The sequence below is a fragment of the Devosia sp. CAU 1758 genome (assembly GCF_054482695.1).
Genome location: NZ_JBTLRJ010000005.1, coordinates 1 through 57,671 on the forward strand (window position 1 = coordinate 1; position 57,671 = coordinate 57,671).

49 protein-coding genes and 3 pseudogenes (1 of these 52 running past the window's edge) are annotated in these 57,671 nt (G+C 60.0%); 23 read left to right on the top strand and 29 right to left on the bottom strand.

From position 1 onward, the window contains the following. Positions 1-306 precede the first annotated feature (306 nt). From ACXYMS_RS15960 to ACXYMS_RS15990, 7 genes and pseudogenes are all read right to left on the bottom strand, one after another. Positions 307-453 (bottom strand): annotated as a pseudogene (locus tag ACXYMS_RS15960) (phytanoyl-CoA dioxygenase family protein); the annotation flags it as partial. Continuing rightward, a complete protein-coding gene (locus ACXYMS_RS15965; protein ID WP_458907818.1) occupies positions 422-1,720 on the bottom strand; it encodes a L,D-transpeptidase family protein in 1,299 nt (432 codons plus the stop codon). The pseudogene ACXYMS_RS15960 and the gene ACXYMS_RS15965, both read right to left, overlap by 32 nt. Positions 1,721-2,198: 478 nt before the next feature. Next, positions 2,199-3,263 carry a flavin-containing monooxygenase gene (locus ACXYMS_RS15970; RefSeq protein ID WP_458907819.1) on the bottom strand — a complete coding sequence of 355 codons (1,065 nt, stop codon included), beginning with the start codon at positions 3,261-3,263 and terminating at the stop codon, positions 2,199-2,201. Then, positions 3,260-3,853 carry an SCO family protein gene (locus ACXYMS_RS15975; RefSeq protein WP_458907820.1) on the bottom strand — a complete coding sequence of 198 codons (594 nt, stop codon included), beginning with the start codon at positions 3,851-3,853 and terminating at the stop codon, positions 3,260-3,262. The genes ACXYMS_RS15970 and ACXYMS_RS15975 overlap by 4 nt, the downstream gene beginning before the upstream one ends. Positions 3,854-3,911: 58 nt before the next feature. After that, positions 3,912-4,325, bottom strand: a complete 414-nt coding sequence (locus ACXYMS_RS15980) for a copper chaperone PCu(A)C (RefSeq protein WP_458907821.1) — start codon at positions 4,323-4,325, stop codon at positions 3,912-3,914. Continuing rightward, on the bottom strand, positions 4,322-4,495 hold the full coding sequence (locus ACXYMS_RS15985) for a hypothetical protein (RefSeq protein WP_157955922.1): 174 nt from the start codon (positions 4,493-4,495) through the stop codon (positions 4,322-4,324). The genes ACXYMS_RS15980 and ACXYMS_RS15985 overlap by 4 nt, the downstream gene beginning before the upstream one ends. Before the next feature lie 33 nt (positions 4,496-4,528). Continuing rightward, positions 4,529-6,694, bottom strand: a complete 2,166-nt coding sequence (locus tag ACXYMS_RS15990) for a heavy metal translocating P-type ATPase (protein ID WP_458907822.1) — start codon at positions 6,692-6,694, stop codon at positions 4,529-4,531. A gap of 66 nt (positions 6,695-6,760) precedes the next feature. Here ACXYMS_RS15990 and ACXYMS_RS15995 point away from each other — a divergent pair, with 66 nt between their 5' ends. Then, positions 6,761-7,192 carry a MerR family transcriptional regulator gene (locus tag ACXYMS_RS15995; protein ID WP_104894113.1) on the top strand — a complete coding sequence of 144 codons (432 nt, stop codon included), beginning with the start codon at positions 6,761-6,763 and terminating at the stop codon, positions 7,190-7,192. 70 nt (positions 7,193-7,262) lie between these two features. Further along, on the top strand, positions 7,263-7,703 hold the full coding sequence (locus ACXYMS_RS16000; RefSeq protein WP_458907823.1) for a hypothetical protein: 441 nt from the start codon (positions 7,263-7,265) through the stop codon (positions 7,701-7,703). 4 nt (positions 7,704-7,707) lie between these two features. On the opposite strand, the gene ACXYMS_RS16005 is transcribed toward ACXYMS_RS16000, so the two are convergent. The 3 genes from ACXYMS_RS16005 to ACXYMS_RS16015 are packed head-to-tail and all read right to left on the bottom strand — an operon-like array spanning position 7,708 to position 12,110. Then, positions 7,708-8,499 (bottom strand): hypothetical protein, encoded by a 792-nt coding sequence (locus tag ACXYMS_RS16005; protein ID WP_458907824.1) that lies wholly within the window; start codon positions 8,497-8,499, stop codon positions 7,708-7,710. A gap of 59 nt (positions 8,500-8,558) precedes the next feature. Then, positions 8,559-9,512: a cation diffusion facilitator family transporter gene (locus tag ACXYMS_RS16010; RefSeq protein WP_458907825.1), complete on the bottom strand. Its 954-nt coding sequence runs from the start codon at positions 9,510-9,512 to the stop codon at positions 8,559-8,561. 45 nt (positions 9,513-9,557) lie between these two features. Then, the gene (locus tag ACXYMS_RS16015) at positions 9,558-12,110 is read right to left on the bottom strand and encodes a vitamin K epoxide reductase family protein (RefSeq protein ID WP_458907826.1); all 2,553 of its coding nucleotides are present in this window, start codon (positions 12,108-12,110) and stop codon (positions 9,558-9,560) included. A gap of 271 nt (positions 12,111-12,381) precedes the next feature. Here ACXYMS_RS16015 and ACXYMS_RS16020 point away from each other — a divergent pair, with 271 nt between their 5' ends. Beyond that, on the top strand, positions 12,382-13,227 hold the full coding sequence (locus ACXYMS_RS16020) for a WD40/YVTN/BNR-like repeat-containing protein (protein WP_458907827.1): 846 nt from the start codon (positions 12,382-12,384) through the stop codon (positions 13,225-13,227). A 282-nt stretch (positions 13,228-13,509) separates the two neighbouring features. Next, positions 13,510-13,635, top strand: coding sequence for a c-type cytochrome (locus ACXYMS_RS16025; RefSeq protein WP_458907828.1), 126 nt, complete (start codon positions 13,510-13,512; stop codon positions 13,633-13,635). Between the two features lie 194 nt (positions 13,636-13,829). On the opposite strand, the gene ACXYMS_RS16030 is transcribed toward ACXYMS_RS16025, so the two are convergent. Further along, entirely contained in the window at positions 13,830-14,264 is a 435-nt protein-coding gene (locus ACXYMS_RS16030) for a CBS domain-containing protein (protein ID WP_116589142.1), read from the bottom strand. 39 nt (positions 14,265-14,303) lie between these two features. Between ACXYMS_RS16030 and ACXYMS_RS16035 the strand changes: the two genes are divergently transcribed. From ACXYMS_RS16035 to ACXYMS_RS16045, 3 genes are all read left to right on the top strand, one after another. Next, positions 14,304-14,570, top strand: coding sequence for a hypothetical protein (locus tag ACXYMS_RS16035; RefSeq protein ID WP_458907829.1), 267 nt, complete (start codon positions 14,304-14,306; stop codon positions 14,568-14,570). A 42-nt stretch (positions 14,571-14,612) separates the two neighbouring features. Then, positions 14,613-14,813 (top strand): hypothetical protein, encoded by a 201-nt coding sequence (locus ACXYMS_RS16040; RefSeq protein WP_116589143.1) that lies wholly within the window; start codon positions 14,613-14,615, stop codon positions 14,811-14,813. 361 nt (positions 14,814-15,174) lie between these two features. Beyond that, positions 15,175-15,807 (top strand): tyrosine-type recombinase/integrase, encoded by a 633-nt coding sequence (locus ACXYMS_RS16045; RefSeq protein ID WP_458908016.1) that lies wholly within the window; start codon positions 15,175-15,177, stop codon positions 15,805-15,807. A gap of 758 nt (positions 15,808-16,565) precedes the next feature. Here the strand turns inward: ACXYMS_RS16045 and ACXYMS_RS16050 are convergent. From ACXYMS_RS16050 to ACXYMS_RS16060, 3 genes are all read right to left on the bottom strand, one after another. After that, positions 16,566-17,003: a hypothetical protein gene (locus ACXYMS_RS16050; RefSeq protein ID WP_458907830.1), complete on the bottom strand. Its 438-nt coding sequence runs from the start codon at positions 17,001-17,003 to the stop codon at positions 16,566-16,568. A gap of 1,059 nt (positions 17,004-18,062) precedes the next feature. After that, positions 18,063-18,368: a hypothetical protein gene (locus ACXYMS_RS16055; RefSeq protein WP_458907831.1), complete on the bottom strand. Its 306-nt coding sequence runs from the start codon at positions 18,366-18,368 to the stop codon at positions 18,063-18,065. Next, positions 18,368-18,685, bottom strand: a complete 318-nt coding sequence (locus ACXYMS_RS16060) for a hypothetical protein (RefSeq protein ID WP_458907832.1) — start codon at positions 18,683-18,685, stop codon at positions 18,368-18,370. The genes ACXYMS_RS16055 and ACXYMS_RS16060 overlap by 1 nt, the downstream gene beginning before the upstream one ends. 57 nt (positions 18,686-18,742) lie before the next feature. Here ACXYMS_RS16060 and ACXYMS_RS16065 point away from each other — a divergent pair, with 57 nt between their 5' ends. Then, entirely contained in the window at positions 18,743-18,919 is a 177-nt protein-coding gene (locus ACXYMS_RS16065) for a hypothetical protein (protein ID WP_458907833.1), read from the top strand. A 1,169-nt stretch (positions 18,920-20,088) separates the two neighbouring features. Here ACXYMS_RS16065 and ACXYMS_RS16070 read toward each other — a convergent pair. Beyond that, complete coding sequence (locus ACXYMS_RS16070) at positions 20,089-21,492, bottom strand: aminotransferase-like domain-containing protein (RefSeq protein WP_458907834.1); 1,404 nt, start codon at positions 21,490-21,492, stop codon at positions 20,089-20,091. A gap of 82 nt (positions 21,493-21,574) precedes the next feature. Here ACXYMS_RS16070 and ACXYMS_RS16075 point away from each other — a divergent pair, with 82 nt between their 5' ends. Further along, positions 21,575-22,438, top strand: a complete 864-nt coding sequence (locus ACXYMS_RS16075; protein WP_458907835.1) for a DMT family transporter — start codon at positions 21,575-21,577, stop codon at positions 22,436-22,438. 18 nt (positions 22,439-22,456) lie between these two features. Further along, positions 22,457-23,077 (top strand): FMN-binding negative transcriptional regulator, encoded by a 621-nt coding sequence (locus ACXYMS_RS16080; RefSeq protein WP_458907836.1) that lies wholly within the window; start codon positions 22,457-22,459, stop codon positions 23,075-23,077. A gap of 202 nt (positions 23,078-23,279) precedes the next feature. Here ACXYMS_RS16080 and ACXYMS_RS16085 read toward each other — a convergent pair whose 3' ends face one another. Then, positions 23,280-23,585 (bottom strand): hypothetical protein, encoded by a 306-nt coding sequence (locus ACXYMS_RS16085; protein ID WP_458907837.1) that lies wholly within the window; start codon positions 23,583-23,585, stop codon positions 23,280-23,282. Positions 23,586-24,021: 436 nt separating this feature from the next. Here ACXYMS_RS16085 and ACXYMS_RS16090 point away from each other — a divergent pair, with 436 nt between their 5' ends. Beyond that, a complete protein-coding gene (locus tag ACXYMS_RS16090) occupies positions 24,022-24,522 on the top strand; it encodes a ferritin-like domain-containing protein (RefSeq protein ID WP_458907838.1) in 501 nt (166 codons plus the stop codon). Between the two features lie 373 nt (positions 24,523-24,895). On the opposite strand, the gene ACXYMS_RS16095 is transcribed toward ACXYMS_RS16090, so the two are convergent. From ACXYMS_RS16095 to ACXYMS_RS16115, 5 genes and pseudogenes are all read right to left on the bottom strand, one after another. Further along, complete coding sequence (locus ACXYMS_RS16095; RefSeq protein WP_458907839.1) at positions 24,896-26,134, bottom strand: MFS transporter; 1,239 nt, start codon at positions 26,132-26,134, stop codon at positions 24,896-24,898. Then, positions 26,131-27,528, bottom strand: a complete 1,398-nt coding sequence (locus ACXYMS_RS16100) for an NAD(P)-binding domain-containing protein (protein WP_458907840.1) — start codon at positions 27,526-27,528, stop codon at positions 26,131-26,133. Before ACXYMS_RS16100 ends, ACXYMS_RS16095 begins: the two co-directional genes overlap by 4 nt. A gap of 49 nt (positions 27,529-27,577) precedes the next feature. After that, positions 27,578-27,901: an ArsR/SmtB family transcription factor gene (locus ACXYMS_RS16105; RefSeq protein ID WP_458907841.1), complete on the bottom strand. Its 324-nt coding sequence runs from the start codon at positions 27,899-27,901 to the stop codon at positions 27,578-27,580. Next, the gene (locus ACXYMS_RS16110) at positions 27,898-28,266 is read right to left on the bottom strand and encodes a hypothetical protein (protein WP_458907842.1); all 369 of its coding nucleotides are present in this window, start codon (positions 28,264-28,266) and stop codon (positions 27,898-27,900) included. The genes ACXYMS_RS16105 and ACXYMS_RS16110 overlap by 4 nt, the downstream gene beginning before the upstream one ends. Positions 28,267-28,371: 105 nt before the next feature. Beyond that, positions 28,372-28,488, bottom strand: a pseudogene (locus ACXYMS_RS16115) (phosphate ABC transporter ATP-binding protein); the annotation flags it as partial. Here ACXYMS_RS16115 and ACXYMS_RS16120 point away from each other — a divergent pair. From ACXYMS_RS16120 to ACXYMS_RS16135, 4 genes and pseudogenes are all read left to right on the top strand, one after another. Beyond that, a pseudogene (locus tag ACXYMS_RS16120) lies at positions 28,489-28,599 on the top strand (nucleoside deaminase); the annotation flags it as partial. It abuts the pseudogene before it with no gap. Between the two features lie 255 nt (positions 28,600-28,854). Further along, a complete protein-coding gene (locus ACXYMS_RS16125; RefSeq protein ID WP_458907843.1) occupies positions 28,855-30,375 on the top strand; it encodes a winged helix-turn-helix domain-containing protein in 1,521 nt (506 codons plus the stop codon). Positions 30,376-30,470: 95 nt separating this feature from the next. Next, positions 30,471-30,851 carry a hypothetical protein gene (locus tag ACXYMS_RS16130; protein WP_458907844.1) on the top strand — a complete coding sequence of 127 codons (381 nt, stop codon included), beginning with the start codon at positions 30,471-30,473 and terminating at the stop codon, positions 30,849-30,851. A 175-nt stretch (positions 30,852-31,026) separates the two neighbouring features. Continuing rightward, complete coding sequence (locus ACXYMS_RS16135; RefSeq protein ID WP_458907845.1) at positions 31,027-31,323, top strand: SDR family oxidoreductase; 297 nt, start codon at positions 31,027-31,029, stop codon at positions 31,321-31,323. A gap of 1,654 nt (positions 31,324-32,977) precedes the next feature. Here the strand turns inward: ACXYMS_RS16135 and ACXYMS_RS16140 are convergent. Both ACXYMS_RS16140 and ACXYMS_RS16145 read right to left on the bottom strand, forming a co-directional pair. Beyond that, entirely contained in the window at positions 32,978-33,550 is a 573-nt protein-coding gene (locus tag ACXYMS_RS16140; protein WP_458907846.1) for a hypothetical protein, read from the bottom strand. Between the two features lie 156 nt (positions 33,551-33,706). Further along, positions 33,707-34,183 carry a hypothetical protein gene (locus ACXYMS_RS16145; protein WP_458907847.1) on the bottom strand — a complete coding sequence of 159 codons (477 nt, stop codon included), beginning with the start codon at positions 34,181-34,183 and terminating at the stop codon, positions 33,707-33,709. Positions 34,184-34,717: 534 nt separating this feature from the next. Between ACXYMS_RS16145 and ACXYMS_RS16150 the strand changes: the two genes are divergently transcribed. The 5 genes from ACXYMS_RS16150 (at position 34,718) to ACXYMS_RS16170 (ending at position 48,854) form a co-directional block, all read left to right on the top strand. Next, positions 34,718-35,161: a hypothetical protein gene (locus tag ACXYMS_RS16150; protein WP_458907848.1), complete on the top strand. Its 444-nt coding sequence runs from the start codon at positions 34,718-34,720 to the stop codon at positions 35,159-35,161. A gap of 534 nt (positions 35,162-35,695) precedes the next feature. Continuing rightward, positions 35,696-45,445: a hypothetical protein gene (locus tag ACXYMS_RS16155; protein ID WP_458907849.1), complete on the top strand. Its 9,750-nt coding sequence runs from the start codon at positions 35,696-35,698 to the stop codon at positions 45,443-45,445. A 4-nt stretch (positions 45,446-45,449) separates the two neighbouring features. Next, positions 45,450-47,189 (top strand): type I secretion system permease/ATPase, encoded by a 1,740-nt coding sequence (locus ACXYMS_RS16160; RefSeq protein WP_458907850.1) that lies wholly within the window; start codon positions 45,450-45,452, stop codon positions 47,187-47,189. Beyond that, positions 47,186-48,508, top strand: a complete 1,323-nt coding sequence (locus ACXYMS_RS16165; protein WP_458907851.1) for an HlyD family type I secretion periplasmic adaptor subunit — start codon at positions 47,186-47,188, stop codon at positions 48,506-48,508. The genes ACXYMS_RS16160 and ACXYMS_RS16165 overlap by 4 nt, the downstream gene beginning before the upstream one ends. 7 nt (positions 48,509-48,515) lie before the next feature. Next, positions 48,516-48,854, top strand: coding sequence for a hypothetical protein (locus ACXYMS_RS16170; protein WP_458907852.1), 339 nt, complete (start codon positions 48,516-48,518; stop codon positions 48,852-48,854). Between the two features lie 283 nt (positions 48,855-49,137). Here ACXYMS_RS16170 and ACXYMS_RS16175 read toward each other — a convergent pair whose 3' ends face one another. Genes ACXYMS_RS16175 through ACXYMS_RS16185 form a run of 3 tightly spaced genes read right to left on the bottom strand, consistent with a single transcriptional unit; the run spans position 49,138 to position 52,288 of the window. Further along, complete coding sequence (locus tag ACXYMS_RS16175) at positions 49,138-50,379, bottom strand: multidrug effflux MFS transporter (RefSeq protein ID WP_458907853.1); 1,242 nt, start codon at positions 50,377-50,379, stop codon at positions 49,138-49,140. A gap of 32 nt (positions 50,380-50,411) precedes the next feature. Next, on the bottom strand, positions 50,412-51,392 hold the full coding sequence (locus ACXYMS_RS16180) for an aldo/keto reductase (RefSeq protein ID WP_458907854.1): 981 nt from the start codon (positions 51,390-51,392) through the stop codon (positions 50,412-50,414). Positions 51,393-51,403: 11 nt separating this feature from the next. Beyond that, complete coding sequence (locus ACXYMS_RS16185; RefSeq protein ID WP_458907855.1) at positions 51,404-52,288, bottom strand: aldo/keto reductase; 885 nt, start codon at positions 52,286-52,288, stop codon at positions 51,404-51,406. 139 nt (positions 52,289-52,427) lie between these two features. On the opposite strand from ACXYMS_RS16185, the gene ACXYMS_RS16190 reads away from it, so the two are divergent. Next, positions 52,428-53,324: a LysR family transcriptional regulator gene (locus ACXYMS_RS16190; RefSeq protein WP_458908017.1), complete on the top strand. Its 897-nt coding sequence runs from the start codon at positions 52,428-52,430 to the stop codon at positions 53,322-53,324. A 489-nt stretch (positions 53,325-53,813) separates the two neighbouring features. On the opposite strand, the gene ACXYMS_RS16195 is transcribed toward ACXYMS_RS16190, so the two are convergent. The 3 genes from ACXYMS_RS16195 to ACXYMS_RS16205 form a co-directional block, all read right to left on the bottom strand. Next, positions 53,814-54,527 (bottom strand): DUF4386 domain-containing protein, encoded by a 714-nt coding sequence (locus ACXYMS_RS16195; RefSeq protein WP_458907856.1) that lies wholly within the window; start codon positions 54,525-54,527, stop codon positions 53,814-53,816. 41 nt (positions 54,528-54,568) lie between these two features. Beyond that, complete coding sequence (locus tag ACXYMS_RS16200) at positions 54,569-55,291, bottom strand: DUF4386 domain-containing protein (protein WP_458907857.1); 723 nt, start codon at positions 55,289-55,291, stop codon at positions 54,569-54,571. 83 nt (positions 55,292-55,374) lie between these two features. Beyond that, a complete protein-coding gene (locus ACXYMS_RS16205) occupies positions 55,375-56,379 on the bottom strand; it encodes an NAD(P)-dependent alcohol dehydrogenase (RefSeq protein WP_458907858.1) in 1,005 nt (334 codons plus the stop codon). A gap of 109 nt (positions 56,380-56,488) precedes the next feature. Here ACXYMS_RS16205 and ACXYMS_RS16210 point away from each other — a divergent pair, with 109 nt between their 5' ends. Continuing rightward, a complete protein-coding gene (locus tag ACXYMS_RS16210) occupies positions 56,489-57,382 on the top strand; it encodes a LysR family transcriptional regulator (protein WP_458907859.1) in 894 nt (297 codons plus the stop codon). Positions 57,383-57,493: 111 nt separating this feature from the next. Continuing rightward, a protein-coding gene (locus ACXYMS_RS16215) for a LysR family transcriptional regulator (RefSeq protein ID WP_458907860.1) crosses the window boundary here: on the top strand, positions 57,494-57,671 show its 5' end (the start). The gene runs 719 nt beyond the window's last position; only the first 178 of its 897 coding nucleotides appear in the window; it begins with the start codon at positions 57,494-57,496; its stop codon lies beyond the right edge, outside the window.

Genomic DNA, 57,671 nt, shown 5'->3' on the forward strand with positions numbered 1-57,671 from the left:
GGGATCTGCCGCTCCGCTCAATGACCAGCTCCGCGCCAGCCCCCGTCGCTCACACCGGCCAGATCGGCCAAACCAACCGCCCGAGTCTACTTCACGCTGGATAGAAGTTGGGGGCAACGTCACGAGTAGCGGACGGGCAGCAACGCGCCCCATTCCTGCCGTTCAGGCTGCAACCAAGACTTCCCGAGAGCTGCCAGTCTGCTTACCCAACCCAGGCGGCGGCGACAGGGTGGTAGACTGGCAGGTTATGGACGAAATAGCTGAAAAGCTGTCGAGCCCCGCTATGCATTAGCGGGGCTCGCACGTTTACCAGCGGCTCAAACCAAGCAGCTTTTCACCAAGCGGTGTCAGCTTCGCTGCCGTCGCCTTGTGCTTCTCCCAGTCGCGCGGATCACCCGGAAAGGCATCGCGCTGCGGACGATCAAGCTCGCGCCAGAGCCGGATAAGCTTCTCCGCCCGGGTCTGCCTCGAAGGTCACTTTGCCGGCCATGTCGAACTCATAGACATCGTCACGGAAGCTGACCACGCCATTGCGGTTCGCCCAGGCGGAAATGTAGGTGGTGTGGATTTCTGGTGGATTGCTCACGTCCACATCCTTGCGCTCTCCGGTCGTGAACACTGTTTGGATCTCCGTAGCGCCCCAGTCGCCGTTGTCGCGCAGCACCCAGGCGACGAAATCCTGCACCTGGTCCACGCGCACGCAGCCAGAGGAATAGAAGCGGGCGTTATCGCCGAACAGGCCTTTGGTCGGCGTGTCGTGGAGATAGACTGCGTGGGGGTTGTGGAAGTTGATCTTCACGTTGCCCATCGAGTTCAGCGGCCCCGGATCCTGACGGAAGCTGTAATTCACCGCCTCCTCGGTTTGCCAATTGATCTGGCTGGGCTGCAGCTCGTTGCCACTGCCGTTGAAAATCCGGATCTTCTGCTCCGTCAGGTAGTTCGGATTTTCGTTCATGTACTTGATCAGGTCTCGGCGGATGATGGAAACCGGCACGTTCCAGTACGGGTTGAAGTTGATCTGGTGGATGCGGCTCTTGAGGATGGGGGTCTGCCGGTCAATTCGACCGACGACCGCGGTGTGCCGTCGCTGGACCATACCGCCTTCCACCACTTCGATGAATGCAGCAGGGATGTTGACCACCACGTAACGGTCGGCGAGCTCGGACGCCATATTCTGTACACGCAGAAGGTTCAACCGAAGCTGATGCAGGCGCGTTTCCGCCGGCACATTGAGGGCATACCAGGTTGCCTCGTCCACTTGCCCGCTGACTTGAAGACCATGGCGAGCCTGGAACCTGCGCAAGGCGGCATCGGTCGGAGCATCCATCACGTCGTCCACTCGCTCGACCATGGCCATGTCGGCTGACGACAGCAAGCGTCGCTTGAGCTGGATGACACCATCTCGTGCTACGCCAATGGTGACGCCGTATGTCGCCTGCGGCACCTGCTCCCAGCCGCCGCTGGCCACAAAAGGTTCGTATTGGGCGATCGCCATCTGCAGGTTGTTGGCGGTGTCGTAGCTCAGAATCGGTTCGACAGTGTCGATAGCTTGGATGGCGGCGGCGCTATTGGCCTCCTGCTCGGCATCGCTCAGCGAACGGTTCCGGTTCATCATATCCCAAAGGGACTGCGCCTGTGCTGGCTGCATCGTCGGGAAGGTGGCGGCTGCGGCGCCCATGGGCAATAGCCGGAGGAAATCTCGTCTTTTCATCGTTCTCATCCTGATTGGCGTTCGTTCACCGACGCACCCCGGGATACCGGCCTGGGTCGGTCGAGTTGCGGTCGCGGGTCAGGTGAAACGTGGAGGACGGAAGTGCTTGGATCGTCGAAGGCTGACTGGCAGATCCTCGTCCGCTGCCGGTGTGAACATTGGGGCTCGGCTGGTGTCATCAACAACCATCGCCACCGGCGCCACCATTCCGCATGCAACAGTGCAACAGCCCCTGCCGTGAAGCGTATGCTGCAATTCATGGTCCTCCGAGATGCCCTGTCGGATGTCTCCGAGGCTCGCAGCATCAGGATGATCGAGTGCCGTCGCCGGGTGCACCGACAGCACCATGGCCAAAATTCCGATCAGGACGGGAATGAGGCTGCGACGAAGTGTTGGTGTCATATCCAATGTGAACCGGAGCGGCAAAGAGCTTGCACGTTAGCCTACCGTCGAATTCGGCAACAATGCGGTTACGAGGGTTTGAAGACTAAACCGTGTCAGTGGACAATGCCCGCCTCAGTAAATGGTCCACGACCAGGCCCGCATCCTCGCTCGCGCCCATGACAAGACCTGATGCGCGGTTGCATTGCCATGGCAAGCCAGCAAAATAGAGCCCCTCCACCGGCGAAACGCCCTGATGGTGGAGGATCCCACCGCGTTCATCCAACGCGCCATCCACCTGGACAAAGGACCAATCAGGTTTGTATCCGATCGCCCAAATGATGGCCGCAGGCTCCAGCGTCGATCCATCCGCGAACCGGACAATACGGCCTTCCGCGCCGATGGCGCGAGGCCGTATCTCAATCCCGGCGGAGGTCAAATCGTCCAGGCCGCGCTGCCTGTTCGGAAAAGGATCTACGGCCCGCATGCGCTTGCCCAGGAAGGAACCGGTCGGGGCCCGGACGAGGCCGGTGACATCCAACCACCACCAAAGGCTTCGTCCTAAAATCCGTTCTGGCAGCAATTTTCTTGATCGCCCGGTCGAGATCAGGACAGGACGGCGCGGGACATTGAGGACCGCAACATCTCGGCCGCTCGCACCATCGCCGACGACGAGCAGAGGACCGCTGGGAAGTCGTTCGAAGTCGCCAAGCTCGTCGACGGCGAACTGGGGAATGGTGCACGTGGCTGCCCATGAAGGTTTTATCGGGTTCCGAAATCCGCCAGCGGCGATCACCACTGCATCGGCGATGATCGGATCAAAACCCTCGCCCGTGACCCGGAAGTCACCGGAGACATCCCGCTCTATCGAGGTTGTGGTGCAGCCGGATCGGACGGGTATGCGAAACTGTCGGGCGTAGGCCTCAAGGTAGTCGGCGAATTCGTCCTTGTCGGGATAGCCCCTCGGATCGCCGGGTATCGCCATGCCGCTCGGGGCGCTGTATTCGCGCGGGGTGAACAGCGTCAGGCCCGCGTACCGGCGCCGCCAGGAGTCTCCGGTGGTTTTCTGCGCATCCAGAACGGCAAAGCTGGTGCCAGCGTCCACCAGGAGGCGCCCTGCGGCGAGGCCCGCCTGACCACCCCCGACAACGACGACGTCCAGCTTTCTCATTCGATCAGGCGCCGAAGCTTCTGTAGACGCGTGTCAAAGGGCTCCTCGCCATCGAGCGTTCCGAAGAAGCTGCCTCCGGCATCGGCCAGGTGGACGCTGGCACTGTGTTCCATCGTGTAGTCTCCGCCCTCAAGCGGCACTTTCTCAAAGAAGATGTAGCGTGCCTTGGCCATGGCCGAGACGCTCTCAAGGGGGCCGGTCAAGCCGACGATGCGGTCATCGAAATAATCGACATAGTCCTTAATCGTGGCGACATCGTCACGTTCCGGGTCGATGCTGACGAAGACTGCCTGCAGCCGATCGGCATCGGGACCCAGCGCTTCGAGCAAGGCGGACATCTCTGAAAGGGTCGTGGGGCACACGTCAGGGCAATGGGTAAAGCCATAGAACCATGCCGAAGGCTTGCCGAGGAAATCGGCCTCGGTGACCTCATTTCCATCCTGATCAATCAGGGCGAAAGGTGTCGCGTACACCGCCGGGCCTGCATCGATAGGCGCATTGCGCGCTGAGAGAAAAAGATATGCCGCACCGGCTCCCGCGACCAGGACGAGCGCCCAGAGAACGATGCGAAGTACCCGAAGCGATTTCACTGCGCGTGATCCCCATGGCCCGGGGCCCTGGTCGTCGCGCGCTCCTCCACCTTGAACGTCACGTCGATCCGTCCCGCCTTTTCGAAGACCAGGGTGGCCGGAATTTCGTCACCGGCGACGTAGCGCTTGTCGGCCCGATGAACATGGCATGTGTGCCGTCCGAGCCGAGCCAGACCATTTCACCAGCGGGCAGTTCGATGCCATCGGTAAGAGGCGTCATCCTTGCGATGCCATCGGTCACGACCGACCTGTGCATTTCGACCTTTTCGGCGGCAGTGCTCTCGATCGCGACCAGGCGGTCGTCCTCGGCGCCCTGGTTGTGCAGCGATACATAGCCGCCAAGGACACGGGCGCTTGGGGGCGCCTCCTCGACCATTGGATGATCGATATAGATCGAGCCGGCATCGAAATCGTGCGCAATAGCCGCCGGCATGACCGCGAGAGTTGCGACAACGAGGAGAAGTTTTTTCATTCGGGAGCCTCCTGGGTGACCGAAGCGGAGGGCGCCGCAATGCGCGCGTCGTGGTTCCCGGCCAGTCGATCGATGATGCCCGGCGCGAAGGCGTAAACAATCAGGCCGAGCATGAGAAGCCACAGCGTCCATTGGAAGACGCGCAGCGGCAATGGACCTTTAGTCTGCATGAACTGCCTCGATCTTGAATGCGTCCCGTCGCCTCATGCGTTCGGACGTCCCTTCCAGGCCAGGAGCCGCATGGCGTTTGCGGTGACCAGCACCGTCGCCCCCGTGTCCGCGAGGATCGCGGGCCAGAGCCCAGTGATGCCGATGATCGTGGTAACAAGGAATACAGCCTTCAAGCCGAGTGCGAGCGTGATGTTCTGCCCGATATTGGCCATCGTGGCCTTGGAGAGGCCTATCATGTCGGCAATGTCGGTCACTCGGCCATGAAGAATGGCAGCGTCGGCTGTCTCGAGCGCCACGTCCGTGCCCCCGCCCATGGCAATTCCGATGTCGGCAGCGGCCAGCGCCGGCGCATCATTGATGCCGTCGCCGATCTTGGCGACAACCTTACCCTGACCCTGCAGCTCCCGGACAAACCGCTGCTTGTCCTCGGGCAACAGACCAGCGCGAACGTCCATGCCGAGGGTGGCGCCGATGGCCGTGGCCGTTCGTAAGTTGTCCCCCGTCAACATCACGGTATCGATGCCCGCCTCCCGAAGCGCGGCCAATCCTGCCTTGGCATCGGGACGCGGCTCGTCGCGGATGGCGAAGATGCCCGCAATCTGGTCGTTGGCGAGAAGCACTGAAACGGTCTTGCCTTCGTCATTGAAGGCTTCGATGCGGGTTCGCAGTTCGTCTGGCACCGATACGCGTTCAGAAGCGGCCTTGGGCGAGGCAAGGAATGCGGTCTCGCCTCCAACGCTGCCTGTGATGCCCTTGCCCGGGACCACCGTGATATCAAATGCAGGGGGAATCGGCGCTTTGTCTGCCTTTGCTCGAGCGAGGATGGCCAGGGCCAAGGGGTGGCTTGAACCAGTCTCAAGGGCTGCCGCCAGTGACAGCACCTGGCTCTCGCTGCGACCCACGCCAACAATGTCGGTTACTTTCGGTTTGCCCTCGGTCAGGGTTCCGGTCTTGTCCATTGCCACCAAGGTGATGGTGCGCAACTGCTCGAGCACGGCCCCGCCCTTGAGCAACAAGCCGCGACGGGCACCCGCTGAAAGGGCCGCCGCGATCGCAGCTGGCGTCGAGATCACCAGGGCACAGGGGCAACCGATCAGAAGGATCGCCAGCCCCTTGTATATCCACTCGCCCCAGGCCTGACCAAGCACCAGAGGGGGCAAGATCGCCACTAGCGCGCCGACAAGAAGGACACCTGGAGTGTAGTATTTGGAGAAGCGGTCGATGAACCGTTCCGTAGGCGCCTTGCTTTCCTGCGCTTCCTCGACCAGGGCAATTACCCGCGAAATGGTGTTGTCGGATGCCTTGGCCGTGACCTTGATGCGCAGGGCGGTATCGGTGTTGATGGTACCCGCGAAAACGATGTCACCCGGACCCTTGGTTTTGGGCACGCTCTCACCGGTGACCGGCGCCTCGTCGATTGCGCTGGTTCCCTCGACGATCTCACCGTCTGCCGGGATGCGGTCCCCCGGACGAACGAGCACGACCTGTTTGAGTTCGAGCCCCGCCGCTGGCACTTCCCTGACGTCGTCGCCGTCGACCAGCAAGGCCGTCTTGGGCACCAGATCGGCCAGTCCTTTGATACTGGCGCGCGCCCGGCTTGCCGCAACCCCCTCCAGCAATTCACCCACGAGGAACAATAGCACGACAGTCGCTGCCTCTTCCGTAGCGCCAATGATGACGGCGCCGATAGCGGCGATCGACATCAGAGTCTCGATGGAAAATGGCGAGCCACCCATGGCGCCGGCGACCGCCCGTCTGGCGATCGGAACCAGCCCGACGAGCAGGGCAACAAGGAACGCCCAGTGGCCGACTTCGGGCAGAAAGCGCCCGACAAGATAAGCGGCGACCAAAGCCCCACCGCATGCAAGCGTCAGCCTGGCCTTACGCGTGCGCCACCACGGTCCATCGTCGTCGTGGTCATGATCCCCGTCCATATGCACGCCTGCTGCGGCTTCTGGTGCCTTGGGGGCGGCGCCCGAGATAGGTGCGGTGGGGTAGCCGAGATTTCCGACTTTGGTGCAGATTTCCTGGAGGTCGACACCCGCAGCATGCCTGACGGTCATGGTGCCGTTCATCACGGAAACAGACACGTCCTCGACGCCGGCGATCCGGCGTGCTGCCGTGTCGACTTTGGAAGCACAGGCGGCGCAATCCATGCCTTCCACACGAAAGCGTGTCGAATTTGTTCCCGTGTCCATACTACCGACTCCTTGCAATCCTTGATTGTGGCGTACATCCTCCAGTGGCTATAGGAGCAAGCGAAAATGAGTCACGGCATCGCGATCGGCAAGGTTTCAGAGGGGAGCGGCGTAAAAATCCCCACGATCCGCTACTACGAACAGATCGGATTGTTGCCCGCACCACCGCGAACCGAAGGCGGCCGCCGCACCTATGATCACAAGGACATCGAGCGCCTGAGTTTTATCCGGCACTCGCGTGAGCTGGGCTTCGACATTGATCAGATCCAGACATTGCTTGCCCTTCAGGATCGGCCCGATCAATCCTGCGCCGACGCGGATGCAATTGCCAAGGCGCGCCTCGCCGAAGTCGCTCGCAAGATCGCAAGCCTGACTGCGCTGCAGGCAGAATTGAAGCGGATGGTCGAGGGCTGCAGTCATGGACGCGTCGAGACCTGCCGCGTCATCGAGATTCTTGCCGATCACGACAAGTGCAAACACCACCAGCAAGCAAACTGATGTCGAGGCGTTCCGCAGGCTTGCGACCAGCCGCACCATCGACGCGACGTTATCCCCAAGGCATATTGGAATGATGAAGGAACACCTCCTCCTGTCGGCGATATTCATCGGGGCAGTGCCTGCCGCGGCAACCCCGGCAATGCGCGTGACGATCACCGAAGGCGTTTATCTCGAGGGCGCCTGGCTTCGGGCCGCCGAGAGCGGCTCCGAGCTTTTCCTTGTCGTCAACAATACAAGTGACACGGCCATCGACCTGACGGGCATAGGCGTCGCCGGCATGGCGGGAAGGATCGTTTCGCCCGGTGGTTCTCGGGACTCGATCTCGATCCCCTTTCATGCCGAACTCTACATGACCGAAAAGGGATTGCGGGTGGCGGTGCCTGCGACGTTCCAGCCCGCTCAGACCATCCCCGTGACAATTGCCACGACCGGCGGCACGACCGCGACCGTAGAGGCAGTGGTTCTACGGGATGATGCCGAACTGCCCGATCACCACGACTATCAGCACTAACCGCTCAAAGCGCTGCCATCGTGGAGTAGACCCCTGCTGGACAGACGGCTGGATCCAAAGGACCAGGTGATGATCCGTTGGGCTTGAAGACGTAGCGACGCTCGCAAACGTCCCACGCTGGTGGGCGCCGGGTCGCATCGAACAGGTCGGTACCCACTTTCAAGTCGCGCCAGAACGGTGCGTGCGGACTGTCAGCATGCTGAGAGAAGTTCGCCTCAGTCATGCGGAACGGCAGAAGCTGGAGCTGAAACGAGGAATTGCCACCGCGGAAGGTCTCGCGAGCAAGCGCGTAGATTTCCTTGATCCCCTCGTCCGTCATGGCGTAGCAGCCGACCGACAGGCAATCCCCATGGATCATGAGATAGGTGCCCGTACGCCCCCACGCCTGGTCGAACTTGTTGGGAAAACCGACGTTGAAGGACAGCCAGTAAGATGACTTTGGGTTCATCAGCGCTGGCGTAACGTCGTAGAACCCCTCGGGCGACTGTAGATCGCCCTCCCGAATCTTTGGCCCCAGATCCCCGGACCATTTGCAGATCGGGTAAGTCTTGAACAACGCATAGTCCCCGGTATGCGTCCGCTTCCAGACCTCGAGTTCAGAGCTCTGCTTGTAAACGCGGATGACCATGGGCTCGGACGGCGATGAGCCGATCTCGGCCAGCCTGTCCAACACAGGCTTGCCGAGCGGAACATTGTGACGATTGTCGCCAACGAACTGGCTGCACGCTCCAGGAAGAAGGTCATCGTGACGAGGCAAAGGGCGCGTAGAGTGTTGCCGAGCATGCTGGTTGTCCAAGAAGCTTTCGGCAACCATAGACAATGGCCGTTACGTAAGGGTGACCCGGCGTCAGGCTTTTACTCTTCCCGGGCGACGATCTCGGGATCGTGATCGACCCTGCCAGCCAACTCCATCTCGATGGTAGCGTGTTCGATCTCGAACTCGTCATGCAACTCCCGTTTGAGCCGCTCCTTGAGTTCTGTCGCCTCGGCAAAGCCCATATCGTCCAACGCCAGGTGAACCTGAAGGGCGGTTTTGCCCTCGCTGATCTGCCAGACATGCAAGTGGTGCACATCAATGACCCCCTCCAGACCGCGAAGCTTTGCGACCACCCGGTCGTGCTCGAAACCCTTGGGCGCACTATCCATCAGCACCGTGATGGCCTCACGGATTTCGCGAGACCCGTGGATCAACACATAAATGGCGATGGCAGCGGTTACCGCCGGATCGATCCAGTAGACGTCTGGCCCCCAAACCATGATGGACACGCCGCTGATGATGACCGCGACCGTGGCCAGGGCATCGGCGATCATGTGAAGGAAGGTGCTGCGAACGTTGAGGCTGCCCAGATCCTTTCGCAGCACCCATGCTGCGGCGACGTCTTCGACGAAGGCAATGACGCCAACGATGATCACCGCTGTCGGAACGACTTCTGTGGGCTCAAGCAATCGGGCTCCCGCTTCATAAAGCAGATAAAGCCCGATGATGATGAGCGTCGTGAGATTGATCAGGGCGCCAACGGTCTCGGCTCGGGCATAGCCGAACGTTCGCTTTTCATTGGCGGCGCGGCGAGAGATGCGCCAGGCAATATAGGAAACCAGCACCGAAGCTGCGTCGGAGAAGTTGTGCGCGGCATCAGCAATGAGCGCGAGCGATCCGGACACCACGCCGCCCACGACCTCGGCAACCGTGATGCCCAGATTGAGGGCCAGCGCAATGAGAAGTCGCCGTCCACGGTCGGGCGATCGGTCAGCGCTGCCACCATGTGAATGCGCTATTGGACATCTCCTGATAGTTGGTTTCCTCCGCACCGTATTTCGGCCACCAAGGGCCCCTTGAGGGCGAATATCCGGGAGTTAAACAATGAACCGATCCCAATTCCCATAATGTTCCGTGCTCCTGCGCCCCCGCGGCAGAGCAAGTGCAATAAGCGCAAGACCGGCAACAATGCTCACGGAGCTACCAGCAGTCGTTCCTCCTTGAAGCAGAACCGGCGCCACAAGCAGCCAAAAACCAAAAAATGCGTTCAAGAAGCGAAGCGGGCGGGCGACTTCGGCCCATGCGATGATGGAGGTCGTCAGAATCAGCGCACCCACCAGATGGTCACTTCCTGCCATTGGCATGATATTGTCGAATAGGCCTGGGTTAAGCATCAGCATAGCGCCGATTCCCGCGCTGATTCCCAGCGTCCAAGGAACGGTGACGCCTCGAAGACCTTGTCGCAAGACCACCTTCGGGGTGGAATCGAAACTCATCTCGCCCCCGTTTGATGAGCCGGGAAGTGCGTCCCCCCGGAAGAAAGCACGCCAAAAGGGACGGCCTCGCCGCGTGTTCAGGACCATGAATTGGATCATGGCAATGATCTCGTCCAGGGAAAGCGGGATCATGATCAGCATCGCGAGCGCTGCCAGAAGACAAAGAGTGCAATAGGTGCCGATCATGATTGGCTGGATAATGATAAAGTAGATGCTGACCACGCCGAGAGGTCCGACCACGATCCCGAACAGCGCCACCATCCAGGGCATCGTGCGCCAGCGAAGACGGCTGCCCATTACGCCCATCAGAATCTCGAACATGTAGGTCATGGCACCCAGGCCGCCGTCCGCGATCGGCCATGCTTTTGATACGTCGGAGGTAATGATGTACTCGGTTCCGTTCAAAGCGTCCGGCGACGAGAAGAACGGCTCCCAGATCGTGTCTATGTGACCGAGTTGGTAGGCGGACAGGATGCGCGAGAGCATGAAGCCAATGACCCCGAGCGCAATGATCGGAAGACGCTGTACATAGGTCGATGGACAGTAGGTCCATCCAGGCGGGATGTCGCCATCGTCCATCATGCCTTCCCGGGACATGCCAGGCATCATGGGAATGAGGATGGTCAGTGCTATAATCAGCGCTCCTATCAAGGTGTCGTTGGCGTAGACGGCGGCATCGGGAGTCCAGAACACCAAGGGCGCGAACAATAGCCAGACGCCGAGCGCAGCGTTGGCCCACTGTGCCCATCCGTTGCCAAGGCGAAGAGACAGGATTCCGAAGAAGACGATTGCGGATCCAGTGAGCACATCGTTCCACGCAGTCAGCCAACTACGGGTTGCAGCGTCCCATAAGCCGCGGTCCTCGGTGACACGCTGGACGGCGGTGCCGAACTCCGTCTGTCCGAACGTACCGAATACCGATGGCGCCGTGGCGAGCCAGAGTCCAAGGGCGATGACCAGCCACTGCACCCACAGCATCGAAAAGTGCATCTTCCTCATATGGATTTCGTGCTGGTGCTGAATATTCTCCTCGTCCGCCACACTAGGTCGCTCTTTCGCGGCCTCACGGGCCACTGCCAAACGAACCTTCTCGGATGTGACCTTTGCAGCGTTCAAGCCATTCTCTCTGTACCAGATGTACGGGTCGTCTTTGAGATTGGCGAGGATTCGGGGCATGTCGGCGCGCAACGCATGCTTTGGCTTCCAGCCAAGTTCCTTGCGCGCCCGGGACAAGTCCAATTCATAGTGGTCGCTCGAAATGTCGACCATCCATGCGCGGATGAAGGCATCTTCGCCGAACATCCTGTTTTCGGCCCATGCCCCAATCTTGGCCAACTTTGGCGGCACGTTCCAGGTAATCCAATCCTCGCCATGGAGCTCGCGCCCGATCAGGCGTTGCAGGTCACCAAAAGCGATGGGATCTGCCTCGCCCAGAAGGACGGGGAAAGTCTCCGGAAGGCTGGCGCGCCGGTCAAGGACACGTTCCACCGCATCGAGAAAATCGTCTTGGTGCAGGAACGCCTGCCCTCGTTGCAAATCGCCCGGGTACACCTTGCCGGTAAGCCGCTTCTCGTAAATCCGGGCGATCTGGTGCGCGAGAAACGTTGAATGCACCTTCTCGTCGTAAATGCCGGCAGGACGAAGCAATACGTGATTCTCCTTGCCTTTCTCCTCGCTCAGCATCGCTTCTGTTCGAACTTTGGAAGCTCGGTAGGGCAGTTTCGCGTCTAACGGATCACCTTCCGATATCGGTTTGCCGGGCCGGGTTGGCCGGTGCGCGAGCATCGTCGAGGCGAACACGAATTGTTCGAGTTCGAATTCCTGCAGGCCTTTCAGAAGTCTTCGCGTTCCCTCGACGGTTACCGCCTCATACGCGGGGTCGTCCTCACCCGTCAGGTCAAAATAGGCCGCAAGGTGAATGCAGGATGCGATCCGATTGCCGTAAGCATAACGAACGCGCTGGAGGGCTTTATCGACGCTAGCTTGATCTGTGATGTCGAAGCACACGCATTCTGCCAGGTGGGGCGGATGAGGTGGTAAGTGACGATCAAGTCCCACGACCAGATATTTGTCGCTCAGAACTCGGGTAACCGCTGAACCGAGATATCCGCTTGATCCCGTTACCAAGACGACTGGTTTTTGGTTGTCTCCCACGGCTTATCCCACTGCTCATGTATCCCAACAATCCGCCGGCGACTTGATGGGAACATCGAGCTGCAGAACGGTCTAAGGCCAACGTCCAACCTCAAGCCGCGTTCCGTTTTCGCGGCGACCGGGGAAACATCGCCTTCCTGCAGCGGTGATATCGAGCTGAGGATGAGCCGGTGGCGCGGCATAACGCACTCGTTACCGAGAAGGGCTAAAACCTGCGCGGATGGTGAGTTATTCGAACTGCGTTGCGTCGCCCCGAGGAAAAGGTTTGCAGATGAAAAAATGGATTGTCCCCCTGGCCCTTGCGGCAGCAGTTCCCTTCTGGGGAAGCAATGCACATGCTGGCACTGCAGCAGTCGAGGTGTCCAAACTGTCCCATATCCATGGTGCGGCGTTCCTCACCGGACCTCAGTCTCGCCTCGCTCTGGCGACGCACAACGGCGTCTACTTGGTGGGCGAGGACGGCAAAGCCAAGCTTACTTCCGCGCCTGACGATTTTATGGGGTTCACCGCCGCTCCGGGCGGCCGGTTGTTCGCCAGCGGGCATCCGGCGTCCGGCGGCAATATCGGCGTCATCAGTTCTGCTGATGGCGGGACCACCTGGGCCCATGTCTCCGACGGCATCGGCGGACCGGTCGACTTCCACGCTATGTCGGTGAGCCCGGTGAATCCCAATCTGATTTATGGTCTGTATGGCGACGTTCAGATGAGCTCGGACGGAGGCAAGAGCTGGGTAGAGGGTGGCCCGGCTCCCGATCAGACCATCGATATCGCCGCCGGCCTGGCGGAGGGGCAACTGTTCGCAGGCACGGCTGACGGTCTGATGGAGAGCTCCGACCATGCCGCCTCGTGGTCGCGCATTGGACCGGCCGGAGTGCCCGTTACTGCCGTACATGTAGATAATGAGGGCTCGCTCTACGCCTTTTATGTTGGAACTGGCCTTCTCAGGCGCAGCGGAAACGGTACATGGGAGGAACTTCCGGTTCCAATCGGTGAAGATGCCATACTGCATCTCGCCACCGACCCGGCCAATAGAGACAACATGGTCGCCGTTACGCACAAAAGCGCCGTGCTCGCCAGTACGGACGGGGGCGAGAGCTGGTCGCCACTCGGGCTGTGAGCGGCAGCGGGGTCCTGCCGGCAGTGAGCCTCTCGCTGGTGCTTGCCGCCTGCAGCGCCTCAGACGATGTCGGAAAGGAGCTATATCTGGAGTACTGCTCCAGCTGTCACGGTGACAATTTGCAGGGCCAGCCAGACTGGATGCGCCGGTTGCCGAGCGGCCGGTTGCCAGCCCCACCGCATGATGCCAGCGGGCACACGTGGCACCACTCCGACAAGCAACTCCTTGCCGTAATACGCACGCGATGGTCTCGAGACCATGGCGCCCGGATACGAGACGGACATGCCAGCCTTTGCAGCTGTGCTCACGGACACCGAGATCATGGCGATCATCGACTACATCAAGAGCACATGGCCGGAGCGCGAGCGTGGCTACCAGGAGACGCTCAATGGGACGTCAGGCGAGTAGAGCCGACTAGTTGCCGCTGACGACTGATCGACGGCGCGAGAACTTCGCCCACCTATTTGCGCAAGTACTTCACCAAGGCAAAGACGGCCAGTACAAGCAGCAACAGGATGAGGATCCAAAAGATCCCCATGCCGAACATCATTCCGCCACCCATCATTCCATCAAACATGCCGCTGTCTCCGGTTTTCGCTCTGCTAGCAGCAGCCCGATTTGCGCTCTGGCTTCGAAATCTCCTGGACGAGATCCGCAGTTTCCTGATCGCTGGCGCCGCGGGCAACGTCCGCTTGGGCGACTATTCCGCAACACTTCCCGTTTTCATCTGTAACGATTGCCCTCCTGACCTGCCGCTCCTCCATCTTGTCGCAGCAGGCCGCCACGTCCTCATCCGGCGTCGTCGTCAAGACGTCTGTGGACATGACCTCAGAGACTGGGGTATCGACTCCCTTCCCCTGGGCTACGGCGCCGCAGCAGATATCACGATCGGTGACGATCCCCACTGGCTCTCCCATATCATTGACAACCGGTACGGACCCAACCGATTTCTCTGCCATGATTTGCGCAGCATCCCGAATGGTATCGGCGCGGCCGCAGCAGGCTGGGTTACGGCTCATGATTTCTTGAACTTGCATCGCTGTTCTCCTTAGGTTTGGACACCGGACGACCTATCTTTGGACCCCAAATGTCTCATTTTTCGGCTGGTTCCGAAGACCGATGAGGAGTGTTGGGAACTCCGCGATGAGATCGAGGACTCGATTATCGGCATGGGCAAGTTCTTTAGGCTCAGGGTCGTGGCCGAAGGCGTCGAGACCAAGGCGCATGCCGATCTGCTGCGCCGGTTGGGTTGGGATTTTCTTGAGGATTATGCGTTTGCCAGGCCCAGATCGGCAGAGAGCCTGCAAATCTGGTTGCGGGAGAGAGACAGTCAGGGCAACTAAGTCAAATTCTACAAGAAGACTTGAGAAAGTGGAGCGCACTTCATGCAGATCAAACTGACCAGCGCGGTGGCATCGGCTCGCCCCACCGTCTACGTCAATGTCGACCATATCATCTCGTTCTCGGACCAGGCTGGCGGCTGTCAGCTTCGGGTCACGGGCGGCAATAACGTCGTCGCGGTCAAGGAAACCGCCGAGGCGGTGGCCCGCCTAATCGACCACGCTGCACGTAGCCAAACCGAATGATGAAGGGGTGTTTTGCGCTCCCAGCACATGCACATAGCTGGTTGCGATAGAGAGCCTGCAGATCGCCTCATGCGCCGCCATATCGCATCCGCCCGTGTTGGGTTAGTTCCTGACGGTTCGCAGTCCTCGCCGCGCTTCTGCGAATCCATGTGCCAGGGCGCCCACCAAGCACGCGACGATAGTCAGCTTTCTCAAGTCGCTGACCAGCACCGGACTGACAACTATCGGCCCCGTTGAAGGCGCTGCCGAGGAGGGTTTTGGGGCAGGGGGTAGCTCTTCCGAGGCAGCACGGCGCCGACCGATGAACCGCTCGCCTTAATCGTTCTCCGATTGGCCGATGTTGGCCAAAGGAGAATGGAAAATGGGTATCTCACAATATGACCCCGCCGCCAGAGGTCGGCCGGCGTGGAACGCCGGTCGGCAAGTCGGCGCAAAGCGGGCGCTCAAGGTCCGGCAGATCTGGGCAATCAGGTTCTTCCTGGATCGGGAGGGGCGAATGCGCGACAGAGCACTGTTTGACCTGGCAATCGACAGCAAGCTGCGCGGCTGCGATCTAGTCAAGCTCAAGATCGGCACCCTTGTTTCCGGTCATGACATTCGCGCCCGGGCGATGGTGATCCAGCAGAAGACCAGTCGACCGGTGCAGTTCGAGATCACAACAGACGCCAGGGCGAGTTTGTTGGCGTGGCTCGAAAGGCGAGGAGGCTCGGTAGAGGATTTTGCCTTTCCTAGCAGAGCTGATCCAAACGATCATCTGAGCACCAGGCAATATGCCCGATTGGTGGATGAGTGGGTGACCGCCATCGGTCTTCGCAAGGAGGAGTATGGCACTCATTCGCTCCGGCGCACCAAGGCCTCGCTCATCTACAAGGCAACCGGCAATCTCCGCGCCGTGCAGATTCTTCTTGGTCATACCAAGATCGAGAACACGGTCCGATACCTGGGCGTCGACGTCGAAGACGCACTAGAACTGGCGGAGCATACAGAAGTCTGATGATCAGCGGCCCCACCGCTGGTGAGGCCGCAACGAGGGCGCCGCCTGACGCGATCCATAGTGGGAACGCAGCATGCGGACGGTCAGCAATCGCATGACAGCGGATAATTCAAGGAGCACATCCGGACCATCTTCGACGCGCCCCATTTCTGCCATTCAGGCCGTCATTCGGTTCGCCTGAGAGCAGTCGGTCGGCATTCTGCAGCCCCTACTCGCCGTAGCGTGGCGCTTCAATTGCTCGGCAACGATTTGCCAGCCCTCCTGCGATTTGCTCTCCACCAGCCCGCCCTATCAGAGCCCGACATGCTCGCAGACATCGCATCGGGTCTCTGGATTTGATGTGCAACCTCATCTTATCTGCCGCGCGCAACCGTGCTTGGTGAACCGACCGTTCTCTATAAGGATGAGCAGGTCCGGCTTTCCGACAAAGTACTGTTTCCCGTTGTCAAAATTCAGCACGTTCAACCCGGGGTCGTAGTGGAAAGTACGCTGCTTGCCGCTGCTATCGACATAGACTGATGGACCGGTGATTGCAAAGGTCCCGGTTATGGCCCCCTTGTTTCGACACACATAATCGCCCTCATTGTGCGGGCTTTTTTGAGCGAGTGCTGGAGCGGCGCAAGCAAGAGTAAGACAGACCGTGGCTACCAATGATTTCATCATCGTTATTCTGTTCCTAGGACAGGCGGGGACTGCCAGTTTGCAGACCCTTGTGCGACGTGGGGCGAACAAGTCTGACCGCCCCGCCTGATGTGCAATTAACTTGCTGCGAACACGATACCGCAGTTTTTAACACGGTTGACCTGTTCGATAGCCTGCATTTCCCCCTTCAACCGAGCGACTTCCGCTGCGTCGGCGCCGTCGCCTTTCATGAAGAACAGTGCCGGCCAGAACAGCACCACACCCACAGTCGTCATGGCCGCGTCCTGGCCACGATTTGACTCTTGCTTGCCATAGGCGGCCGCTGCCCGAGCCGATACACCTTCGGCCTCATTGCGCAGTTGCTGGCAAGACAGGTTTTCATAGAGCGTGGTGGACACATATGCAGGCGCGATGTCCTTGGGCGGCGTGGCACACGCAGCGAGCATTGAGACCGCGCCAAGCGCGATGACAGATTTATTCAACATGGATTGTCCCCCAAAGAAATGCGGGCAGATAAGCACCGCAAAAGGCTGACGGACAAGAGATTTGTTCACAATTCGTTAAGCATTGGGATTTCTCGCAATAACGGGTCAGCTCTTGCGGCTTCATCGGCCCCAAGTTCCGCGCATAGGTTTCATTGGTGGTCGTGCCATTCACTTAGCGGACTAGTTGTCGACTGCCCCGATCAATTCTGCGGATGGCTGGTTTGGCGGTAGAGGCGGACCATATTCGTTGTGCCGTTCGTCACCCAGTAGACGCGGCAAACCAGGTGCTGTGGGACGCCTGAGCGGAAGGTCTTTATGCCCAAGGCTTTCTCGGCCGCTTCCTCTGGAGAGTTGGCCTCGATGGAAGCCTCAGGCTCAATAACACCCCTACGCAAGTCAATAATGCGAAACTCTGGCAAACCGAATCCTCCACGACGGCGAAAGTTACCAGCCTTTGGGCATGACACCCTTCAACTTTGACATGTGAACGTGTTTGGCGCCTTGACTCGAACGCAGCCCCACGCATGAACATAATAAGAACATTGTTTCTGAACTCTCGACATGCCTGCCGATTCCCTCAAGCAGATGGGCTCAACGCCCCTTCGCTTTAAGTGCGATCCCTGTGGCCGAGAGGGGCAATATCGCGCTGATCGACTGGCTGAGCTTGTTGGCGATGTTGGTTGTGTGAAGCGATGGTGTTGCTGGCAAAGATCAGGCAGTGCCCCCGTGCCTTGAACCCGCCCTTGGTCAACAGCACCAACTACAATCAGGACAAATGCCAGATACGGCGGGATGTGCAGCCGCCTTCAATGCCGCCCACAGTGGGAAAGGCGATGCATGAGAAATGGCGGGGCTACATTCGGTGCGAGCGGCACCACCAGGGTTTGAAGGCGACCAAGCCGCGCGGCGTAGAGACGGAGCTTGATCTGCCCACACTTGTGGCGGCTCTTGGCTATGATTTCGAGATTGGCAGGCTCAAGGCGAAGCTATCGGCGCCGTGTTGTGGCAGCCGGAGCTTCGAGCTGACTTGGTACCGCCCTCAGTTGCCATGCTAGCAGGACCGTCACACCAAACAATCGATATGCTCGTTGCAATCCTTGGTGGCCGCGCGGATGTTTGGCCGAAATCTTAGTTCTCCGGAACCGGGTAGCCATGCTCGACCAGGACCGGATCGATATGTGCCCGCTTGCCTGGATAGACATCATGGACCTCGAGCAGCAAGGCCATTGCGGACTCAAACGCCGCCAGCGCGTTGTCCTTGTCGTGGCCGCGGTGGAAATCCCTGGCATGCGACCGAAGCGCGGCAGCGCACTGCCTGATGAAAGCATCGACCTCACGATCGGGCATGGCGTGCAAGGGCGGCTCGGGTGCTGAGCTCTCGTCTGGCTCCAGGCCGAGGGCCCCGAAGGAAATCGTGTTGGGAACCCGCACCATCAGTTCGCTTCCACCATTTCCCCGGCAATGGCTGCGTCGATTGCATCCTCGATTTCCACGAAGAGAGCAGCGGGGATTGTCCGGCGCTCAACGTCATTGATGGCTTCCGCAGCTTCGACCTTGATGACGAAGTTCCGCATCTTGTGGTCCGATCGGAGCGCGTAGCCGACATGGAACTCAACCAGACCATGGTCGCTCCAGAGATCGACCGTGAACGTCTGGATGTAAAGTTTGTACTGGTCGATCAAGTTCGCGCTGAGCTTGTCGATATAGGACTTCATGGCGCCGCCTCCCATGCTGGACCTGAGACTAGCCATTTAATCCCCGCCACGTCACGCCGGTTATCATCGTGGCTCAAACCAAGGAGGCAGGACATGACCAATCGGACGAAGAGGATCATCGTGCAAGTGCTGGCGGGGCTGGCAGTCGCGTCAGTCTCAGCGCTTGTGCTCTTACCCGTCGCGAACGCAAGTTTCGATCCAATTAAGGCGGTCGCGGGCGCAGTGCTGGCGTTGACATTTGCAGGATTGGCCGTGCTGGTGCATCGGTGAATGAGAGGCAGCAATGGGGTGGGAAGGGGACTGGCGGCTTTTGGGTGAACGTCTAGTAAAGCGGACAGCCATGTATAGCCTTCACTAGATGGCATCGCCGCGGCGAACACTGGAGAAGCATCTGCCATCCTCCTTTAGCTCAATCTGTAGCCCGGGCCTTGAGAGCCACTTCCAAAGGCCCTGCGAGATGCTAACTCGAGGTACTATGTAATATCCTCGTCCCGGGCCGTGTGGCGGCGCATGATCATCGACGGTGCGTATCCGAAAGGTCCCCGGCTTTTCCACCAACTGATCAAGGCCAAGCCGCGTGACGTATGGACAAATGAGCCCAGTCACCGGGTTTAGAAAAGAGCCACCTGCAAAGGCTGAGTTGTTCTCCACGACCCGGACAATCAGTGTAGCAAGCTCGTCGTCACTCGTGTGTTGAAAGTAAGCTGCCCCGAGTTCGTCAGCGACTACCAATAAGCACCCGAAGAGCGCGACTCCGACTACGACCGTTGCAAATTTCATTTCCCCAGCCCCCTGCCCAACAGTCGTTGGCTGCTTATAGTGGTTTTCAATCCGATCAGAAATGGCCGCAATGGGGTCGGTTGCCGACCGTCAACAACGGGGCGGTTAGCTGACTGACAGGTTCCGGGGGGCACGTCTCGGAAGCTGCCAGCTACTAGCGTTTTATTCCACTTAGGTTCGTGGAATGATGCCATTCGATATGCTGTGCTGAGGTATTCGCGATGCGATGGCTGCAACGTCGTCCGCCTTTGGTGTTGGTTCCTCTCACCGTCACCGTTACCTTGACGCTATCAATGCTGTGGATCGCACAACGTTTCACCTTGGAGGGGCGACTACACGATCGGTTTGATAACATCGTAATGGGCGTGGTGATGGAAACGCGAATGCATCAACCGCCTGTCGATCTAAGCGCTTCCGTCTGCCCACAGATTGACGATGACTTGCGTGCAGAGCTTTCGCCCAGGACAGAGGTAAAGGTTGGCTGGGGTTTCGATGAGCGCTTGCTGATCATCGAGGTCGGACACCAAGGGCTATGCTCCGCGTCAGTGCACCCTGGGCTTGCCTTTTGAGGAAGCGCGCTTGGTACCCCGCCCTACTGCTAGGGTTGCTCAAGCTCGATCCAAAGTCGAACGCATGAAGTGCGGGACTGTCTGGCCCGCCTAGCTCACGGCTCGGCTCGCTGCTTTTAGCACGTTGAAAATGCGGTCATCGTCTGACTGCGACACGTTAAACCGAAGATGGCTTGTGGCACTCTGGGCGAGGCTGAAGGCGTTTCCGGGTGCCAGGACGACATTCTGAGCCAAGGCCGCGCGAGAAACGTCGGCGGCATCTAGGCCTTCCGGTAGTCTGCACCACAGGAACATGCCGGCCTGCGTTTCGATCCAGGGTTCGATGCCCAGCGCGCGTAATTTGCGACCGACATCGTGCCTGGCTTTGGCGAGCTTGCCGCGCAGGCCTTCGAGATGCTTGCGGTAGCCGCTGTCGCTGAGCACGTTCAGCGCCAACTCGGCATTAAGCCGCCCGCCGCCAAAGGTGGTGGCGATCTTAAGGTCGGTCAGGCCTTCGATCCATTCAGGCCTGGCCGCGACGAAGCCGCAGCGCGAGGCGGCTGACAGCGTCTTGGAAAAGCTGCCAATCTGAACAACGCGATCGAGGCCGTCGAAGGCTGCCAGGCGAGGCGCCGGACTGTCTTCGAAATCGGCAAAAATGTCGTCCTCGATGACGGTCAGGCCATGCTGCTCGGCCAGCTTGAGCACGCGATGCGCCACCACCGGAGACAGGGTCGCGCCGGTTGGATTGTGAATGCCGGAATTGGTGATGTAGAGGCGAGGCTTGTGCTCGGCCAGGACTGTTGCCAGCGCCTCGGTGTCGGGTCCGTTAGGCGTATAGGGCACGCTCACTAGATGGGCGCGATGGGCGCGCAGCAGTGCCTGAAAATTGAAATAGCAGGGATCGTCTATCACCACCGTATCGCCCGGTTCGAGCAGGAAGCGGCAGAGCAGATCGATAGCCTGGGTACCGCTTTCGGTCAGCATGATCTGGTCGGGCGAGGCTTCGACGCCCCGTTCCGCCAGACGCCGGGAGATAAGCTGGCGCAGCCCCAGCAGGCCGAGCGGCGTGCCATATTCCGACAGGGAGAAGCTGTCCGCTCGCGACAGAGTGCGCAGCGCCCGGCGAATGGCATCTTCGGGAAGCCAGGACGGAGGCAGCCAGCCGCAACCAGGCTTGAGGGCGTTGTCGTCGGCTTCGAGCGACTGCCGCGACACCCAAAATGGATCGATGACCCGGTCGAGCTTTGGTCCGACCTCGGACAGAGCGATAGGCGCCATGTGCGCGGCGACGTAAAAGCCGGAGCCGGGCCGGGATAGAATAACTCCTTCGGCAGCCAGACGGGCGTAGGCCTCAACGACCGTCGAGACCGAGACCGCCAGCGTCTTAGCAAGGCTGCGAACAGAGGGGAGTTTGGCTCCAGATGTGAGGCTGCGGCCGGCAATGCGCTGCCGGATTGTTGTCATGACCATGGCAATGCGAGACAGGTCCATCCGTATTGCTCCAGAGACCATAACAGTTCGGGGTAATCGTACCGGACTGTAGCTGGGTCAGGCAAGAACCGTGGCGCATAAGCTGGGTCGAACGGAGTGCGACATGGACCGATCGACAAGCGGCTGGATCAATGGATTCGTCGGCGTCATCATCTTCAGCGGCTCGTTGCCGGCCACGCGTGTGGCAGTTCAGGCTTTCGACCCCGTCTTCCTGACGGTCGCCCGAGCCGTGATCGCTGGGGTATTGGGTCTCGGTCTGCTGATGATTTTCCAGGAGCGTCGGCCAGTCCGGCAAGATCTGCTGTCCCTCGCCATCGTGGCGCTGGGCGTGGTGCTCGGTTTCCCCCTGCTGACCGCCATGGCGCTGCAACACCTCACATCTGCTCATTCAATCGTCTTCATCGGCCTCTTGCCCCTGTCTACGGCCATCTTCGGTGTCGTGCGCGGAGGGGAGCGGCCAAAATTGGCCTTCTGGGCTTTTTCCATTCTGGGCAGTCTGTTGGTCGCTGGCTATGCCATCGCGCAGGGGCTGACCGCTTCGCCGATCGGCGATGCGCTGATGCTGGCCGCCATTGTGGTCTGCGGGCTTGGTTATGCCGAGGGCGCCAAACTGTCCCGCACGCTGGGCGGCTGGCAGGTGATCTCCTGGGCGCTGGTGCTATCGCTTCCGGTGATGGCCCTGCTGACCATTGTCTATTGGCCACCGACCCTGTCGGGCATTGCAGCGCCGGCCTGGCTGAGCCTGGCCTATGTGTCGGTGTTCAGCATGCTGATCGGCTTTGTATTCTGGTATCGCGGCCTGTCGCAGGGTGGCATCGCAGCGGTGGGGCAATTGCAGTTGCTGCAGCCCTTTTTCGGCCTGGCTTTGGCCTGGGGCCTGCTGCGCGAACCGGTGACACCGGCCATGCTGCTGGTTACGGTTGCGGTGATTGCCTGCGTCGCGGGCGCTCGAAATTTTGGCAAGTAGTTGGGCGAGGAGAACCAGATGTATACGCCACCGGCATTTCGGGAGAACGATCCCGTTGAACTATTACGCCTGATGCGCGCGGCGCGGCTGTCGACGCTAGTGACCGCGACGCAGGATGGGATCATGGCGACGCCCCTGCCGCTCATCCTCGATGAGACCGAGGGGGCGCGTGGCGTTCTCTATGGTCACCTCGCCAAGGCCAACTTGCAGTGGTCGACGCCGGTCACCGGTGAAGCCATGGTGATCTTCAATGGCCCCGACGCTTATGTGACTCCCAGCTGGTACGAGTCAAAGCGCGAGCATGGGAAAGTCGTCCCGACCTGGAATTATGTCACGGTGCATGCCTATGGTGCGGTGGAATTTTTCACGGACGAAGCGCGGCTGCATGATGCGGTGTCGCGGTTGACCAGGCTTCATGAGACACCCCGCGCCCAGCCATGGGCGGTCACTGACGCGCCAGAGCCGTTTATCAAGTCGCAGCTCAAGGGAATTGTCGGCCTGCGGCTAACAATCAGCCGCATCGAAGGCAAGGTGAAGATGAGCCAGAACCGCAGTGAGGCCGATCGCCGCGGGGTTGCGGACGGGCTCGCTGCAAGCCCAGATGCGGTTGATCGCGTCGCAGCAAAACTGGTCCCCTGACGTCCACCTCCGGCGCTGGCCCGTCCCCCGCAATGGCCGCTTTTGGGACTATTGAACTCGACGTCAAATGGCCGAGATGGGGTCGTCTGCTGCCAGTCTGAACTCGGGCGTCTTCTGCCGGTCCGCTCCAGCCTGTAGTCGGAGTCATGCAGCACCTTTGGATGCTACCTGATTTCAGTTCCAAGTTCGTAAGTCTCGCAGATCAGATCATGCCAAGAGCATATATCGCAAGGCCAAAGACGAAGAGCCCCGCTGCCATAAACACGGCTTCCGCAGGGTTCAGCTTGTAAGCTTGTCCCAGCCGGGCGGCTTTCTCTCGGCCTTCCATCAGGCGGCGAGGCGTTAATAGATGAATCCCAACAAATACTACGCTAAGCGCCAGAATGGCGAGGATGACTTCCATGCGGAAAGCGTGATCGAAACCATGCATGACTCCCGCTGCCACGAAGGTCGCGATAGCAATCCCTATCGCAATTTCGCCGCTGTTCTTGATGCGCTCGAGTATCATGGGACTCTCCTCTAAGCGACATTTAGTGCAGCATCAGCTGTCGCGCTATGACAAGTGGCCTGGTGATCTAAAGATTGGTTACCGGGGACCTTGATCAGATCGACCGCTTCGCGTTTCCAGCAAACAAGTCAGATAGGCCGCTTATCTACCTGAATGCCATTGGCCGCTTTTAGGTCTCCGGCGAGTTGCGCTGAACGACCGAATGGGGGTCGTTATCTGCCAGGCAGCAACGCGCCCGAATGCGGGTCGTTTAGCCCCTTCGGATCAGCGCGCATAGCTGACGTAGCCGCAAGAACAGCGAACGCAACCAATCGTAGTAATCTAACGGTCAGTGCGGCGCCTTGGGCGGGCCACAGGATACAGGCCAGCCGTATCGACCATAGGAACTCTCCATGGGCCTAATCGTTGGTTGACTAACAATCATAAGGAGACCGGCATGGCGATAAACTCGCTCAAAGACATTTACCTCGAGCAGCTGCAGGACATCTGGAGCGCCAACACCCAGTCCCTGCCAGTCGTGACCGAACTCGGCCGCGCCGCCCAAGACGAGGAATTGTCCGAGGCGCTGATCGATGGCGGCAACGGTATTGCCGATGGCATCGCCGAAATAGAAAAGCTGTGCAACGACCACGGCATCAAGCCGAACGCGGAGCATTGCAAGGGTATGGAAGGCCTCGTGAAGGAAGCGCGCGCGCATGGCTTGTCCGACGAAATCACGGACGCTGACGTGCGCGATGCAGCCATCATCCCGCAGTATCAGCGCATGGTACATTACGCACTTTCAGGTTACGGGACCCTAGCCGCCTTTGCCAACCGCCTCGGTTTGGACGGTGACGCGGCGGTTTTGAAAAAATGCCTCGATCAGACTTATCACGGTGACCGCCGCATGACAGCGATCGCCATGAAGGGCGGGGTCAACAAGGACGCCGCCTCCTGAATTCTGTCCGCAATGATCAAATTGGGCTGCACGAAAACTCGTACGGCCTCTTTCATGGCGTCGACATGTTTGGTTATTCGGAAACCTGCCTGTCAGCCTCCGCCCCCTCCTAAGGCACTGGCGCGAAGGATTTTGGGGCAGGGGGCTTCCATAACCCGCCGGGCAGGTGCGCGCCCCAATTCTGCCGTTCAGGCAGGCATTTCAATTTCCTGAAAGCGGTCGGGGCCGGTTAGCGTCTTGCCCGCGTCGAAAATGGGGTGGGACTGCGAATTGGCCGCTTTTTGAGTTAAGCGGCATACTTGCGGACGCCAATACGATAGGGATTGGGATAGCCGCCAGGACGAACGGCTCCGAACCTTGTGTTGCCAGATGATCAGTGTTTATGAACCGATCGCCGACCTGACGTCCAGGCTGCCGACCAGAATGCCAGCGCCATCATGACTGACGTCGCCACGATCGCGATGAGTACGGCGGCGTAGCTGCCCGTGATGGACCAGATCCACGCTGCCGCAAGGGGCGCAATGGCTTTGGCTAAAACCATCGGGACAGCCAGCGCACCGTTGATTGCGCCATAGGCCTCCCTGGAGACCATCTCTGGAATCGCTACGCCGCGGACGATGGTCATCACGCCGTTGGCGCCGCCATAGAGTATCGCGACGAGCGCGATGACCCAGAACTGCTGCGGCGCGAAATAGAGCAAGGACATGGCCACCGGGAAGCTGGCGACGACAAGCGATCCAATACGCCGGCCTGACACCTCTCCGGCGAACATCTTGATCACCACCCGACCGGCAACCTGCGCCGGTCCAATGATCGCCATGGACAGCACCACTGTGCCGGCATCAAAGCCGCGTTCCAGCATCATCGGATAGAAATGGAAAATGAAGGCTGAGAAGGTCGCTGTGTAGGCGGCAAAGGCCACAGCGAGCCCCCAGAAGACTGGATTGTGGAGTGCCAACGTCAACGGCTGGTGCTCCCCGTCAACAATCGGAACCTCGCCGCGTACCGGTTGATCGTGTCGCGGATCGATCACCGCAAGGTAAAGGACAGCACAGACAGCGATGTTGACTGCGCCGAGGATTTCCAGCGTGCCGCGCCAGCCAAAGGCATCCAGAAGGTTTTGGATGGGAGGCACGAAGACGGTCGACGCGAAGCCACCCCATAGGGTCAGCGCGGTGATGCCGTTGCGCGCGTGCTCTGGACCTGCGCGCCGGGCAATTACGGCGAAGGCTGGCTCGTATAGGGTTGCGGCCTGCAGGGCGCCGACGCCGGCGACCATCAGGTAGAACATGGGCAGCGACTTGACCTGGGACCAGGCGAGCAACAACAAACCGGCAAGAACGGAGGCACCCGCCATGACATATCGGCCATGGCCTCGATCAATCGCGGCGCCGACAGGGAAAGCCACCAGCGCGGAGATCAGCAGGCCAATGGTCGCCCCAAGATAGAGATCGGTCTTCGACCACCCCAGATCGGCTTCCATGGCGGCCGCGATCAGCGGGAAGCTGTAATATAGCGAACCCCACGAACATATCTGGGCGATGCCCAGGCCGGTGATGAAGGTGCTTGCCCCCCGCACCGGCCCAGCGATGCCGGCGGTGGTCTCAGTCATGTCATCTCGACCACCTGTGCGGGTGACGTCCCGCAGCCGCAGCCCGCTTCCCCTTCAGATTTGGCGACCTCGTCGGCGACGCAGCAGGAGCTTTCAGAGGCCGCCGGGCCGCCGCAGCAGCCCGACGCGCCCACCGCGGCGGGCGCCACATTGCAAACGCCCGTTTCCGGAAGCACCAGTTGAACCTGCCGCGCAGCCACGAAATCGCCGGCCAGTTCGGCCACCACGGAACGCACTTGCTCGTAGCCCGTCGCCATCAGGAAAGTTGGTGCCCGGCCGTAGGACTTGGAACCGACAATGTAGAAGCCAGGCTCGGGCTGGGTCAGTTCATCGACCCCGTGTGGCGGGACTGTGCCGCAGGAGTGGTGATTCGGATCAATCAGCGGAGACAGCGAAGGGGGCGCCTCAGTGGCCGGGTCAATGGCGATCCGTAGCTCTGACAGCATGCCGAGGTCGGGGCGGAAGCCCGTCGCGACAATGATCCGATCCACCATCAGTGTCATCTGGGTCTGGCCAACGGTACCCATGACCGCTACGCCGCTGTCGGATTGCGCCAGCCGCGTCGCCGCAAAGGGAGCAAGTATCTGCAAACGGCCGGCATCGATTGCCTTCTTGGCGGCGAGGCCGAGGGCGCCGCGTTCCGGCAATTGGTCGTTGAGACCGCCGCCAAGAAGCTTCTCGATGCGATTGCGCCTGAGGGCCCAAAGCACCTTGGTCTGCGGATCCTGGTCCTGCAGAGAAAGCAGGGCCAGTGCCGTGTTGATGGCCGAATGGCCGCTACCGACGACCAGGATCGTCCTGCCGACGTAGGTATCCCGAGCAGTGCCAAGAATGTCGGGGATCCCATAGTCAATCCGGTCCGACACGGCCCGTTCGCCAAGAACAGGTAAGCCATCGACACCCATTGGATTGGGCTGCGTCCAGGTGCCGGATGCGTCGATCACCGCACGGACGAGGCTAGCCTGTTCACTCCCGTTGGCATCGGTCCACCGGATCTCGAATGGCGCCCTGTCGCGATCCGCGTTTGAAACCTTGTCGAGGCCATGACGGGTGATCGACGTAACTGTGGCAGTGAGATTCAGATGCGGCGCCAGTTGCGGCAAGTTGGCCAATGGCTGGAGGTAGTGTTCGACGATTTCGCCTCCAGTGGGTAGGTCCGTCTCTTCGGGTGCATCCCATCCGGAAGCGTGCAGCAATGCGCGAGCGGCCGCATCGACATTGTACTGCCATGGCGAAAATACTCGGACGTGCGACCACGCTCGAAGCGAAGCGCCGACACCCGCACCTCGCTCGAAAATGACCGGGACCAGACCACGCGAAACAATCTGTGCGGCGGCAGCGAGCCCGACAGGGCCAGCTCCGATGACTGCGATGGGAAGGCTGGACTGGGTCATCATTCTATCTTTCTAGAAGGTTCGAATATTAAAGCAAAATGAATGCCGCTCAAGCGACAGCTTTCGAGGTTTCAGCGGCACAGCCAGCGCTGTCTGCACAGCACTCGTCCGCAAGGTAGCCAATAAGGCCGTTCATACTGGAATAGTTGGCGCGACAGATCAGCGTCGTTGCCTGACGCTCCTGGCTGACGAGATTGACGTCCACGAGCTTCCTGAGGTGGTGCGAGAGGGTCGATCCAGCAATGTCCAGCTTGACCTGGAGCTTGCCGACCGGCAGGCCGTTCTCGCCCGCCCGGACCAAGGTCCGGTAAATCGTAAGCCGTGTCGTATTGCCGAGCGCTTCGAGTTGCGATGCTGCTGTTTCGATGTTCATGGAAATAACATACCGACTAAAGCGTCGGCGTCAAGCATATTTCGACGATTATAGAAATTGATGGTGACCCAGTCTCGTCGTAGAAGGTCGGCTGCAGGCTGATGCCCTCGAGCTTGAGCGAGCGGCGCGCCAACTGCTTGGCCATTCGCCCACGCGCTCGAGATCGGCAGCGACGTGGATGGCGGTGATGATGGCGCGCAGGTCGCTCGCCATCGGCTGACGGCGGGGGCGATCATCGAGACGGCCACGTCATCGATGCGGCGCTGCATGTCGTCGATGCGCTGATCGGCAATGATGGTGACGTCGGCCAGTTCCCGGTCGAGCTTGAGCAGCGCCTTGGTGCCGTTTTCGATGGATGCCTCCACGTGGCCCCCATCTCGGCGATCATCTGCGCCAGGCCGGTCAGCTCGTCGGAATAGGACGTAACGATGTATTCGGTGCCAAGATTGCCATGATCAAGTCCTCTGCCCTTAGCCGATACGGCCCATGATGTAGTCCTGGGTCTGCTTGTGGACCGGGTTGGCGAAGATGTCTTCGGTGACGCCTTCCTCGATCAGATTGCCGAGGTGGAAGAATGCGGTGCGCTGGTCCTCGAAACTGGAGCGCGTTCGGTCGACGTAGTTTGTCCGACGGATCTTGAAGAGGAGGCGGCCAGGGTGCATCAGGAATTCTGGCCGCGACACTTGGGTGTGGCCTAGTACGTCAGAATAGCAAAGCCTTTGTGGCTCCACCCACAATGCTCCGCTGCTTGCCAGCTCGTGTAGTTGGTTGTTCTTGGCAGCATGCCGTCGGTTGCACTAGACTGGCATTGGCCCGCCGATGCGGCCGGTGGGACTTCATCCGCATGCCGGACGTTCAGTAGAGCTTGGTCAAAGAAGACCCCGGCACTGCACACGGTGAGGAGCTATCCGTCGCATTGCGCGGGGCATCCACTCCGCCGGTAACGTGGCGACATGGGCGCGGTCCTGACATTCGGGAGTTTCGAGTTTGATCCGGTCGGCCCGACCTTGCATCGGGCTGGAGCGCCGCTGAAGGTTGGGCAACGGGCACTGGCACTGCTGACTGCCCTGATAGAGGCAGGCGGCAAGGTCGTTGCCAAGCCAGAACTGATGGATAGAGCCTGGCCCGGCCTTTTCGTTGAGGAAGCCAATCTGAGCGTCCAGATATCGCAGTTGCGGCGTCTGCTCGGGCCGCGCCCCGATGGCGGAGATTGGATCGTCACCGTCCCGGGGCTGGGGTACCGTTTCACCCAGGACCGACTGCCCTCAGCCGTACGGGGCGATCGCCCTGGTCTTGTCGTCCTGCCCTTCGACCACGTGGAGGGTGACGCTGGCGTTGGCTATTTCGCCGACGGCGTGGTGACCGATCTGATCGCGGCCCTGACCCGTTTTCGCAGTTTCAGCGTACTCTCGCGCAGCATCGCTTTCACCTATCGGCATCGCGTCGTCGACAGTCGCCAGGTGGCGCGGGAACTGGGGGTGCGCTACGTGCTGGAGGGCGCGCTCCGAAGAAACGGTAACAAACTGCGGGTAACCACCCAGTTGGTGGACGGTATATCGGGCGATCAGATCTGGGCCGAGCGATTCGAGGGATCGCTGGACGATGTCTTCGCAGTGCAGGACGCTATTGTGGAAAGTGTGGCGGTGCGGGTGGAGCCTTCAGTGCAGGCGACTGAACTGGCCCGGTCGCGCCGCGAACGGCCCGCCAGCGTGGTCGGCTATGACATTTACCTGCGGGCCCTGGCCGACCTGACGGATGAATCGGAGCCGGCCAACCGCCGCGCATTTGCGCTGCTGCGAGAGGCATTGCTCAGTGAGCCAGACAATGCAGCGATACTTGCCCAGGCTGCTTGGGCGCTGGAACATCGCCACACTATGGGATGGCCGGCCTTGGGGGAGGACGATGTCGAGCTTTGCCTGCGGCTGGCCCGGCGTGCGCTGCAGCATGCACAGGGCGATGCCGTGGTGATGGCTCAATGCGGCATGGCGCTGCTGCAGGCGGGGCGGGACTATGAAAGCGGCGTGGCGGTGATCCGAGCCGCCGCCGCCGCGAACCCCAACGCTCTCTTCGTCAGTGCGGCTGCCGGCGTGGCGGCAATACATTGCGGCGATCTGGACGAGGCCGAATCCTTGCTCCTGCGGGTGACTGCGCTGTCACCACTGGATCCCGACACGCGCTTTGCCTTATGCGGCCTAGCCATGATTCACATTATTCGCGGGAATTATGAGCCAGCTTTGGCACGAGCCGGACACGCTTTGGCGGTGAACCAGCATTACGATGCCACCTATTGGATGCTGGTCGCGGCCAATGCGCATTTGGGCCGCATGGCGGAGGCGCAGAGGCATCTGGCAAGCCTGCGGCAACTGGCGCCGAACATCTCCTTGTCCAGCATCCGTGCCGGGCAGCCCGCCATGATCCATGGCCGCATTGAGCCTATCCTGAATGGGCTGCGTCTGGCCGGCCTGGCATTGTAGGAGTCAGCCCGATTTGCAAGATTTTGGACCCGCTTTTGGGACAGCGGGGGACGACTTGCTGCAGTTTGCTCGCTGTCACCATGACGGAGCAGATCATGACTTTCCACGATGCCAGCCAGGGACGGCACCAGCCAGAAGACTGGGACCCGAAAGCGGACGCCGTAGTCGCGGCACCGGATAATCACGCAGTGCTTTACGAGGACGATCGCATCCGGGTTCTGTCCGTCAGCCTGCAGCCTGGCATCCCCGAGCCGCTGCATCATCACCGTTTTCCGTCGATCTTCGTGATCGACCGGATCGTGCCGCTGCGCGACTTCGACGCGGAAGGGCGTGAAGTGCAATTGCCCATTCCGCCGCAGTTTGATCTGCCGCTTGTGTTGCAAATGCCGCCACAGCCATCCCACTCGGTGCTGAATGTAGGGCAGGCTGCGTTTCACGGCACTCGGATAGAGTTCAAACAAGGATTTCCGAGGTGAAGCCGCGCCTCACGATCAATCACAATCAGGAGTGAAGAAGATGATGCACATCGTGGGGTCGGTAACTGCGCGTCCCGGGATGGGATCATCGTTCTTTCGCCTGGCGCGCGAACACGCGACGCGCACTCGCAGGGAGTCGGCAAGCAAGGCGGCATGTGGGGCTCTGGCAAGGTCAATGGCTTCCGAATTGGCACCACGCAGAATTCGCGTAAATGTAGTCGTTCCTGGTGCCGTTGATACGCCAGGCTGGCCTCACCACAGGATGGAGGCAAACGAACGCGACCGTCAGAAACGGGCCATAGGGGAAAGAGCGCTGATCAACCGCATGGTAACCGATGCAGAGGTCGCCAGCGCGGTCCTGTTCCTGGCTTCCGGCGAGAGCTCGGGTCTTAATGCGTCTGAAATCGTGGTTGATGGCGGCACAACCGGGGCCCTGGCGGGTTCACCGCGCTACCTTCGTGGCGAACCATAGCGAAAGTCCGGGCCGGTGGCGCGTGCTTGTGCCGGCAGACGATCGTTGACACTCCTTTCGGTGCGCTTGGAGATCTATGGCTTCGGCCAAGGACCGTTCGTTGCATCGGCATGAGAGACGCGCCGCTATGCCTGCCTCAGAGCTGATGCAAGAGCACGGTCATCATCCAGCGTTCAACGTGCGGCGATCGAACGGGGCCAATACCCAGGTCAGCAAGGATTCTTGGGTCGCGCGTTTCCGCAAGAACGCGGCTTCTTGGCCACACCAAGATCGAGAACACGGTTCGGTATTTGGGCGTCGATCTTGAGGACGCCTGGAACTTGCGGAACACACCGGAGTCTGACGATCAGCGGCCCCACCGCAGGTGAGGCCGCACGAGTGGAAACCGGGCAAGCGCGGTGTCCGGTTCGATATCTGGAACCGGACGGTCAGCCGCCACATGATCATGTCCGGTCCAAGAAGAATTCCGGACCATCGCTGATGCGCCCCATTCCGGCCGTTCAGTACCCGTCTAAGCTTTCCTAAAAGCTGCCATCCCTTACACTCGTGCCCCACGGCTGAAACGGGGTGGTTAGCTGACTATCGGCTTGTGGCGGAAAAACAAGGAAAGTTACCGCAGGTCTTCGGAGCGGTATCTCGAAGGATCTAACAATCAACTGATTATTTGGTGTGCCTATATTGGGCGAGGCAATATTGATCCCCAATCCATATGGACAGATATTCGCTGTCGAGCCAAGATTTGTTCCCAGGAATTTCCCATAATCTAGTTCCCGAGGGAGCTACGGGGTCATCTGTAAGGACCCTAGAGCGAATGCCGTAAGGGCCAGCGCCCAGCAATTCCGTCAGCTTCTGGTTGTCCACCATCGGGCAGACCGTTGCGCTAACATCGATGTCTCGATTAGCCTCGGGGGGAGGGGCGAACCATAGTCTGTTGCGTTCGTCCATAAAGGAGCGAAGTGCCAGATAGAGTTCTTTTCCTCGCATATTGCCAAGTTCAGTGTTCACTTCGCTAGCGATTGATAGCGAGGAAACAAGACCAATCAGGAATAAGCAGAGCGCGACTTTGATCCGGAAGAATTTTATCAAGCTCGAACCTCGAAATAGAACCGATACGGTCTCTTGTGCTTTGCAGTCTGCAATGCAGTGTACGGGCGCGCAACCGGTTCGCTGGTCGCAGGTCTGCTTTCAGGAACCTGACAACCAAGGTCCAACGACCGGAACGGGGTCGACTGTGGACGGGCAGCTATGACAGCACGCTTTGCGCGCCCCTGGCGGCCGCGACCGGGTCGAGGGCCGCAACTTCACGGAAGGTGTTAGCGGTTAGGGCCTACCTGCTTGCGCCCATGTACCATAGCGTCGCCATCGTCGCGATGGCGACGAGCGTAGTCAGAACGATCAGCGTTCTGCTGCCGTTTTTTCTGGCCAAGGTTATAAGTGCTTCCAAAAAGGCTTCTATGGGTGACACCATCTAAGATCGGTCAGTTGCTTGTTCCGAAGTTACACATAGTGACGGCTTCAAAGGCACTGGAAATTCTTTCCGAACGACCGAGTTGGGGTCGGCACCGGCCGGGCAGAGAGGCGCCCCATTCCAGCCGTCAGCTCAACTGTCGCCAGCTCCCAAAAGCGGACATTTCTCAGCACCGCGTATTTGCCTTCACGGAGCAGGAACGTCCTCTGCTTCTGCGGCCTTGATGGCATCCTTCACTTCGTCGTCAGGCAGGTCCGTGAGAAGAAATTGCAAGTGTGTCCGGTCCGGTATCAGATGGATACCAACCATCACCAAATCGCCTTCCAGGCGGTGGGCAAAGAAGACGTCCTGCCCGATGGCATCACCTGCAGGCAAGGCACGTTGCCCTCCCGCATCAATCAGGAAATTCGAAGCATCCTCGATTGTGAGTTTGCCTCTGGGCGCAGCAAACATGCACAGTCGACGATCGTCGCCGTCTCCCACGGGGAGACTTCCCGCCACCACCATGCCAAGTTCATACTTGCCCTGGAAATACCAGGTGCGGTTGTTCTCGATGTTTTTGAGGACCAAATGTTCGTCCGGCTGAACAGCCTCCCACCCACCACGGACTTCGATTTGTGTTTGTATCCTGTAGAGCTCGCCAGCAGTCTTTAAACAGATTTGTTCAAATGACTGCAGGATGGACTCTGAACCAGCAACACGGATCGTATTTCCGAGCAGGCATGCAGTTAGCACAAAAACAGTCAGGAACTTTTTCAAATCCGCAGCTCCAAAGGCCAAAACGCATGCAACTGATGCGACAAACCACGGCCCCTTAACATGAGATTACGGCTAACGTCGGCTGAAACACGCCTCCCTGGACACATTTTGCGTGCCACTGGTTTACCTGAAGTGCAACCGCAACCGACTGGGTGCCTATTGAACTTCGATGACTATATTCTCGCCGATCAACTTTCCACGCTTCGCCAGACCGTTGGCGCCGCCATAGACGCCGTGAATCAGGAGTTCGGTTGCCCCTTGGGCCTTGGCCCAGGCCTTTGCAGTCTGGATAAGCATGGTCGTTACCTTACCCCCGAGAAAGGTGGACCGGACCTCTGGATGCACAAAGAGGGCCTGGCACGTTGCGAAGCAACCACCGGTACCGAGAATGGCCTCCCCTGTTGCAAGAGCGATAACGCCGACCGCTTGTTCGTCACGGGTAATGAATAGAGCCGTCGCCTTTTGCGGTCGATCAAGGATTGAAGCCACCATTCTGAAGAACTTGTCCTCCGAGAATGGCAGGTGTGCATATCGGCTACCTTCGTGCCATGCCCGCGCCAAGGGGAGTAAAGTCCGAACCTGACTTCCGCTGAGGAGCTGTTGAATTTCGAGCTTGCGCAGTGCGGCAGTCATGAACGTGGATCCTTGGAATAACACAGAGCACGACAATAAAATCTGCGCAGCTTGCTACGCGGTCAATACTCATGTTGCCCGATTAGACGCAAAACCTCTTCGGTGCCGACAGCTGCATGGACACTGCAATTCTGCAATTGGGAGATATGCCGATACGACGGTGTTTATTGGGGTTGTTGAGCCCCACTCCGTCGGCTAATCGTCGCTTCGCAGGGGTCGTAACTAATGGTTCTTGAGCCGGATCGCAGAGGGCGAGTTCCGTTGAGAAGTTGATCTGTGCGTCATGTACTTCGCTCCATAATCAACTCCGCGTGGTGGCTTGTTGGGCGGGACGTCTGTTCTATATAATCAATATTAGGGCGCCAACGGCACATAGAACGTCGATTTTGTAATAAATCTCACCAAGGCTATGGTGCGCAAAATCCTAGATGTAGTTCGGAACTTGGGAGAGCGCATGTTCCGGCCATTGTACTCGCAGGAGACCCTGCGCTCCATGTCGATAGGCGGTCGACGTCATACAGGAAATTCATCTCCATGAAATCCATCTTGCGGCTATTTCTGATTTTATTAGTGTCACTTGCAGCATGGAATTTGTCAATATTTAGACTGAATGCTTTGGACATAGTAGATTCGTGTCCCGAGTTGTCACGCGTTGAATTCCTGGAGAAAATCCAAGTTTATATAGATGCGGACATCGCCTCAGATAATAGTATTATAACATTTCCAGACTTGGGTAAAAATATTGAAATAGATGATCAGGGAGTGTTCTGCCGAGGGGCGAACGAAGCTTCTCCCGCTTTCGTTGTAGATCATCTGTACGCAATTGGCTATGGCGGGATTTTTCAATTCTTTGTCTGGAATATGGATACATCAGAGGCGCAAAAAATTGCCAATAAATGGTTTCCAAACGGGGCGTTTGTTCATCAGATTGCTCCGGATAGCGTTGTCGTAATTTCGATGGAAAATGAGGGAAAATAAATGGCTGAACTAATCTTCGACGATAGTGTGCCTGGCAGTGTCCGAGATGATTTGAATAGTTATTTTTCTCACCTTCAGAAATGGCAAACCACAGTAGGATTTAATCTGCAAGGGACTGGCCTTGCGGATTATTTGCGTCCTGTAGGGCACGATATTGCCGTTACCATGGATCCGAGCAGGCCAAATCCGGTGGAAGGTGTTTCGAACACCGATCCGCGACTAAGCGCATCGATCACCAATGGGGGCAAACTACTTTACCTCAATCCTGCATTTGGCGACGACAAGCCACTGCTGGATAGGTTCGTCCATGAGTATACCCATATTGCCGCTCCTGGGCTCGGGCGTGGAACGCCCCATTACGCGGAATTCTATGAAATTTTGGAGGTGCAGATGCGCACCTTCGGGCAGCCACTCGACGACTCCGAGCTTCTTCGGCTCGATCAAGCGCCAAGATTGTCTGGAGGGGCTGGAAACCAGGAAGGTGCCAACGACTATATTCCAGGTTCAGGTCGCGCCTCCTTATCTCACTCGACGATGTATGACGCGTTGTCCGGCGGCGTCGTCGGCTATACAGCCGTTCAGGCCCTGAACGCGCGATCAGCAAACCAGTATGACTTCATTCAAGATCGCGCCTTTGGTCCCGACCGTGTCGTTTTCAATGCCGGCTCAACCAGCGAACTCTATTCCCAGCAGGAAAAAGTCTGGCGCTCCGATCTGCTGAAGCAGATGACCAAGGCCGACGGCACTTCCCAGTGGGTGGTGCAGTACACGGATGCCAACGGCAACGTCGTCACCAAGGACCCACAGACAGGCGCGCGCATCGATCCAACGCAACTGTCGCCCGGATCGACCAACCCGGCCAATGTAGGTCCCCGAACCTATGAGGACGGCACCTACGACAGCTTCACCTATACGCGAAACAACGACGGGACGTTCACGGACAACCGTACCGGCGAGACCATGCCGGCGACCGGTTATGTTTCGGAGAGCACTGGCCAGCCGCTCTACCAGCAGACTGTCAAATCCTACAATCCTGATACCAACCAGTTCGAGGACCGGGTCGTTTACCGGCCAGCACCTGCCGGCAATGACGGCGGTGGTGGTGGTGGCGGCGGTGGCGATACCGACTCCGACAAGCCTATTCTGATTGACCTCAATGGCGATGGCGTCAGGCTCACCGAACTTGGCTCCTCCAACATGTTTTTCGACATGGATGGCGACGGCAAGCTGAACCGCACCGCCTGGGCGGGCGCGGGCGATGGCGTCTTGGTTCGCGACGGGAACGATGACGGCGTCATCGACCAGCGCAACGAGGTGGTCTTCACCGATTGGGACGGGACATCCAAGTCCGACCTCCAGGCCCTGCTCGCCATGTTCGACACGAACAACAATGGCAAGCTCGACGCAGGGGATGCTGACTGGTCGCTGTTCAAGGTGATGGTGACGAACGCGGACGGCACTACGACGCTGAGGACGCTGGGGCAGCTCGATATCACCGAGATCACCCTGATCAGCAACAATCAGAGTATTAACTTCAGCGACGGTTCTGCCATTTTCGGTGGATCCACCTTCAAACGCGGCGACGGCAGCACCGGCCTCGTGGCGGACACGCGGCTGAGCTTCGAGGAAGAAGGATTCGTCGTTACCAAGACCGTCACGCTCAATGGTGATGGTTCCACGACGGTTGTGAACACCGGCACAAATGCCGACGGCAGCGTGGCCAACAGCACCAGTTCCACCACTAGCGCCAACGGCAATACGCGCTCGACAGAATTCGACGACGATGGTGACGGCATCAACGACCGAGTGGTCGTTGAGACGCGTTCGGTGGCGGGCAGTGGAGCAGTCACCGAGACCCGTCTCGACTATGACGGGTCGGGCACAATTCTGCAGCGCCGCCAGGTGACTGAAACCAGTGCCAATGGAAAGACAGTCGAAGTGAGCTTCGACCTGTCTGGCTCCGGAACACGTTTCGATCGCGTCGAGACGCGGGTCACGGGCAATGATGGAAGCCTCACCCTCACCGTCGAGACGCTCAACGCCAATGGATCGACGCGCAGCGAGACGATCACCACGACCAGCGTCAATGGCTTGAGCAAGACCACCCAGGCAGATGTCACAGGCGACAACGTGATCGATGCGTCGCAGGTCGAGAGTACATCGGTATCTGGCAGCGGAACCCGCTCCGAGACCGTAACCAGCTATGCCGGAAGTGGCACATCGTTGGCTCACCGGATCGGCAGCACCGTGACGACGGTCAGCGCCGATGCCAGCGACAAGACAATTGCCATCGACATGGACGGCGACGGCGACGTCGACCTCGAAACGTCCAGCCTCATTGTTCGCAACCTTGATAACAGCACCACGACGACCGTCGAGCTTCGCAACAACGACAACAGCCTGCGCAGCAGTGCGACCACCGAGCTGAGCGAAAATGGCTTGGAGCGGACGGTGCGCTCCGACCTCGATGGCGATGGCGACATCGATAGCGTCGTTCGCGATCTCCGCGTCATCGCTGGTGACGGGTCGACGACGCGCACGGTCACGGCGCGTGCCGGCAACAATGATCTACTCAACCAATCCGTCACCACCTGGAGCGCAGACGGCAAGACCCGAAGCACTTCAATCGACAGCGACGGTGACGGACAGGTCGATCGCACCCAAACTGTTGCCGTGGTGGGGACCAACACGGTTGAAACGTCCGAAGTCTACTCGCACAACGGCGCGAACCTCGTGTCCAGGACGATCACCACGACAAGCAGTGACGGGCTGATACGGTCCAGTCAGATTGATGCAGACGGGAATGGTGTCGTGGACGCCATCCGCCGCACCACCACGGCCATCGCCCAGGACGGCTCGTCCACGAAGACCCAGATCCTGCGCGATGGGACCGACACGACGGACATCATGCGCACTGTCACGGAGACCAGCGCGGATGGCTTGAGCATCACCGTCAAGACCTTCCACGCCGGCGAAGCCGACCCGCACAAGATCGTCGAGAGCGTCAGGGTCGTTGGCAGCAGCGGCTCGATAGCCGAAACGACGACGACCTATTCGGGGGCCAACGCAGTCGTCTCCGCTGTGGCGATCACCGAGACGAGTGCCGATCGCCTGACCGTTACCACCTCGACTTACGTCGGCGACAACGAGGATCCTGAAACCGTCACCACCAGTGTCACAGCTGCAGATGGTTCGCGCACCGAAACCGTTCTCGGCTACAGCCCCGACGGCTCCGTCCTGCTCGGCCGTACGGTCACCACCGTCAGTGCCAATGGCCTGGTGGTCACCCGGAAGTCCGACGCTGACGGCGATGGTGACTTCGACAGTACCGAAGTCCAGGCCAAGGTACTCAATACCGACGGGACAACGCAGACGACGACCACGCGGTATGCCGGAACCGGCACCACCGCAGCGGACAGGATCGACGGCACCGTCACACTCGTAAGCGGCAATGGCCTGTCGACAGAAACCAAGCGTGATGCCGATGGTGACGGTACCGTCGACAGCCAGGTAACCGAAATCACGGTTCTGAACGCCGATGGTTCGACGACCCGCACCACGACCAATTTCAACGGCGCCGGCACGATCCAGACAGGACGCCTTGTCGCCAAGGTGAGCGACGATGGTCTCACCAAGACGTCGTGGAAATATCTGGGCAGCTCAACCACGCCAGATATCAGCGAAACGGAAACGACGGTCCTCAACGCCGACGGTTCGCGCACAGTGACGGTCGCGACGCGAAGCCAGGACAACAGTCTTGTCCTTCAGAACGTCACGACAATCAGTGGCGACGGCCTTTCCGCGACAACGGTCATTGACCTCGACGGCGATGGGGTTACGGACAAAACGATAGAAACGGTGACCAGTGCCAGCGGATCGGTGACCACAGAATCCGAGACCTTCGATGGCACAACACTGGAGTCGCGTTCGGTCCGAACCGTAACCGCCAATGGATTGTCCGTTACGGTTGAAACCGATCTCGACGGCGACACGGTGCTCGATCGCAAGACCACTGACCTCACCACGCTGGCTACCGACGGGTCACGCACGCGTGTCGAAACGCATTACAAGGCCGGCAATGTGGTGGAAGGAAAGACCACCACCGTGACAAGTGGTGATGGTCTTACCATCGAGAGCACTTTCGAAGCGCTGGGCAGCGGCACGACGCGCAAGCGCACCGAAGTAACCTCCGTTGCGGCCGACGGCACCACCACGCGGGTCGTGGAGAACCGCAAGGGCGACGGGTCCCTCAACGATCGGACGGTTTCCTCCGTCAGCGCCGACGGTACGATTGTCCGCACCACTACCGACATAGACGGCGACGGCAATGTCGACCAGACAGTGGTAAAGGCCAGTCGCGCCGACGGTTCAGTCCTCACATCCTATATGGACGGCACAGTCGCTTCTGCCTCCGGCAGAGACTATGGGAATGCGGGCGGAAAATATGTGCTCGAGGCCGCCGATGGGCTGGTCCGGACGACGCAGTTCGACGCTGATGGCAACGGCCTGGCCGAAAGCGAAACCGTCGAGTCCTCCGTCATCGGCACCGATGGCGAGCGTGTCAAAACCATCTCGCGCTATGACCTGAGCGGCGGCAGCGCAACGGATGCGAACCCCAACTACGCAAGGTCGCTGGTTGAACAAGCCGTCATCACCACAAGCCCGAACGGTCGCACCATCACCTCGGAATGGGACAGGGATGGCGATGGCATAGCGGAGACCAGCCGAACCGACGAAACGACCTTCAACGGCGACGGCTCGACCACGCAAACGACGACGCACTTCTCCGGCGCAACCATGCTCTCGCAATTCGCCGCGACCCGGAGCGCCGACGGGCTTACCGAAACCCGTGACTGGGACACCAATGGCGACGGCAACGTCGACGAGGTGTCGGTTCGCACCATCGTCAGAAACGCCGACGGATCGACCACCGAGACGGAAACCAACAGCACATTCGGTGGCGCACCACTCTCTCAGACGATTGTCACAACGAGCGCTGACGGTCGCACCATTACTGTGCAGGAAAACCGGGACGGCCTGGGCGGCCCTGAGCTTACCAGGATCACCGAGACAATCGCCCTGGCGGACGGGACAACAGTCGTCACCGTGTCGAAGTACAATGGGACCGGCACGGAGCTGCAGGAGCGTACGACCAACACGACCAGCGCCGATGGCCGCATCGTGACCTTTACCCGCGATGCTGACGGCGACGGTGTTGTCGACCAGATCAAGGATGTGGTTCAGCACGTTGACGGCAGCTCGACGGTGGACATCCGCGACTTCAACGCAACGGGTGGGCTTGCCAGCCGGACGCTGACAACCAAGACTGCCGATGGTCGCGCCAGCACTGCGCAGCAGGACATCGACGGAGACGGCACATTCGACCTCTCCACCACGCATCGTTGGCACGACAATGCCGATGGCTCGACCGAAGAGACGATTGACATCTATCAGATCAGCGCACGTGCCGGTGACGGCACGGTCGTGGTGATCAGCCCGCTGTTGGTGCAATCGGCCAAGGTCACATCCAGTGCGGATGGCCGGGTGCAGACCAGCTCTGTCGACGTCAATGGCGATGGCAGCTTTGACGAGGTGACAACGGCGACCATGCGCCTGGATGGCTCCAGCCTGACGGTCATCAGCACAACGCCCGCCGCTCGCAACGAACCGGCTACGGCTAGTAAAGTGAAATGGGTGTCGGCCATTGTTGCTGGTGCGACGACGGCGGCCCTGACCCAAATCGACGTGGCGGCGGATGGGATCAACAGAACTGTCCGCGCCGACTATGACGGGAATGGCGGTTTCGAGCACGAGGAAGTCTGGACCATCCGTATCGACGGCTCGCAGCGCGGTCTGATCTCGGACAGGAATGCGTCGGACGCCGTGGTCGCCACCGGTGTCATGACCATCAGCTCGGACGGCATGATCACCCAGCTGGATCGGGACTCGGACAACAACGGCACGGTGGACTATCAGGAAATCGTCACGGTTCGCATTGACGGTAGCGCCATCAAGACCGTGGCAACTGACAATGGGACCGGCACGCTGTCGATTGTTTCGGTGACCACGACCCACGCCAATGGCCAGTCCCTCAATATCATGGGTACTGACGCCGATGACGTGTTGATCGGCGGGCGCTGGAATGACGTCCTGGTAGGCAATGGCGGCAATGACACCTTGGATGGCGGTGCGGGTGCCGACTACATGGTGGGCGGCACCGGAAACGACATCTACATTGTGGACAATGCCGGGGACACTGTAGTCGAGTCGGCCAATGCGGGGACTGATCTGGTCCGGTCATCCGCATCCTACGCGCTGGGTGCGCATCTGGAGAACCTCACGCTTATCGGCGGCGATAACGTCAATGCCACCGGTAATGAACTCGACAACATCCTCGTGGGCAACTCGGGTAATAACGTCCTCGACGGAGGCGCTGGAAACGACACTATGTCGGGCGGAGATGGCGATGATACCTATATTGTCGGCTCGACCGGCGACAGCGTTGCTGAACTGGCCGGCGAGGGAACAGACCTCGTCCGCTCCTCAATCAACTACACCCTCGGCGCAAATCTCGAAAATCTGACGCTGACCGGCAGTGGCGTGATCAACGGCACCGGCAATGAGCTTGCAAACATCATCACCGGCAATGGCGCCAACAACGTTCTGTCCGGCTGCGATGGCGACGACGTGCTCATTGGCGGCGGGGGTGCAGATACCCTCTCTGGCGGCAATGGCTTTGACATTGCCTCGTATGAACACGCAACGAGTGGCGTGCTCGCCCACACCGATGACTACAACCAGAATACCGGTGAAGCGGCCGGCGACACCTACTTCTCCATCGAGGGGCTGCGTGGCAGCGCCTTTGACGATGAGTTGATCCTTGTCGCCAATGGCGGCAAGGCCTGGGGCGGTGCCGGCAATGACGAGATCACAGGTGTCGGGACCAACCTTGAGCTGCACGGCGAAGCCGGCAGCGACTCCCTCTACGCCGACAATAGCGATGACGCACTCTATGGCGGATCCGAGAACGACCAGCTGTTCGGCTATGGTGGCAACGACCTGCTTGATGGTGGCACCGGCGCCGACTGGATGGTAGGCGGCTCCGGCAACGACACCTACGTGGTCGACAATGTCGGCGACAGCGTTGTGGAATATTCAAGCGGCGGCACGGATACTGTCCAGTCTTCCATCACCTATTCCCTCGGTTCGCATGTCGAGAACCTGACATTGACCGGCAGCGCTGCGATCAACGGCACTGGCAATAGCGCGAACAACATTCTGACCGGCAATAGCGGTGCGAACGTCCTGGTTGGCGGCTCGGGCCACGACACGCTCGATGGCATGGGCGGCGCAGATACGATGATCGGTGGCGTAGGCAATGACACCTATGTTGTCGATGATCTCGGCGACACGGTCTCTGAGGGTTCAGGCGAGGGTACCGATCTCGTACGCGCCTCGATCAACTATACCCTTGGGAGCAACCTCGAGAACCTGACCTTGATCGGCAGCGGTGCAATCAACGGCACCGGCAACAATCTGAGCAATGTCATTACGGGCAATGCCGCCAACAACATTCTGTCAGGCGGCAGCGGCAACGACACGCTCAATGGCGGGGATGGCGATGACACCCTCATCGGTGGCCTCGGGTCGGACGCGCACCATGGTGGCGCCGGCTTCGACTATGTCACCTATGAGGGAGCATCGAGCAGCGTCTATGCGCATACGGGGTCTCCGGGCACGAACTCCGGTGAAGCTGCTGGCGATACCTACAGCTCCATCGAAGGTCTGCGCGGCAGTGCCTATGCAGATGACCTCATCCTGGTGACAGAGATCGGCCGCGTTCACGGCGGCAATGGCGATGACTACATCACCTTCGTGGGCAGCCAGGGCGAACTTTATGGCGATGACGGCAGTGATAGCCTTCACGCCGATGACGGCAACGACAAGCTCTATGGCGGCGCGGGCAATGACGATCTCATCGCTTACGGGGGCGATGATTACCTGGATGGGGGCTCCGGCGTTGACTGGATGGTCGGCGGCACCGGCAATGATACCTATGTGGTCGACAATGCGAGCGACTCCGTCATTGAACAATCCGGCGAAGGGACTGATCTTGTCCTGGCTTCGGTGACGCACGCCCTTGCGGGGCATGTTGAAAACCTGACCTTGACCGGCAGCGCTGCCATCAATGGCACCGGCAATAGCCTCAACAACGTTCTCATTGGTAATGCCGCCGCGAATGTTCTGAGCGGTGGAGGCGGCCACGACACGCTGGATGGTGGCGTCGGTGGAGACACAATGGCAGGTGGCGCCGGTAACGACACCTACCATGTCGATAACGCCGGCGATGTGGTGGTTGAAGCCACAGGCGAAGGCACCGATCACGTCATCGCCTCGATCAACTACACACTCGGCAACAATGTCGAGAATCTTACCCTGGTGGGCGCTTCCGCGCTGACCGGCACCGGGAACAGCCTGAACAACACCATCATTGGCAATGAATATGCCAACACCCTCAATGGCGGCGGTGGCAATGACGTTCTCGATGGTGGAGCAGGCAACGATACGCTGGTCGGCGGGCTTGGCGACGACACCTATATCGTCGACGCTGCCGGAGACGTGGTCACGGAACTGTCGAGTGCCGGCACTGATCATGTGAAGTCGTCGGTGACCTATACGCTCGGGGCCAATCTCGAAAACCTAACGCTGACAGGCGCCCTGGCAATCAACGGCACCGGGAACAGTCTCAACAACGCCATTGTCGGCAACAGCGCAGACAACGTGCTGAATGGCGGCACTGGCGCAGACACCATGACCGGCGGTAACGGCAACGACGCGTATTATGTCGACAACAGCGGGGACGTTGTCGTCGAGGCGTCCGGCGGCGGCACCGATACTGTCCATTCCACGATCGCCTATACGCTGGGCAACAATGTCGAAAACCTGACACTGACCGGCGCGGTAGCGATAAATGGCACCGGCAATGGGCTAGACAATATCCTCATCGGCAATGGTGCGGCCAATACCCTCACAGGCGGGGGTGGCAATGACACGCTCGACGGCGGCGCGGGTAGCGATACCATGGTCGGTGGGCTGGGCGACGACACCTATGTGGTCCATTCATCCGGTGACGTGGTCACAGAGGCCTCGAACCAGGGCACCGATTCCGTGCGGTCCTCGATCTCCTACACGCTTGGCGCCAACCTCGAAAATCTAACCCTCCTCGGCGCCACGGCGCTCAACGGCACCGGCAATACGCTGAACAACGTCATCACCGGCAATGGGGCAGCTAATACGCTTATCGGTGGAGCCGGCCACGACACTCTCGATGGCGCTGGCGGCAACGACACCCTCATCGGCGGCACGGGCAACGACATCTATGTCGTCGATGCTGTGGGTGACGTCGTGACGGAACTGGTCGGCGAAGGCACTGACACGGTACGCTCGACCATCAGCTACACGCTTGGTGCCAACGTCGAGAATTTGACGCTTCTGGGTACGGCTAACATCAATGCCACCGGCAATAGCGGCTCCAATGTCCTCACGGGCAACAGTGGCAACAACGTCTTCAACGGCGGCGGTGGCCAGGACACCTACTATGGTGGCGATGGCATCGACACCATCACCTATGCCTCTGCCACTGCAGGCATCTACTTCCACTGCAATGATGCGCCGAGTACCTATACCGGCGAGGCATTCAACGACTTCGCCTATTCGATCGAGATCGTCATAGGCACGGCCTTCGCCGACAACATGACGGTGATCGACGATAATTTCACGCTTTACGGCGGCGCCGGCGACGATCTGCTCAACACCTGGGGCACAGGCGGCTTCTACTACGGCGAGGCCGGGAACGACACGCTCTGGGGTGACAACGGCATCGACTATCTCGACGGCGGAAACGACGATGACCTTATCGAGGGCTATGGTGGCAATGACACCCTGGTCGGCGGCCACGGTGCCGACGAACTCTACGGCGGTGACGGCGACGACCGCCTGATCGGTGGCGAAGGGTTCGACTGGCTTGTGGGCGGAGCGGGCAAGGACACGTTTGTGTTCGCACCTGGCTCGGGCGAGGACACGATCCACGACTTCCATGCTGGTGTGGGGATCAATGACGTCATCGAATTGCAGGGACAAAGCCTGACGAGCTTTGCTGCAGTCATGGCGGCGGCCACCGAGTGGAACGGCAACACCTACCTGCATCTCGATGGCGGCGCTGAAGTGGCTATCGAGGGCGTTCTCAAGCACCAGCTGGTGGCAGATGACTTCAGGTTTGTCTAACTGAATGGACAAGACACAACTGCCGACCAACGCACAGCAGCGGGCCTCGCAGCCCGCTGCTTCGCGATTGTCACTGGCCGGCCCGAGCATTGCCCTGGTCGTCGTCAGCCTGGTTTCGAACCTTCTGATGCTGACAGGACCGCTGTTCATGCTTCAGGTGTACGACCGGGTGCTGGCCAGCCGATCCATCCCCACCCTGATCGTCCTGACCGGGTTGATAGCGGGGCTCTTCGCCTTTTATGCCTTCCTCGACGCCCTTCGCAGCCGCATGTCCGCACGCTTCGCCAATGTGCTGGATGGCAGGATCGCCGACCGGTTGTTTGCCGCAGCGGTCAAGTTCCGCCTCGTCGCCAATGCGCCCAAGACGGCCGATCCGGTCCGTGATGGCGATGTGCTGCGCCAGTTCCTGGCCAGCCCCGCGCCCATGACCCTGCTCGACCTGCCCTGGGTGCCGGTCTATCTGGCCGTGGTGTTCCTGTTCCATGTCTGGCTCGGCTGGCTGGCAGTCGCCGGGAGCCTCGTCATCACGCTCCTGATGACCATCAATGAAGCCAGCGCGCGCCGGCCCTCGCAGGAAGCCAATGTCGAGCAGCAGCTTCGCCAGCGACAAAGCGATGATGTGCGGCTCAATGCCGAGACGGTCATTGCCATGGGCATGATGGGGGCTCTGCGGGATCGCTGGCTCTCGCAGTCCGGCCGGATGCTGCGCGCACAACTCAAGGGTGGCGACCGAGCGGCCTTTTTCTCTGCGACGACCAAGGGCCTGCGCTTCTTCCTGCAGTCGGCCGTCCTGGCACTCGGCGCCTACCTTGTCATCCAGGGACAGATGACGCCCGGACTGATGATCGCGGCATCCGTCGTGACCGCGCGGGCCCTGGCGCCGGTAGAGCAGATCGTCGGCCAGTGGCGCAGTTTCGTGAGCGCCCGACAGGCGTGGTCGCGCATTCGCAAGCTGCTGGAGGTCAAGGACCCGCTGGTGCGGGAAGTTGGACTGCCGCTGCCCTCCAGCTCCTTGAGTGTGCGTGGCCTGGCTACCGCGCCGCATGGCGGACGCGCGGCCGTTATCTCAGGCGTGTCTTTTGAACTTGGAGCCGGCGAGGGCCTCGGTGTCCTGGGACCGTCGGGATCGGGCAAGTCGTCGCTGGCGCGGGGCCTCGTCGGCGTCTGGGCGGCCCTTGCAGGCGAGGTCAGGTTCGATGGCGCGGTGCTGGCGCACTTCCGGCCAGACCAGATCGGGCAGATGATCGGCTACCTTCCGCAGCGCGTCGATCTCTTCGATGGGACGGTGGCCGAGAACATTGCCCGGTTTCGATCGGACGCGACGAGCGAAGCCATCATCGCTGCGGCCAAGGCAGCAGGCGTCCACGATCTCATCAGCGCCCTGCCCGATGGCTACAACAGCCCGGTGGGCGAGCAAGGGGATCAGCTGAGTGCCGGTCAGCGGCAGCGTATTGGCTTGGCGCGTGCCCTCTATGGCGATCCCTTCCTCGTTCTCCTCGACGAACCCAATTCCAATCTCGATGCGGATGGGGATGCGGCACTGACGGCGGCCATTCAACAGGTGCGGGAGCGCGGTGGCATCGTCATTGTCATCGCCCATCGTCCCAGCGCCATTTCGGCCGTCGACAAGGTGCTCTTTGTCCAGGGTGGAAAGCAGATGGCCTTCGGTCCGAAGGCCGAGGTTTTGCAGAAGATCACCCAGCCCGGCAGCAATGTGCATCCGATCAAGGTGCCCGGCACATGAGCGCCGAAGCACTGTCACACCAGCATTCCGATCTTTCCAGCTTGCAGCGCCACGGCTGGCTCGGCCTGGTCGCCGTCATTGGGCTGGTGGGCGGACTGGTGGCCTGGGCCGCCATGACTAGCATATCCGGGGCCATCATCGCGCCCGGAACGCTGATGGTGGAAAGCAACGCCAAACAGGTGCAGCACGCCGAAGGTGGCATTGTCACCGAACTCCTGGTGCGCAACGAGGACAAGGTTGACGGCGGCCAACTGCTCGTTCGCCTCGATCAGACGACCCTGGCGGCTGGCCTGGAAATTTCCGAGGCGCAGCTGCGGGAGGCCTTCGCTCGGGAGGCGCGCCTGACAGCCGAGATCGAGGACAGGACTGAGGCCGACCTCTCCGAGGCTGCGCTGGCGATGTTCAGCCGGGACGAACTCCTGTCCTCCCTATCCCTGGAGCAGCAGGCGCTTGATGTCCGCCTGGCGACAAAGTCGGGGCGTATCGCGCAGCTCAACGAACAGATCGTGCAGTTGAACAGGGAACGAGAAGGCCTCGTCATCCAGCAGCAGGCGGTCGAAACCCAGATCGGCATTCTCGAAGCAGAGATCGCCGACTTCGAGGCCTTGTACGAGCAGCGGCTCGTCGCCTCCAGCCGCGGCACGGCACTCAACAAGGACCTGGCTTCGGCTCGCGGTCAGTTGGGCCAGGTGGTGGCAGCGATTGCGCAAAGCGATGCAAGTGCCGCCGAACGAGCGCTACAGATCGAACAGATTCGGGATGAGTTCCTGACAGCGGCGTTGGCCGAGCTGCAGGAAACACGTGGCCTCATTGCCGAAGCAGGTCAGCGCCGCATCGCCGAGCGCGATCGCCTGCAGCGCGCCGAGATACGCGCCCCACAGGCCGGGGTGGTCCATCAGTCGGTCCTGCACACCGTCGGCGGTGTCGCGGCACCGGGCGAGACCCTGATGCTGATCGTTCCGACGGATGAGCCCTTGCTGGTCAATGTCCGCGTCGACCCCATCGACATCGACAAAGTCTATGTCGGCCAGGATGTGGTTTTGCGATTGCCGGGGCTCAATCCCCGCACGACGCCGGAACTGTTTGCAACCATCACGCGGGTAGCGCCGGACGCCACGATCGATGCCGCCACCGGGCAGCAATACTACGCCGCGAGGATATCGATACCGGATGCGGAACTGTCGCGCCTGCCCGATACGGTCCAGCTTGTGCCTGGCATGCCCGTGGAGGCCTATATGCAAATAGAGGACAGGACAGTGCTGTCGTACCTGATCGCCCCCTTCACCGAGCAGATGCGGCGTGCCCTGCGCGAGGAATGACCATCGGATGCAAGCCGAGGAGACACTTTTGATACGGATATTGGTAGCGACCGCAGCACTGGTCATTGGCTGTCTGACCACAGCTGTCGTGGCAAACGACAGCCCGATTGATGAGGGCTCGTACGTGTGCCGCAACAAGGGTCAGATCACCGGTTCATTTGAGATCACCGGGCCGTCGTCATACGTGGACAGCAATGGTCGGGAGCGGACATATCAATACGATCCCGGGCTGAACGTCCTGAACTTCGACACAGGCAAACAGTATTTTATCGGCCGCCAAGATCTGCTGATTCTCGTCGAAAACGGGCAGATCGGGCAGCACGGCTGCATCATGCAGTTGCGTTGACAGCACGGCCCGCGGCAGACGTACGAGCAAATCGCAACAATTGTCCGGCGGCTGCTCACCACAGTTCGTTTTGGGGCGTCAAGCGGCAGCAACGGGGTCGCGAGCCGACGATCTGCAACGCGCCCCATTTCTGCCGTTCAGACCGCCGCTTCGAATTCCCAAAAACGGCCGTTCCGCTCAAGTCTAAGCTATGGCGATTGCGGCGTGGAAAGGGTGTTGGCAGCTTTTAGCGGGCATTTCGAGTGGACGGCCTCGTGGCGAACACATCCGTCGCAGCGGGCCGCTAGTGGGTGTTCTCTCTGCCACTCAGAAGCCACGTTATCGTTCCCGCACATAGTGTGCCGACGCAGATGATCAAAGCCATGGGCCATGGCGTGCCGTTGGCAAATGTGCTCACCAGGGCCGAACCGACCATGCCGCCACCATACTGTGCGAAGCCAAGAAGGGCCGACGCCGAACCCGTTCCCTGGTCCACGCTGGATAGGCCACCGGCAATGGTATTTGCGCCGATTAGTCCGTTCATCCCAATATAGACGAAAAGCGCCGCAGCAAGGCCAAGCCAACCGCCCCATCCAGTGGAAGCGATGACCAGGATGGCAATGCCAGCGACTGCTGCGATGGAGGTGCCCAGCAGCATCATTCGGTCGCTACCAATCCGAGCGACGAACTGCAGGTTCAGCGTGTTGGACAGCATGATGCCCCCGATTCCCGAGGCAAAGATCAGCCCATAGCTGGCCGGTGCGAGGCCATAATGCTCAATGAACACAAAGGAAGAGCCGGCGACATAGGCGAATACGCCGGCCCCAAAACACGCCATGATGGCAGCATAGGCCATCAACCTGGGGTTCCGGAGGTGATGTCCGTAGGCGGTAAAAGCCTCGACCAAAGTCCCGCCTGATCGCGCGGAATTCGGTAGAGATTCGGCGGTCCGTGCAACGCCCAGAAAAGTCGTTATGCCGATCGCGACCAGGCTCCAGAAGATGTAGTGCCACGACGAGAAGGCCAGGATCTGGGCACCGACCGATGGCCCCAGCATCGGAGCGACACCCATGATGAGCATCAGCGTCGAGAGCATCCGGGCCGCCTCGTCCTTGTGGAACAGATCGCGCACCATCGCCCGACCGAGCACCACGCCCGCGCTGGCACCGAGCGCCTGGACGATGCGGGAGGCGATCAACTGGACGGCATCTGTGGATAGTGCACAGCCGGCGGCGCCCAACACAAAGATGGCGATGCCGAGCATCAAAGGCACTTTGCGCCCAAACCGGTCGCTGACCGGGCCCCAGAAGAGCTGGCCGAACGCGAACCCGAGCAGGTAACCTGAGATGGTGAGTTCCAGTTGCCCCTGCGTAGCGCCCAGGCTCAATCCCATGCTGGGCATGGCGGGCAGGTAAAGATCGGTCGATATCGAAGCGAAACCCAGCAGAGCGCTCAGCAGCACAGTCAGCCAGACACCCCGATAGGTCTCAGGATGAGTCGCGGTCATTGTCATCGAAGTGTCTGCCTGCTGGACTTGTGACGACATTGGGGCTGGTCCCTGGGAGGGAGGAACAACAGTTATCTGTCGATCCGCGCCTGGTTGAGGGCGGAATAACGATCCCCCTTGATCTCGATGCCGCTGACGGCCTGCTCGATTTCGGACAGCTCGCTGTCGGTAAACGTAACGTCGCAAGCGCCAATGTTTTCCTCCAGCCTATGCAGCTTGGTGGTACCAGGGATCGGCGCGATCCACGGCTTTTGCGCCAGAACCCAAGCAAGTGCCAGCTGGGCGGGTGTGATCTGCTTTTCTGCCGCAATGCGCGTGACCGTGTCGACCATCGCCTGGTTGGCGGCGCGGTTCTCCGCATTAAAGCGCGGTACGGAATTGCGGAAGTCCTTGTCGGCGAACTTGGTACTGGTGTCGATCGTGCCGGTCAGAAAGCCCTTGCCGAGTGGACTGAATGGAACAAAGCCGATGCCCAATTCCTCCAGCACAGGCAGGATCTGGTCTTCAGGTTCTCGCCACATCAGTGAGTACTCACTCTGCAACGCCGTGACGGGTAGCACGGCATGAGCTCGCCTGATGTTGGCGACACCGGCTTCCGATAGGCCGAAATACTTCACCTTGCCTTCCGCGATCAGGTTTTTGACCGTGCCGGCGACATCCTCCATTGGCGTATTGCGATCGACCCGGTGCTGGTAGAGCAGGTCGATATGGTCGGTGCGCAGCCGCTTGAGCGAGCCCTCCACAGCCTGGCGGATGCGTGCGGGCCGGCTGTCGGGAACACCGCTGCCGTCGATGTCGAAGCCGAACTTGGTGGCGATCACCACCTGGTCGCGGACGGGCTGCAGTGCCTCGCCGACAACCTCTTCGTTCTTGTAGGGACCATAGACTTCTGCGGTGTCAAAGAAGGTGATGCCGCGCTCGAAGGCGTCGCGGATGAGCTTGACGCCTGCTGGGGTCTCCAGGGGAGCGCCATAGGACTGGCTGATGCCCATGCAGCCTAGGCCAATGGCCGAAACCTCAAGGCCGCGTTTGCCGAGTTTTCTTTTTTTCATGTCGTATCTCCTCACGCTTCCGGGATGACCCGGCTGAAATTGTCTAGGGTAATGAAATCGGGTTCCGGGCCGCCGCGGGTGCCGGTCTCCAAGCCGTCGATTGCCGCCAATTCATCGGGGGTTAGCTCGAAGTTGAAGACGTCGAAGTTCTCGGCAATGCGGCTGGGCTTGACGGACTTCGGGATCACGGAGCGACCGTGCTGCAGCCCCCAGCGCAGCATGACCTGGGCCGCTGACTTGCCATGCGCCTGCGCGATGGCCACGATCGTTGCGTCTTCGAGCGAACTCTTGCCACTGCCGCGGTATAGCGTAATCCCACCGATCGGGGACCAGGCCTGCGTCAGGATGCCATGCTGTTGATGCAGCTTCTGCAAAGCGGCTTGCTGAAAATAGGGGTGCAGTTCTATCTGGTTGACCGCCGGCACGACGTCGGTCTTCGCCAGCAGGCTTTCGATATGCTCGGGCATGAAATTGCTGACGCCGATGGCGCGCACCTTGCCGTCGGCCAGCAGTTTTTCGAGCGCCCGATAGGCAGCCAGGGTTTTGTCAAAAGCTGAAGGTAGCGCCTGATGCAGGATCAACAGATCAATCTGCTCGACGCCCAGCTTCTTCGCGCTCTTCTCGAAACCGTGCAGGGTTTCATCAAAGCCATAGTCATTGATCCAGATTTTTGTCTCGATGAAGATCTGGTTGCGGGGGACGCCTGAGGTCCGGATGCCCTTGCCCACTTCGCGCTCGTTGCCATAGGCGGCGGCTGTGTCGATGTGGCGGTAGCCGACGCGCAAAGCTTCCTGTACGGCAGCAGCGGTTTCGGCGGGCGGGGTTTGGAATACGCCAAGACCGATGGCCGGGATTCCGACGCCATTGTTGAGCTTGAGATTTGGCACGGATGTCATAAGCGGCCCTTTCTTGTGTTCTGTGGATGTCCGCAACGATACCTGCAGGCACCCCGGCACAAGATAGGCTGGTTCAGCTCATCTTATTACCGGAGAAATTCTGCTTGATCTCATGAATGAAATTCATGAAAGATACAGGATGAATCGCGAAAACGCTGCCGATCTCATTGCTTTCATCACCGTTGCGCAGGAGCGCAGCTTTACTCGCGCTGCTGGCCGTCTCGGCGTTTCGCAGTCGGCAATCAGCCACGCGCTCAGCCGACTGGAAAGCCGGCTTGGGGTCAGGCTTCTCACCCGCAGCACGCGCAGCGTTTCCCCGACCGAGGCTGGTGAGCATTTACTGGCGACGGTCGAGCCGCGCTTCCTGGAGGTCGATGCGGCGCTTGAGCAGGTCAGTGAATTCAGGGATACACCAGCCGGTACGATCCGGTTGACCGCCGGCGAACACGCCGTCAATTCGGTGTTGTGGCCACGCCTGCAAAGCTTCACCAGGGCCTACCCCGACATCCGCCTTGAGATCATCGCCGAAAATGGGCTGGTCGACATTGTCGCGCAGCGCTACGACGCTGGCGTGCGCTTGGGCGAGCAGCTCGCCAAGGACATGATCGCAGTGCGCATCGGGCCGGATTGGCGCATGGCCATCGTGGGAACGCCAGACTACCTGGCGGGACGGCCAGTGCCAGCAACCCCTCAAGATCTGACCGAACATGACTGCATCAATCTGCGGCTCCCGACCTATGGCGGAAACTACGCCTGGGAGTTCGAGCGCGGTGGGCGGCGGCTCAATGTTCGGGTTGATGGCCAACTGGCGTTCAGCAGCAGCAGCCACATCCTATCTGCGGCGCTTGTGGGGGCGGGCCTGGGCTGCATTCCTGAGGACCTTGCGGCCTCACATCTTCAAGCCGGTACGTTGGTCCGCGTGCTAGAGGACTGGATGCCAACCTTTGACGGCTATCACCTCTACTACCCCAGCCGCCGTCAGACATCACCGGCATTTGCACGACTGATCGAAGCCCTGCGCTACCGACAAGTCTAGCAACGAGAATCCCGTTCAACTGGATATTCACTGACCACGATGGCAGGTTCGGATCGAGATGGCACAACTACCCATTGCCGAAATGGGTCGGCACCTGCCAGGCAGAAACGCGCCTCAAAATGGTCATTCAGACTGCTCCGGCAATCACCCGAAAGCTGTCATTTATCCTGTCCTGCAAATCTTCTTCCGTCGATGAGGATGTGAGGCAATTATACATTGTGGGGTCAAGACTGCCTGCGCAACGTTGGTAACCGTAATCGGGCCTCGCCGGTGGCAATTGTGCGCGGTCCCTAGTCGCTCTTTTTTATCGGCAACTTCACGGCGAGTATGATTGTGGATACCCCGACCATTATCAAAAAGGCCATCAAGCCAATCCCACCAAAAGTCCAAAAATTTTCCATGATAAGCTCCAGGAGAAAATGAACGTCTAGGTCCTCCGGGGCAGTGGACCCCGAAGGCCAAATCAAGGGAATGATAGTCGGCAACGGCCTAGCCGCGGCGTGGGGTGGACCTCAGCCCTAAGCCAACCAGCAGCCAGATCGCGAATGCCAGTTCGGCAATCAGGGGTATGAAGTAGGCGATGGTTATGACCATAGGCTGATCGCCAGTCAGTAGGGTAAATCCGCTTCCGGAAAGATAGACCAGGCCCGATGCTGCTATTCCCAATCCGACCAGACGGGGTGCAATGCCCGAGCGCATGATCAACCAGGCCGTCAGCAGGCAGTTGATCCCGAAGAAGATGAGGCCGAGGTCATAGCCTTGCCCCTGCAGTTCGAGCAATGCCTGCACCGCCCAGGCGAGATTGCCAGCTCCGAAAGCATCGGCAAAGTGCTCCCCGCGCAGCAGCACCATCGCGGCCACCTGAAACAGGAGGTTTGCGGCAAGCACGATGGCCTGCGTCAGGCGAAGGATCATCGCGGCCAGCGCCACACGCGGCGCCACCTGGCGAAACAGCAGGAAAAGAAGGATCCCCACTGCAATATCGCTCAGGATCATGCCGATATCGGCGGCGAGACTTAGCGAGAACAATCCGCTGGATGCCATGATATTGGCGAGCGTTTGCGGGCCGTTATCTGGAGCGATAAGCATTTCACGCACCGCCATTTCGCTCCAGATGCCCAGGGCGATGATAGCGAGATAGAACAGACCCGCGACACGGGCGATGCTCTTGTTGGAACGGTTTTCCTGGTCAGATCCGACCATGATGGTGTCCTCCGTTGGACTGTTGGGGATGGGCTGGCCGATCAGGCGGCCAGCGTTGAGATATGTCTTTGGAAGCCCCGATGGACTGAACCGCCGCAGAAGGTGAGCCAGAGGCAAACCAAGATTTCGGCGAGTGCGGCAGGCATGATGGCCACGGGGGAGACCGTGGGTTCGAATGCCGGCAGCACGAACACCACGAAAAGGTCGGTCCAGTAGCCAACCAGCGCCAGCATCATCACCACGCCCAACAGACGCGGCACGAAGCCGGAGCGGTAGAACAGCCAGCCGATGGTGAAGCACCAGGCGCCGAAGAAAATGCCGTTGGCGGTGTAGCCATAGGCGTGCAGATCCAGCAGCAGGGCCACCAGGTCCTGCACCTGCTCGGGTGGAAAGGATGGCAGGGCGCCATTGACCAGCAGCAGCGCGCCGAAGTGATAGACTACGTTCGCGCCCATCCAGGGGAGCCGCAGGAGGTTGAGAAACAGCGCCAGCAAGGCGATAGGCTTGTTGACCGGCTTGAGCAGCATCCAGAACGCCAGGCCGAGCCAGGTGTCGAGCAGCAGCACCAGCAGGTCAGCGATCCCGGCAAGCCCATAGAGCATCTGGTTCGATGCAATATTGGCCATGGTGGCCGCAGTGTCGCCCTGGATGACCATGCCGGTGCGAACGGAGAATTCGGCAAAGCCGGCAAGGACCGCGACCGCCAGATAGGCCAATCCGGCGGAGCGGGCCCAGTTGAAGTCATGCATGGTTTGAGTGGTCATCGGATCATCCTCGGAAATGGGCGAGCAGCATCCATCACCGATCCGGTCGGGTCGGTGCAGCATGCTGCCGCTGGGGTAGGAAGTTACTCGGCTGCCAGGATCGCCACGTCGTGGTGGTCGATCTCGAGCACGACATTGCCGCGCTTGTGGCCGCTCTGGACGTATTCATGCGCTTCAGCGATCTGGTCGAGGCCATAGCGCCGGTCGATGATGGTCTTGAGCGCGCCGTCCTCGATCAGGGCTTTGACTTCCGTCAGGCGACTGCTGAGTTCGGCATGGGGCAAGAGTCCCGTGGCCGAGAACATGGCCTTCCGGCGTCCGAATTTCCCCGTCCAGAGCATGCGGAGCAACAGGCCCAGGCCAAGAACCGGCGAGAGATAGACGCCATCGGACGTGAGCGCTCGCCTGGCCTTGCCGAACGGCACCTTGCCCACCGTATCGAAGATCAGGTCATAGGCGCCACGCCGCCCGGTGAAATCCTCTGCCGAATAGTCGATGACATGATCGGCACCAAGGTCGCGCAGAAAACCCAGATTGCGCCGGCTCGCCACCGCAGTCACTTCGGCGCCCAGATGTTTGGCCAGTTGCACGGCCGAGGTACCAAGTCCGCCAGCTGCGCCGTTGATCAGCACCTTTTGTCCCGGCTGGATCGTCACCAGCCGCGTCAGGAAATTGTGCACGGTGAGCGCGCCATCGGTCACCGGCGCCGCCTCCTCATAAGACATGGTCATCGGAATGGTCTGGATGATCCCTTCTTCTGGCACAGTCACGAACTGGGCGTGGGCGTGAAATCCGACGGTTGTCTCTCCGAACACATCGTCGCCGACCGCAAAGCGGGTCACACCCCGCCCGACAGCTTCAACCTTGCCGGCAAATGCCGTGCCGGGCACCGAGGCCCTGGGCTTGCGCAGCCCCAGGAAAATCCTGCCGAACAGGGGCTTGCCCGTCCGCATCATCACGTCGGCCTGGGTTACCGCGCTGGCATAAATTTTTACAAGGACCTCGTTGTCCTTGGGGGCCGGCCGTTCGATCTCCTGAATGCTCAGGACGTCCGGACCGCCATAGGCCTTGGCAATGACCGCTTTCATCTGTTGTCTCCTTTTGGATGCACCATCGCGGTGCCGATGGCCAAATGGGTACGGCAGACACGCCCTCTGCAGAATTGACTAAATCCTGTATTCCGGTATGCACATTTGCATGGATTGGCGATCTGTCAGATTTGACTGGAACCGCGCCCGGGCCTTTCTGGTCACGGCCGAGGAGGGCTCGTTGTCGGCCGCTGCCCGCGCATTGGGCATGGCGCAGCCGACGCTTGGCCGGCAGGTCGAAGCCTTGCAGGAAGAACTAGGCGTGGTGCTCTTTGAGCGTACCGGCCGGGGTCTCGAACTCACTCCCAGTGGCCTTGAGCTGCTCGAGCATGTGCGCACCATGGGCGAGGCGGCGGGGCGTCTTTCGCTCGGCGCATCGGGGCGGGCACAGGCGCTCGAAGGCAACATCGCCATCACCGCCAGCGAGATCGACGCGGCCTATCTGCTGCCCCCGATCATCGAGAAGCTGCGCCGCACCGCCACCGGCCTGACCGTGGACCTCATCGCCAAGAACTCCGCCGCCGACCTGCGCCGCCGGGAAGCCGACATTGCCATCCGCAATTTCCGTCCGGACCAGCCCGAACTGATCGCCCGCAAGATCAAGGACGTTGCTGCACGGCTCTATGTGTCGGAGGTCTATCTCGAACGCTTTGCCAGTCCGCTGACCTTGGAGACGGTCGCCGAGGCTGATTTCATCAGCCTGTGGTCGCCCGATACCTATCTGGCTGGACTGGTGGAGGCGGGCCTGCCCATCGACCGCAGCAATCTGACCATTCTGGCGGACAGCCATCTGGTCCATTGGGAACTGCTCAAGGCCGGGCTGGGTATTGGCATGGTCCCCGAATTTCTCGGCGAAAACACGCCCGGCATTGTCCGCGCCCTTGAGGACAAAGCTCCGGCCTTTCCGTTCCCCATCTGGCTTACCACGCACCGCGAACTCAATACCTCCAGGAGGGTCCGCATGGTGTTCGACTTCCTCGCAGAGGAACTCGGCGGCCTCTAGATCATCGTCAACTTGTCCCCACCGCCCCGACGCGGCGAGGTTGAACAACTTCTATATGCCCGCAAACCCGGCTACCGTCGGCTAAAGCAGTTTCGAGATCGCAGGCCGAACATGGACAAGCTCTCGGTGATGAATGCCTTCCGCCGAATCGTGGAGCGCGGAAGCTTTGTGGGCGCCGCCAACGATCTCGGGGTGTCTCCAGGTCTGCTCAGCAAGGAAATCAAGCTGCTTGAGAAAAGCCTGGGCTGCACGCTGGTGACGCGAACCACCCGCAGCATGTCGCTCACGG

Coding starts and splice junctions, on each gene's coding strand:
- ACXYMS_RS15965 (WP_458907818.1), bottom strand. CDS start 1,720: ATGAGAACGATGAAAAGACGAGATTTCCTCCGGCTATTGCCCATGGGC.
- ACXYMS_RS15970 (WP_458907819.1), bottom strand. CDS start 3,263: ATGAGAAAGCTGGACGTCGTCGTTGTCGGGGGTGGTCAGGCGGGCCTC.
- ACXYMS_RS15980 (WP_458907821.1), bottom strand. CDS start 4,325: ATGAAAAAACTTCTCCTCGTTGTCGCAACTCTCGCGGTCATGCCGGCG.
- ACXYMS_RS15985 (WP_157955922.1), bottom strand. CDS start 4,495: ATGCAGACTAAAGGTCCATTGCCGCTGCGCGTCTTCCAATGGACGCTG.
- ACXYMS_RS15990 (WP_458907822.1), bottom strand. CDS start 6,694: ATGGACACGGGAACAAATTCGACACGCTTTCGTGTGGAAGGCATGGAT.
- ACXYMS_RS15995 (WP_104894113.1), top strand. CDS start 6,761: ATGAGTCACGGCATCGCGATCGGCAAGGTTTCAGAGGGGAGCGGCGTA.
- ACXYMS_RS16000 (WP_458907823.1), top strand. CDS start 7,263: ATGATGAAGGAACACCTCCTCCTGTCGGCGATATTCATCGGGGCAGTG.
- ACXYMS_RS16020 (WP_458907827.1), top strand. CDS start 12,382: ATGAAAAAATGGATTGTCCCCCTGGCCCTTGCGGCAGCAGTTCCCTTC.
- ACXYMS_RS16025 (WP_458907828.1), top strand. CDS start 13,510: ATGCCAGCCTTTGCAGCTGTGCTCACGGACACCGAGATCATGGCGATC.
- ACXYMS_RS16030 (WP_116589142.1), bottom strand. CDS start 14,264: ATGCAAGTTCAAGAAATCATGAGCCGTAACCCAGCCTGCTGCGGCCGC.
- ACXYMS_RS16040 (WP_116589143.1), top strand. CDS start 14,613: ATGCAGATCAAACTGACCAGCGCGGTGGCATCGGCTCGCCCCACCGTC.
- ACXYMS_RS16045 (WP_458908016.1), top strand. CDS start 15,175: ATGGGTATCTCACAATATGACCCCGCCGCCAGAGGTCGGCCGGCGTGG.
- ACXYMS_RS16055 (WP_458907831.1), bottom strand. CDS start 18,368: ATGGTGCGGGTTCCCAACACGATTTCCTTCGGGGCCCTCGGCCTGGAG.
- ACXYMS_RS16060 (WP_458907832.1), bottom strand. CDS start 18,685: ATGGCTAGTCTCAGGTCCAGCATGGGAGGCGGCGCCATGAAGTCCTAT.
- ACXYMS_RS16065 (WP_458907833.1), top strand. CDS start 18,743: ATGACCAATCGGACGAAGAGGATCATCGTGCAAGTGCTGGCGGGGCTG.
- ACXYMS_RS16070 (WP_458907834.1), bottom strand. CDS start 21,492: ATGGTCTCTGGAGCAATACGGATGGACCTGTCTCGCATTGCCATGGTC.
- ACXYMS_RS16075 (WP_458907835.1), top strand. CDS start 21,575: ATGGACCGATCGACAAGCGGCTGGATCAATGGATTCGTCGGCGTCATC.
- ACXYMS_RS16080 (WP_458907836.1), top strand. CDS start 22,457: ATGTATACGCCACCGGCATTTCGGGAGAACGATCCCGTTGAACTATTA.
- ACXYMS_RS16085 (WP_458907837.1), bottom strand. CDS start 23,585: ATGATACTCGAGCGCATCAAGAACAGCGGCGAAATTGCGATAGGGATT.
- ACXYMS_RS16090 (WP_458907838.1), top strand. CDS start 24,022: ATGGCGATAAACTCGCTCAAAGACATTTACCTCGAGCAGCTGCAGGAC.
- ACXYMS_RS16095 (WP_458907839.1), bottom strand. CDS start 26,134: ATGACTGAGACCACCGCCGGCATCGCTGGGCCGGTGCGGGGGGCAAGC.
- ACXYMS_RS16100 (WP_458907840.1), bottom strand. CDS start 27,528: ATGACCCAGTCCAGCCTTCCCATCGCAGTCATCGGAGCTGGCCCTGTC.
- ACXYMS_RS16105 (WP_458907841.1), bottom strand. CDS start 27,901: ATGAACATCGAAACAGCAGCATCGCAACTCGAAGCGCTCGGCAATACG.
- ACXYMS_RS16125 (WP_458907843.1), top strand. CDS start 28,855: ATGGGCGCGGTCCTGACATTCGGGAGTTTCGAGTTTGATCCGGTCGGC.
- ACXYMS_RS16130 (WP_458907844.1), top strand. CDS start 30,471: ATGACTTTCCACGATGCCAGCCAGGGACGGCACCAGCCAGAAGACTGG.
- ACXYMS_RS16135 (WP_458907845.1), top strand. CDS start 31,027: ATGGCTTCCGAATTGGCACCACGCAGAATTCGCGTAAATGTAGTCGTT.
- ACXYMS_RS16145 (WP_458907847.1), bottom strand. CDS start 34,183: ATGACTGCCGCACTGCGCAAGCTCGAAATTCAACAGCTCCTCAGCGGA.
- ACXYMS_RS16150 (WP_458907848.1), top strand. CDS start 34,718: ATGAAATCCATCTTGCGGCTATTTCTGATTTTATTAGTGTCACTTGCA.
- ACXYMS_RS16155 (WP_458907849.1), top strand. CDS start 35,696: ATGTATGACGCGTTGTCCGGCGGCGTCGTCGGCTATACAGCCGTTCAG.
- ACXYMS_RS16160 (WP_458907850.1), top strand. CDS start 45,450: ATGGACAAGACACAACTGCCGACCAACGCACAGCAGCGGGCCTCGCAG.
- ACXYMS_RS16165 (WP_458907851.1), top strand. CDS start 47,186: ATGAGCGCCGAAGCACTGTCACACCAGCATTCCGATCTTTCCAGCTTG.
- ACXYMS_RS16170 (WP_458907852.1), top strand. CDS start 48,516: ATGCAAGCCGAGGAGACACTTTTGATACGGATATTGGTAGCGACCGCA.
- ACXYMS_RS16175 (WP_458907853.1), bottom strand. CDS start 50,379: ATGTCGTCACAAGTCCAGCAGGCAGACACTTCGATGACAATGACCGCG.
- ACXYMS_RS16180 (WP_458907854.1), bottom strand. CDS start 51,392: ATGAAAAAAAGAAAACTCGGCAAACGCGGCCTTGAGGTTTCGGCCATT.
- ACXYMS_RS16185 (WP_458907855.1), bottom strand. CDS start 52,288: ATGACATCCGTGCCAAATCTCAAGCTCAACAATGGCGTCGGAATCCCG.
- ACXYMS_RS16190 (WP_458908017.1), top strand. CDS start 52,428: ATGAATCGCGAAAACGCTGCCGATCTCATTGCTTTCATCACCGTTGCG.
- ACXYMS_RS16195 (WP_458907856.1), bottom strand. CDS start 54,527: ATGGTCGGATCTGACCAGGAAAACCGTTCCAACAAGAGCATCGCCCGT.
- ACXYMS_RS16200 (WP_458907857.1), bottom strand. CDS start 55,291: ATGACCACTCAAACCATGCATGACTTCAACTGGGCCCGCTCCGCCGGA.
- ACXYMS_RS16205 (WP_458907858.1), bottom strand. CDS start 56,379: ATGAAAGCGGTCATTGCCAAGGCCTATGGCGGTCCGGACGTCCTGAGC.
- ACXYMS_RS16210 (WP_458907859.1), top strand. CDS start 56,489: ATGGATTGGCGATCTGTCAGATTTGACTGGAACCGCGCCCGGGCCTTT.